This window comes from Cellulomonas carbonis (genome assembly GCF_014636275.1).
GTDB lineage: Bacteria > Actinomycetota > Actinomycetes > Actinomycetales > Cellulomonadaceae > Actinotalea > Actinotalea carbonis.
In genome coordinates this window covers 1-55,992 of sequence record NZ_BMEB01000002.1, presented here as the reverse complement: position 1 = coordinate 55,992, position 55,992 = coordinate 1, and the positions used below count along the sequence as shown (strand labels likewise).

At 74.2% G+C, this 55,992-nt stretch carries 56 protein-coding genes and 1 pseudogene (1 of these 57 only partly in view); 36 read left to right on the top strand and 21 right to left on the bottom strand.

Going from position 1 to position 55,992, the window contains the following annotated elements:
* From IEV86_RS05610 to IEV86_RS05600, 3 genes are all read right to left on the bottom strand, one after another.
* Window positions 1-1,121, bottom strand: the 5' portion of a protein-coding gene (locus tag IEV86_RS05610) for a glycoside hydrolase family 88 protein (RefSeq protein ID WP_152605672.1). Its footprint begins 961 nt before the window's first position; 1,121 of the gene's 2,082 nt are visible here — the first part of the coding sequence; the start codon lies at window positions 1,119-1,121; its stop codon lies off the left edge, out of view.
* 150 nt (window positions 1,122-1,271) lie between these two features.
* Window positions 1,272-1,790, bottom strand: coding sequence for a DinB family protein (locus tag IEV86_RS05605; RefSeq protein ID WP_043607285.1), 519 nt, complete (start codon window positions 1,788-1,790; stop codon window positions 1,272-1,274).
* A gap of 58 nt (window positions 1,791-1,848) precedes the next feature.
* Complete coding sequence (locus tag IEV86_RS05600; protein ID WP_043607286.1) at window positions 1,849-2,307, bottom strand: GAF domain-containing protein; 459 nt, start codon at window positions 2,305-2,307, stop codon at window positions 1,849-1,851.
* A 208-nt stretch (window positions 2,308-2,515) separates the two neighbouring features.
* Between IEV86_RS05600 and IEV86_RS05595 the strand changes: the two genes are divergently transcribed.
* The 5 genes from IEV86_RS05595 to IEV86_RS05575 all read left to right on the top strand — a co-directional run bounded on the left by IEV86_RS05595 (window position 2,516) and on the right by IEV86_RS05575 (window position 7,210).
* Window positions 2,516-2,992 (top strand): ATP-binding protein, encoded by a 477-nt coding sequence (locus IEV86_RS05595; RefSeq protein ID WP_052426266.1) that lies wholly within the window; start codon window positions 2,516-2,518, stop codon window positions 2,990-2,992.
* A gap of 34 nt (window positions 2,993-3,026) precedes the next feature.
* On the top strand, window positions 3,027-4,472 hold the full coding sequence (locus tag IEV86_RS05590) for an outer membrane protein assembly factor BamB family protein (RefSeq protein WP_152605673.1): 1,446 nt from the start codon (window positions 3,027-3,029) through the stop codon (window positions 4,470-4,472).
* Between the two features lie 43 nt (window positions 4,473-4,515).
* Entirely contained in the window at window positions 4,516-5,163 is a 648-nt protein-coding gene (locus IEV86_RS05585) for a TetR/AcrR family transcriptional regulator (RefSeq protein ID WP_052426267.1), read from the top strand.
* Window positions 5,164-5,253: 90 nt separating this feature from the next.
* Entirely contained in the window at window positions 5,254-5,793 is a 540-nt protein-coding gene (locus IEV86_RS05580; RefSeq protein ID WP_081978772.1) for a CinA family protein, read from the top strand.
* Window positions 5,786-7,210: an amino acid permease gene (locus IEV86_RS05575; protein ID WP_229734511.1), complete on the top strand. Its 1,425-nt coding sequence runs from the start codon at window positions 5,786-5,788 to the stop codon at window positions 7,208-7,210. The genes IEV86_RS05580 and IEV86_RS05575 overlap by 8 nt, the downstream gene beginning before the upstream one ends.
* A 139-nt stretch (window positions 7,211-7,349) precedes the next feature.
* Here IEV86_RS05575 and IEV86_RS05570 read toward each other — a convergent pair whose 3' ends face one another.
* From IEV86_RS05570 to IEV86_RS05560, 3 genes are all read right to left on the bottom strand, one after another.
* A complete protein-coding gene (locus IEV86_RS05570) occupies window positions 7,350-9,386 on the bottom strand; it encodes an NHL domain-containing thioredoxin family protein (RefSeq protein WP_043607322.1) in 2,037 nt (678 codons plus the stop codon).
* A 125-nt stretch (window positions 9,387-9,511) separates the two neighbouring features.
* Window positions 9,512-9,727, bottom strand: a complete 216-nt coding sequence (locus tag IEV86_RS05565; protein ID WP_043607290.1) for a hypothetical protein — start codon at window positions 9,725-9,727, stop codon at window positions 9,512-9,514.
* 37 nt (window positions 9,728-9,764) lie between these two features.
* Complete coding sequence (locus tag IEV86_RS05560; protein ID WP_229734510.1) at window positions 9,765-10,844, bottom strand: hypothetical protein; 1,080 nt, start codon at window positions 10,842-10,844, stop codon at window positions 9,765-9,767.
* Between the two features lie 121 nt (window positions 10,845-10,965).
* On the opposite strand from IEV86_RS05560, the gene IEV86_RS05555 reads away from it, so the two are divergent.
* From IEV86_RS05555 to IEV86_RS05515, 9 genes are all read left to right on the top strand, one after another.
* Window positions 10,966-11,787 carry a PP2C family protein-serine/threonine phosphatase gene (locus tag IEV86_RS05555; RefSeq protein ID WP_043607292.1) on the top strand — a complete coding sequence of 274 codons (822 nt, stop codon included), beginning with the start codon at window positions 10,966-10,968 and terminating at the stop codon, window positions 11,785-11,787.
* Window positions 11,788-12,008: 221 nt separating this feature from the next.
* On the top strand, window positions 12,009-12,896 hold the full coding sequence (locus tag IEV86_RS05550; protein WP_043607294.1) for a manganese catalase: 888 nt from the start codon (window positions 12,009-12,011) through the stop codon (window positions 12,894-12,896).
* Between the two features lie 250 nt (window positions 12,897-13,146).
* Entirely contained in the window at window positions 13,147-13,962 is an 816-nt protein-coding gene (locus IEV86_RS05545; protein WP_043607296.1) for a DUF4397 domain-containing protein, read from the top strand.
* A 143-nt stretch (window positions 13,963-14,105) separates the two neighbouring features.
* Complete coding sequence (locus tag IEV86_RS05540) at window positions 14,106-14,849, top strand: class F sortase (protein ID WP_052426268.1); 744 nt, start codon at window positions 14,106-14,108, stop codon at window positions 14,847-14,849.
* Window positions 14,850-14,866: 17 nt separating this feature from the next.
* Window positions 14,867-15,493 carry an RNA polymerase sigma factor gene (locus IEV86_RS05535; RefSeq protein WP_438820991.1) on the top strand — a complete coding sequence of 209 codons (627 nt, stop codon included), beginning with the start codon at window positions 14,867-14,869 and terminating at the stop codon, window positions 15,491-15,493.
* Window positions 15,474-16,229: an anti-sigma factor gene (locus tag IEV86_RS05530; RefSeq protein WP_188484585.1), complete on the top strand. Its 756-nt coding sequence runs from the start codon at window positions 15,474-15,476 to the stop codon at window positions 16,227-16,229. The genes IEV86_RS05535 and IEV86_RS05530 overlap by 20 nt, the downstream gene beginning before the upstream one ends.
* A gap of 434 nt (window positions 16,230-16,663) precedes the next feature.
* Window positions 16,664-17,344 (top strand): TetR/AcrR family transcriptional regulator, encoded by a 681-nt coding sequence (locus IEV86_RS05525; RefSeq protein ID WP_043608165.1) that lies wholly within the window; start codon window positions 16,664-16,666, stop codon window positions 17,342-17,344.
* A 28-nt stretch (window positions 17,345-17,372) separates the two neighbouring features.
* Entirely contained in the window at window positions 17,373-18,332 is a 960-nt protein-coding gene (locus IEV86_RS05520; protein ID WP_043608148.1) for an ABC transporter ATP-binding protein, read from the top strand.
* Window positions 18,329-20,011, top strand: a complete 1,683-nt coding sequence (locus IEV86_RS05515) for an ABC transporter permease (RefSeq protein ID WP_052426383.1) — start codon at window positions 18,329-18,331, stop codon at window positions 20,009-20,011. Before IEV86_RS05520 ends, IEV86_RS05515 begins: the two co-directional genes overlap by 4 nt.
* Before the next feature lie 133 nt (window positions 20,012-20,144).
* Here IEV86_RS05515 and IEV86_RS05510 read toward each other — a convergent pair whose 3' ends face one another.
* The 4 genes from IEV86_RS05510 to IEV86_RS05495 form a co-directional block, all read right to left on the bottom strand.
* Window positions 20,145-20,369: a DUF6458 family protein gene (locus IEV86_RS05510; protein WP_043608151.1), complete on the bottom strand. Its 225-nt coding sequence runs from the start codon at window positions 20,367-20,369 to the stop codon at window positions 20,145-20,147.
* 55 nt (window positions 20,370-20,424) lie between these two features.
* Complete coding sequence (locus tag IEV86_RS05505; protein WP_229734508.1) at window positions 20,425-22,479, bottom strand: bifunctional copper resistance protein CopD/cytochrome c oxidase assembly protein; 2,055 nt, start codon at window positions 22,477-22,479, stop codon at window positions 20,425-20,427.
* A 112-nt stretch (window positions 22,480-22,591) separates the two neighbouring features.
* Window positions 22,592-23,029, bottom strand: a complete 438-nt coding sequence (locus IEV86_RS05500) for a hypothetical protein (RefSeq protein WP_043608152.1) — start codon at window positions 23,027-23,029, stop codon at window positions 22,592-22,594.
* Between the two features lie 37 nt (window positions 23,030-23,066).
* The gene (locus IEV86_RS05495; RefSeq protein ID WP_052426384.1) at window positions 23,067-23,675 is read right to left on the bottom strand and encodes a 4'-phosphopantetheinyl transferase family protein; all 609 of its coding nucleotides are present in this window, start codon (window positions 23,673-23,675) and stop codon (window positions 23,067-23,069) included.
* A gap of 53 nt (window positions 23,676-23,728) precedes the next feature.
* Here IEV86_RS05495 and IEV86_RS05490 point away from each other — a divergent pair, with 53 nt between their 5' ends.
* From IEV86_RS05490 to IEV86_RS05475, 4 genes are all read left to right on the top strand, one after another.
* Window positions 23,729-26,428 carry an AMP-binding protein gene (locus tag IEV86_RS05490; protein WP_052426385.1) on the top strand — a complete coding sequence of 900 codons (2,700 nt, stop codon included), beginning with the start codon at window positions 23,729-23,731 and terminating at the stop codon, window positions 26,426-26,428.
* A 64-nt stretch (window positions 26,429-26,492) separates the two neighbouring features.
* Window positions 26,493-27,533, top strand: a complete 1,041-nt coding sequence (locus tag IEV86_RS05485; RefSeq protein ID WP_043608153.1) for an extracellular solute-binding protein — start codon at window positions 26,493-26,495, stop codon at window positions 27,531-27,533.
* Between the two features lie 64 nt (window positions 27,534-27,597).
* The gene (locus tag IEV86_RS05480; protein WP_043608156.1) at window positions 27,598-29,130 is read left to right on the top strand and encodes an ABC transporter permease; all 1,533 of its coding nucleotides are present in this window, start codon (window positions 27,598-27,600) and stop codon (window positions 29,128-29,130) included.
* Entirely contained in the window at window positions 29,127-30,170 is a 1,044-nt protein-coding gene (locus tag IEV86_RS05475; protein WP_043608158.1) for an ABC transporter ATP-binding protein, read from the top strand. The genes IEV86_RS05480 and IEV86_RS05475 overlap by 4 nt, the downstream gene beginning before the upstream one ends.
* Window positions 30,171-30,204: 34 nt before the next feature.
* Here IEV86_RS05475 and IEV86_RS05470 read toward each other — a convergent pair whose 3' ends face one another.
* Complete coding sequence (locus IEV86_RS05470) at window positions 30,205-30,588, bottom strand: VOC family protein (RefSeq protein WP_043608161.1); 384 nt, start codon at window positions 30,586-30,588, stop codon at window positions 30,205-30,207.
* Window positions 30,589-30,790: 202 nt separating this feature from the next.
* Between IEV86_RS05470 and IEV86_RS05465 the strand changes: the two genes are divergently transcribed.
* The 4 genes and pseudogenes from IEV86_RS05465 (at window position 30,791) to IEV86_RS05455 (ending at window position 33,212) form a co-directional block, all read left to right on the top strand.
* On the top strand, window positions 30,791-31,234 hold the full coding sequence (locus IEV86_RS05465; protein ID WP_043608163.1) for a hypothetical protein: 444 nt from the start codon (window positions 30,791-30,793) through the stop codon (window positions 31,232-31,234).
* A 116-nt stretch (window positions 31,235-31,350) separates the two neighbouring features.
* Window positions 31,351-32,498 (top strand): annotated as a pseudogene (locus IEV86_RS05460) (IS3 family transposase).
* 139 nt (window positions 32,499-32,637) lie between these two features.
* Window positions 32,638-32,766, top strand: coding sequence for a hypothetical protein (locus tag IEV86_RS18090; protein WP_268235194.1), 129 nt, complete (start codon window positions 32,638-32,640; stop codon window positions 32,764-32,766).
* A gap of 5 nt (window positions 32,767-32,771) precedes the next feature.
* On the top strand, window positions 32,772-33,212 hold the full coding sequence (locus IEV86_RS05455; RefSeq protein ID WP_043607191.1) for a hypothetical protein: 441 nt from the start codon (window positions 32,772-32,774) through the stop codon (window positions 33,210-33,212).
* A 16-nt stretch (window positions 33,213-33,228) separates the two neighbouring features.
* Here IEV86_RS05455 and IEV86_RS05450 read toward each other — a convergent pair whose 3' ends face one another.
* Window positions 33,229-33,507, bottom strand: coding sequence for a DUF4190 domain-containing protein (locus tag IEV86_RS05450; RefSeq protein WP_202595168.1), 279 nt, complete (start codon window positions 33,505-33,507; stop codon window positions 33,229-33,231).
* Window positions 33,508-33,678: 171 nt separating this feature from the next.
* Here IEV86_RS05450 and IEV86_RS05445 point away from each other — a divergent pair, with 171 nt between their 5' ends.
* The 5 genes from IEV86_RS05445 to IEV86_RS05425 all read left to right on the top strand — a co-directional run bounded on the left by IEV86_RS05445 (window position 33,679) and on the right by IEV86_RS05425 (window position 37,501).
* On the top strand, window positions 33,679-34,122 hold the full coding sequence (locus tag IEV86_RS05445) for a hypothetical protein (protein WP_152605667.1): 444 nt from the start codon (window positions 33,679-33,681) through the stop codon (window positions 34,120-34,122).
* A 158-nt stretch (window positions 34,123-34,280) separates the two neighbouring features.
* A complete protein-coding gene (locus IEV86_RS05440; RefSeq protein WP_152605666.1) occupies window positions 34,281-34,733 on the top strand; it encodes a hypothetical protein in 453 nt (150 codons plus the stop codon).
* A gap of 47 nt (window positions 34,734-34,780) precedes the next feature.
* Entirely contained in the window at window positions 34,781-35,785 is a 1,005-nt protein-coding gene (locus IEV86_RS05435; protein WP_043607183.1) for a hypothetical protein, read from the top strand.
* 38 nt (window positions 35,786-35,823) lie between these two features.
* A complete protein-coding gene (locus IEV86_RS05430; protein ID WP_229734589.1) occupies window positions 35,824-36,456 on the top strand; it encodes an ABC transporter ATP-binding protein in 633 nt (210 codons plus the stop codon).
* 64 nt (window positions 36,457-36,520) lie between these two features.
* Window positions 36,521-37,501 carry a hypothetical protein gene (locus IEV86_RS05425; protein WP_043607178.1) on the top strand — a complete coding sequence of 327 codons (981 nt, stop codon included), beginning with the start codon at window positions 36,521-36,523 and terminating at the stop codon, window positions 37,499-37,501.
* A gap of 320 nt (window positions 37,502-37,821) precedes the next feature.
* Here IEV86_RS05425 and IEV86_RS05420 read toward each other — a convergent pair whose 3' ends face one another.
* Window positions 37,822-39,393: an outer membrane protein assembly factor BamB family protein gene (locus IEV86_RS05420; protein ID WP_043607176.1), complete on the bottom strand. Its 1,572-nt coding sequence runs from the start codon at window positions 39,391-39,393 to the stop codon at window positions 37,822-37,824.
* Window positions 39,394-39,402: 9 nt separating this feature from the next.
* Window positions 39,403-40,149: an IclR family transcriptional regulator gene (locus IEV86_RS05415; RefSeq protein ID WP_043607174.1), complete on the bottom strand. Its 747-nt coding sequence runs from the start codon at window positions 40,147-40,149 to the stop codon at window positions 39,403-39,405.
* 80 nt (window positions 40,150-40,229) lie between these two features.
* Between IEV86_RS05415 and hutH the strand changes: the two genes are divergently transcribed.
* The 5 genes from hutH to IEV86_RS05390 all read left to right on the top strand — a co-directional run bounded on the left by hutH (window position 40,230) and on the right by IEV86_RS05390 (window position 47,996).
* Entirely contained in the window at window positions 40,230-41,765 is a 1,536-nt protein-coding gene (gene hutH, locus IEV86_RS05410; protein ID WP_043607171.1) for a histidine ammonia-lyase, read from the top strand.
* 20 nt (window positions 41,766-41,785) lie between these two features.
* Window positions 41,786-43,378 carry a urocanate hydratase gene (gene hutU / locus IEV86_RS05405; RefSeq protein ID WP_052426257.1) on the top strand — a complete coding sequence of 531 codons (1,593 nt, stop codon included), beginning with the start codon at window positions 41,786-41,788 and terminating at the stop codon, window positions 43,376-43,378.
* A 10-nt stretch (window positions 43,379-43,388) separates the two neighbouring features.
* Window positions 43,389-44,528 carry an imidazolonepropionase gene (gene hutI, locus IEV86_RS05400; RefSeq protein WP_043607166.1) on the top strand — a complete coding sequence of 380 codons (1,140 nt, stop codon included), beginning with the start codon at window positions 43,389-43,391 and terminating at the stop codon, window positions 44,526-44,528.
* A complete protein-coding gene (locus tag IEV86_RS05395) occupies window positions 44,525-45,544 on the top strand; it encodes an arginase family protein (RefSeq protein WP_052426256.1) in 1,020 nt (339 codons plus the stop codon). The genes hutI and IEV86_RS05395 overlap by 4 nt, the downstream gene beginning before the upstream one ends.
* A gap of 301 nt (window positions 45,545-45,845) precedes the next feature.
* On the top strand, window positions 45,846-47,996 hold the full coding sequence (locus tag IEV86_RS05390; RefSeq protein WP_043607164.1) for a DEAD/DEAH box helicase: 2,151 nt from the start codon (window positions 45,846-45,848) through the stop codon (window positions 47,994-47,996).
* On the opposite strand, the gene IEV86_RS05385 is transcribed toward IEV86_RS05390, so the two are convergent.
* Window positions 47,962-48,690: a hypothetical protein gene (locus IEV86_RS05385; protein WP_229734505.1), complete on the bottom strand. Its 729-nt coding sequence runs from the start codon at window positions 48,688-48,690 to the stop codon at window positions 47,962-47,964. The two genes, IEV86_RS05390 and IEV86_RS05385, sit on opposite strands and share 35 nt — an antisense overlap.
* Before the next feature lie 308 nt (window positions 48,691-48,998).
* Here IEV86_RS05385 and IEV86_RS05380 point away from each other — a divergent pair, with 308 nt between their 5' ends.
* Complete coding sequence (locus IEV86_RS05380; protein ID WP_043607162.1) at window positions 48,999-49,577, top strand: dihydrofolate reductase family protein; 579 nt, start codon at window positions 48,999-49,001, stop codon at window positions 49,575-49,577.
* 3 nt (window positions 49,578-49,580) lie between these two features.
* Here IEV86_RS05380 and IEV86_RS05375 read toward each other — a convergent pair whose 3' ends face one another.
* Complete coding sequence (locus tag IEV86_RS05375; protein WP_043607159.1) at window positions 49,581-50,021, bottom strand: VOC family protein; 441 nt, start codon at window positions 50,019-50,021, stop codon at window positions 49,581-49,583.
* A 64-nt stretch (window positions 50,022-50,085) separates the two neighbouring features.
* Between IEV86_RS05375 and IEV86_RS05370 the strand changes: the two genes are divergently transcribed.
* Entirely contained in the window at window positions 50,086-50,442 is a 357-nt protein-coding gene (locus IEV86_RS05370; RefSeq protein ID WP_043607157.1) for a hypothetical protein, read from the top strand.
* 82 nt (window positions 50,443-50,524) lie between these two features.
* Here IEV86_RS05370 and IEV86_RS05365 read toward each other — a convergent pair whose 3' ends face one another.
* The 4 genes from IEV86_RS05365 to IEV86_RS05350 form a co-directional block, all read right to left on the bottom strand.
* The gene (locus tag IEV86_RS05365; RefSeq protein ID WP_043607155.1) at window positions 50,525-50,872 is read right to left on the bottom strand and encodes a type II toxin-antitoxin system HicB family antitoxin; all 348 of its coding nucleotides are present in this window, start codon (window positions 50,870-50,872) and stop codon (window positions 50,525-50,527) included.
* Window positions 50,869-50,991, bottom strand: a complete 123-nt coding sequence (locus IEV86_RS18085) for a hypothetical protein (RefSeq protein ID WP_268235192.1) — start codon at window positions 50,989-50,991, stop codon at window positions 50,869-50,871. The genes IEV86_RS05365 and IEV86_RS18085 overlap by 4 nt, the downstream gene beginning before the upstream one ends.
* A 187-nt stretch (window positions 50,992-51,178) precedes the next feature.
* A complete protein-coding gene (locus tag IEV86_RS05355; protein WP_052426255.1) occupies window positions 51,179-52,126 on the bottom strand; it encodes an alpha/beta fold hydrolase in 948 nt (315 codons plus the stop codon).
* 66 nt (window positions 52,127-52,192) lie between these two features.
* On the bottom strand, window positions 52,193-52,795 hold the full coding sequence (locus IEV86_RS05350) for a hypothetical protein (RefSeq protein ID WP_043607150.1): 603 nt from the start codon (window positions 52,793-52,795) through the stop codon (window positions 52,193-52,195).
* A 94-nt stretch (window positions 52,796-52,889) separates the two neighbouring features.
* Between IEV86_RS05350 and IEV86_RS05345 the strand changes: the two genes are divergently transcribed.
* Window positions 52,890-53,078 (top strand): helix-hairpin-helix domain-containing protein, encoded by a 189-nt coding sequence (locus tag IEV86_RS05345; RefSeq protein ID WP_043607148.1) that lies wholly within the window; start codon window positions 52,890-52,892, stop codon window positions 53,076-53,078.
* Between the two features lie 67 nt (window positions 53,079-53,145).
* On the opposite strand, the gene IEV86_RS05340 is transcribed toward IEV86_RS05345, so the two are convergent.
* Window positions 53,146-53,883 carry an alpha/beta fold hydrolase gene (locus tag IEV86_RS05340; protein WP_043607146.1) on the bottom strand — a complete coding sequence of 246 codons (738 nt, stop codon included), beginning with the start codon at window positions 53,881-53,883 and terminating at the stop codon, window positions 53,146-53,148.
* Window positions 53,884-53,975: 92 nt separating this feature from the next.
* Here IEV86_RS05340 and IEV86_RS05335 point away from each other — a divergent pair, with 92 nt between their 5' ends.
* Window positions 53,976-54,971, top strand: a complete 996-nt coding sequence (locus IEV86_RS05335) for a helix-turn-helix transcriptional regulator (protein WP_043607143.1) — start codon at window positions 53,976-53,978, stop codon at window positions 54,969-54,971.
* Window positions 54,972-55,992: the final 1,021 nt, after the last annotated feature.

Sequence of the window (55,992 nt, the reverse complement as noted above, 5' to 3'; positions counted from 1 at the left end):
CACCCCGACACGAAACCGCTCGGGCGCAGCGCGACGGTCGTGAGCCCGCGCCACGCCTTGACCAGCACCGGGAGGTAGGTCGCGCGGTCGAGGACGCCCGTCCGGACGCCGTACCCGATCGCGTACGCGATGAGGCCCGTGGCGCTCGTCTCGGGCTGCGGGAACGCCGACGGGTTGGTCAGGCTGGGCCGCCACATGCCGTCGCTGCCCTGGAGCGTGCGGAGCCGGTCGGCCATCCCGACGAGCATGTCGCGGTACGTCGCGGCCCGCGGGTCGCCGGGCGGGAGCGTCTCGAGCACCTGCGCCATGGCGGCGACGACCCAGCCGTTGCCCCGTCCCCAGAAGACCTCGGACCCGGACGCGTCGCGCGTCCCGACGTACCGGCAGTCGCGGTACCAGAGCCGCTCGGCGGCGTCGTACAGGCCGCGCTGGGTCGCGGTGCACGGGAAGACCGTGGTCCACCCGTCGTCGCGGACGTGCGCGAAGAGCGCGTCGAGCTTCGCGAGGTACGCCGGGTCGCCCGTCCTCCGGGCCGCGTGCACCCACGCGGGCAGGCCCATGTACAGAGCGTCGACCCAGTAGTACTGCGACAGCGGCAGGCCCGTGAGGTCGCGGGTCATCTGCGCGTCGAACGCCGTCAGCGACGCACGCGGGTCGAGCGCCGCGAGGTCGACGTACACCTGACCGGCCTTGACGCAGTCCGGGTTGAGCGTGGTCGAGCACGGCAGCGCCCAGGAGCTGCGCGTGCCCCAGGCGACGGCCTGCTCGAGGTACCTCTGGTCGCCCGCCGTCGTGAAGAGCCGCGTCCCGCCGTCGGCGTACGTCGCCCACGACCAGCCGTTGCGGGTCACGGTCGTGAGCGGCCACGTCGGCGCGTAGTAGTCGGCCGCGCGGCGCGTCGCCTCGAGCACCGCGGCGTGCGTCGGGACGTCCAGCGTCCCGACGACCGGGAGCGTCACCGCGGTCGGCGCGGCGCCCGTGGTGGCCGGGGCGTCCGGCGGGCCGGGGTCCGGCGTGGCCACCGCGGGTGCGGTGCCTGCCGCGAGGAGCGCGACGACGGCGAGGCCCACCGCGGCTCGACGGCCTCGGGACCGCGCGCGGATCGGGGTCGGACGGAGCATGACGACTCCTCCCGGCGCGGCCGGGTCCACCCCCCTCGGCGGTCGTCGGCCTGCGCTCGCCTCATCGTGCGCCCGCGCGTGGCCGCGGCGGAAGACCGGGACGAATCGGACATCGCCAGGTCACCCGATCGGCCCAGCGGCGCCCGATCGTCAGCCGCGGACGTCGTGGAGGTGGTGGACGACGTCGTGCAGGAAGTACTGACCCAGCGTGAGGACCGTGAAGCGTGAGCCGTTGCTGCGCAGCCCGGGGCGGTCCCACGCGTCGTCGTGCACGGCGTGGAAGCGGGCCGTGATCGCGTCCGCGGCCGAGCGCACCTCGCGCGCGACGACCGCCGGGTCCTGCTCGGCGTAGCGCTCGGTCTCGGCGGTCGCGTCCTGGTCCCAGTTCTCGAAGGTCGGCGAGTCCTCGCTGAGCATGAGCCGCACGCGTCGGTCCATGACGCGGCACACGTCGCGCACGTGCGCGCCGTACTCGAGCGGTGACCAGACGGTCGGCTCGGGGCGCTCGCGGACCTCGGGGCGCGCGAGGACGACCTCCCACGCCTGGGCGCACTCCTGCGTCAGCCGGGGGATCTCGGGTCCGGTCACCGAGCCCGCGACGAACGCGCACTCGGGGCAGGGGCGCTCGAGCACCCAGGTCCAGTCCTTGGTGTCGGGCTCGATGCTCATGGGCCGACCCTAGGGCCGCACAGGCCGCCGCGGCCCGGCCTGGCCGCGCGTGCCCGGGTCAGTCGTCGACGGACTGCAGCGCAGCCGCGAGCTCCTGCACGTAGAGGTCCATCCGCACGATGTCGTCGGGGTCCCACAGGGCGGGCCCCTCGCCGTAGGCGTTGAGCGCCACGGTCGTCGCCTCGTCGACGTAGCCGGGCAGCGCGACGAAGGTCCGGAAGCCGAACGACCGCGCGGTCCGGTTCCACGCCGGCCAGCGCTCGTCGGTGTCCAGGTCCTCGACGACCACCGAGGACAGCTCCTCGATCGCGGTGATGCACGGCCCCGAGCCGTCACGCTCCTCGACGCGGTCGCACGCAGCGGCCCGGTCGTCGTTGCTGGCCACCTGACGGACCACGCCGTCCCTGCGGACCATGAGGCTGCACGGGACGTCCGCGCCCAGCCGGGCGCCGGCCCCCGCCGCGTACTGGTCGAGCGTCGTCTGCACGTCGCCACCGAGGTCCTTCCGGCGCCGCACGCGCCAGGGTCGGTGACGGGCACCCTCGTGGGTGGTGGTCGACCATCGACCCGTCCAGTCTCACACGCGCAGCCCGGGCGGGACCGGCTGGACGGCGTGGAGTGTGTGATCCTGGGAGGACGCCGTCGCCAGCCTCTCTCGACTCCCGGCGGTCGCACCCTGGGCGCTGGTCGGCGCGCCCGGCGAACCGGGACCCGAGGAGAGACCCATGGGTATCGATGCTCCCGAGGTCCACGTGCTCCTCCAGGACCTCGACGGCGGCGGCGCACGGTGGTGGCTCGAACGCAGCGGCCCCGAGCCGTCGCGCACCGTCATGACGCTCCGGACGCCGCCGCGGCGCGGTGCCGTGTGGGTCGCGCGGCACTGGACCACCGACCGCGCGGGCGAGTCCGGGGTCGCACCCCTGCTCCTGCCCGACATCGCCCTGCTGACCAGCGAGCTCGTGGGCAACGCCGTCGTGCACGGCTCGGGTGGCGAGGTCGAGGTCCGGTTCAGCGTCGACGCCGAGCACGCCACGGTCGAGGTGTCGGACGCCAACCTCGACCCGCCCGAGGTGCGCCGCACCGGCCCCGCGACGCCCGGGGGGCAGGGGATGCGCCTGGTCGAGCTGCTCGCCACGAGCTGGGGTCATCACCGGCTCCCGCAGGGGCGCGGCAAGACCGTGTGGTTCGCCATCGCGCTGTAGCGCCCGCGCCGCGTCGCGCACCTACGCTCCCACCATGAGGCGCAGGAGCGACGCCGAGATGGTCGTCGTGGAGCTGACGGACGCCGACGACGTGCCCACGTCGCCGTCCGCCCCGTCGGCGGCGGACGCGTCCGGGCCCGGGGGCGGCACGCCGTCGGCGGTGCCTGGCACGTCGGACCGCGCGCGACGCCGGGGGCGGCACGGGGGGCGGCGCACCGGGGTGCTCGCGCTCGCGGCCGCGCTCGCCGTCGGCGCGGTCGTGGGGGCCAACGTCGTCGAGCAGCGTGCGGAGGCGGCACGGCGCGCGGCGCTGGTCGACCTCCCGGGCGTCGTCGCGCCGCTGCCGTCGGCCCCGGTGGAGCTGTGGCGCGCGACGGGGTGGTCGGAGGCCGACGTGGTCGGGGACGCGCTGCTCGTCCAGGGCGACGACGGCGGCGCCGAGCTGCGGGACGTCGGCACCGGGGCGGTCCGGGCCGCCGTGGGCGGGGACGGTCGCACGTGCACCGTCGTCGCGGCGTCCGCGATCCCGAGCGTCGAGCCGTCGAGCCTCGTCTCGTGCCGCACGCAGCAGCCCGACGCGTCCGGTGGGTACGCGGTCAACCTCGTCGACGCCGACGGCGCGGCGCTCGCGAGCGTCGTGCTCCCCGGCGAGGTCCTCCTCGAGCAGCAGGTCGACGACGACGTCGTGCACGTCGTGCGGACCGCGGACGGCTCGGTGCAGGTCCGGCGGACCGACCCGGTGACGGGGGACGAGCGCTGGGTGCACCGCTCGTCGATGCGCGCCGGCGACGACGCCTGGGCAGTCGTCGCGGTCGATCGCGTGCTCGTGATGGGTGCCGACAGCGCGCGGTCGGCGGTCGCGCTCGACGACGGTGCCGAGGTTGCGCGCACCGACGGCGACGGCGTCGTCGTGCTCGACGTCCTGCCCGACGGGCGTCGCCTCGAGGCCGTGCTCGCGCTGCGCACGCGCATGCGGGTGTCGTCGCCCGACGGCGAGGTGCTCTTCGAGGAGGAGGGTGGTCCGGCGACGTACTCCCTCGACCCTGCGGCGCGCGAGGTCGTGCTCCGCGACCTCACCGGGCCGGGCCTGCGCGTGCACGACCTGGCGTCGGGCGACGTCGTGTGGACGATCGAGGACGACGACGTCTGGCCGGTGCTGCACCTGGCCGACGCGCTCGTCGTCAGGGCCGACGACGAGCTCCAGGGCTGGGACCCGCGGACCGGTCAGCGGCTGTGGACGCGCGAGCTCCTGCCGTCGCCGTGGTCGGTCCTCGGTCCGGAGTCGGTCCTCACCGACGGCGCGCGCGTCCTGGTGCCCGAGCTCACCGTCGAGGGGGCGCGGCTCGTCGCGGTGGACCTCGCGTCGGGCGAGGACTCGTGGCGCGTCCCGCTCCCGGAGGCCGCCGACCGCGTCGTCGCTGCCCGGGGGCGCGTCCTCGTGCTGGGCGGGGGCGACGTCGTCGTCCTCGGGGCGCCCTGACCCCGCGGGGTCCACGCACGCCGTCGGGTGGGAGAATGGTCGGGTGCCGAAGATCATCGGCGGTTCTCTGAGCGAGCACCGCGAGCAGACCCGCAACAAGCTCTTCGCGGCGTTGTCGGCACTCATGGCCGAGCGCGGGTTCGACTCGATCACGCTCGCGGAGATCGCGGCGGCAGCCGGCGTCGGCCGCACGGCCGTGTACAACCACGTGCCGGACAAGGAGACGCTGCTCCTGGAGTTCATCACCCACGAGACCGACCAGTGGGTGTCCTCGCTCGAGCGCGCGCTCGACGGGCTCGACGACCCGGTGCTCCAGCTGCGCGCCTACATCCGGCAGCAGGCGCGGCTCAAGCGGGTGTTCCACCTGCCCACCGGCCCCGAGCTCCGCACGCTCCTGTCGCCCGAGATGCAGCGCCGCCTGCGCGAGCACGCCGTGCCCGTCGAGGGGATCCTGCGGCGCATCCTCACGGACGGCATGGAGTCCGGCGCGTTCGCACGTCAGCCGCTCGAGACCACCGTCCCGCTCGTGCACGCGTGCCTGTCGAGCCGCAGCCTGCCCGACGACGGCCCGGGGCGCGACGAGGCGGTCGCGGCGACCGAGGCGTTCGTGCTGCGCGCCGTCGGCGCCGCGGAGACGACCGCGGCGAGCCCCGCCCGCGCCGACGAGGTCGAGGCCGCGCTCGGGGAGTGACCCCGGGGCCGGGTGGGCTGCGACCGTCGGGACCGCCGTCGCGACACCGTCGGCGTGCCGCCGGACGCGCGCGCGGGCAGGCTTGCAGTCATGTCCGACGCGACCACCATCGACCCCGCCTCGCCGCTGGACCGTGACCTCACCGACGCGGTGGCCAGGACCGCCGACGCCGCCCAGCGCCTCGCCGACGAGCTGCCGGACCTGCTCGACGCGCGCGGCTGGACGGTCGCGACCGCGGAGTCGCTCACGGGCGGGACCATCGCGTCGGTGCTCGCCGCGGCGCCGTCCGCGCAGGAGTGGTTCCGCGGGAGCGTCGTCGCCTACACACCCGAGGTGAAGTTCGGCCTGCTCGGCGTGCCCGAGGGGCCCGTCGTCACCGAGGAGTGCGCGCGCACGATGGCGACGTCGACCGCGCGGCTGCTCGGCGCGGACCTCGTCGTCGCGGTGACGGGTGTCGGCGGACCGGAGCCCGACGAGGGCGAGCCCGCCGGGACCGTGTGGTTCGCGGTCGTCTCGCCCGACGGCGTGCACACCGAGAAGGTCGTGTTCGACGGCGACCCGGCGGAGGTCCTCACGCGGACGTCCCAGGCGGCCATCGGGCTGCTGCGGGACACTGCGCGGCGTGACTGAGCACGACGGCCCGACCACTCCCGCGCCCGCCGGCGCCCGCACCGCGGAGCTCGCGCCCGAGGAGCAGCACCTCGGCCACGGGCTGCGGGTCCGTCACCTCACGATGATGGGCCTCGGCTCGGCGATCGGTGCCGGGCTCTTCATCGGCACGGGCCAGGGGATCGCGATCGCCGGACCCGCGATCCTCGCGTCGTACGCGATCGCGGGGCTGCTCATCGTGCTGGTCATGCGCATGCTCGCCGAGCTCGCGGCGGCCCTGCCGTCGAGCGGCTCGTTCTCGACGTACGCCGAGGCCGGGATCGGGCGCTGGGCGGGGTTCACGCTGGGCTGGGTCTACTGGTTCACGCTGATCATGGTGCTGGGCGTCGAGATCACGGCGTCGTCGGCGATCATCCACAGCTGGGTCGCGCTGCCGCAGTGGCTCATCGCCGTGGTGCTCGTCGTCGGGTTCGCGGCGGTGAACCTCGCGGGCGTGCGCAGCTTCGGGGAGTTCGAGTACTGGTTCGCGGCCCTCAAGGTCGGCGTGATCGTCGTGTTCCTCGTCGTCGGCGTGCTGCTCGTGCTGGGGGTGCTGCCGGACCGCGACCCGGTCGGGCTGACCAACCTGCTCGGCCACGGCGGGTTCGCCCCGCAGGGCCTCGCGGGGATCGCGGCCGGGCTGCTCGTGGTGGTCTTCGCGTTCGGCGGCATCGAGATCATCACGATCGCCGCCGCCGAGTCCGACGACCCGCAGCGGTCCATCGCCCGCGCCGCCCGCACGATCGTGTGGCGGATCCTGCTGTTCTACGTCGGCTCGGTCGCGATCATGGTGCTGGTCCTGCCGTGGACGTCGCCCGAGCTGGTCGGCGGGCCGTTCGTCGCGGTCCTCGGTGAGGCCGGAATCCCCGGACTCGCGGCGATCATGGAGGTCGTCGTCGTGGTCGCGCTGCTCTCGGCGTTCAACGCGAACGTCTACGGGACGAGCCGGATGGCGTTCTCGCTCGCCGAGCGCGGCGACGGCCCACCCGTGCTCACCGCGGTGTCGCGGCGGGGCGTCCCGTGGGTCGCCGTCGTCGTCTCCGTGGTGTTCGCCCTCGTCAGCGTGCTGCTCAACTGGCTGCTGCCCGAGACGCTGCTCGGGATCCTGCTGAGCGCGGTCGGAGCGTCGCTCCTGGTCATCTGGATCGCGATCGCCGTGTCGCAGCTCCGGCTGCGCCCGCGCCTGGAGGCGACCGGGCGCCCGCTGACCGTGCGCATGTGGGCGTTCCCCTCCCTCACGTGGTTCACGCTCGCGCTGCTCGGCGGCATCGTGCTGCTCATGCTGACCGACGACGCCGCACGCCGGCAGGCCCTCGCGACGACCGTCCTCGTGGCCGGGGTCGCGGGCATCTACGCGGTCCGCGAGCGGCTCCGCCGGCGCCGCCCCGCCGTGGCGTGAGGCGCCCGGCTGAGGTGTAAGTCGCCCGGCCGGGGCGTCGGATGCGTGTGGGGAAGGTCGGTGCCGGATAGCGGCACGAACCTTCCCCGGTGGGCGGGGCCGCCTGGTGGCGTGAGTCGTCCGGCGCCGCCGGGCGCCCTCAGCCGTGCAGCGGGAGCGTGAGGACCTGCGGACCGCCGTCGACGACGCGGACCGGGACGCCCCAGTCCTGCTGGTTGAGGTGGCACGCGGGGAACTCGATCGACGGGTCGGCGTCGCACGACGCGGCCTGCGCCGTCACGTGGAGGACGCCCTCGGCGACGGCGGGGTTGATGCGCAGCGCGCGCTCGAGCGGCACGTCGTCGCCCGCGCCGTCGAGCAGCAGCTCGGGCGGGGTGGAGGACACCTGGAGCCGCGTCGACGGACCGAACCGGTCGTCGTACTTCTGACCCGTCGCGGGCGTGAAGACGACGTCGAGCCGGACCTCGCCCGCGCCGATCTCGCTCACGGGCCGCTGCGTACGGTGCGCGCCCGCGTCGAGGATCTCGCCGGACAGCCGCGCGGGCAGCCGCAGCCGCGTGATCCGGTGCGCCGCGGACTCGACGACGAGCAGGTCGATCGCGCCGTCGTCGTGCACGTCGACGAGCAGGCCCGACGGCTCGGCGAGGTCCCGCGCGAGCGTCGTGACCTCCCCGGACCGGCCGCCGTCGGCCGCACCCCCGCCGCCGGCCTCGCCCGCGACGGCGTCGTCGGCCGGGGCCCAGCGGCGGACCGCGCCGTTGTAGGTGTCGGCGATCGCGACCGACCCGTCTGGCAGGACGGCGACACCCAACGGGTGCTGCAGCAGCGCCTGGGCGGCGGGGCCGTCGCGGTGGCCGAAGTCGAACAGGCCCGCGCCGACGGCGGTGCGCGCGGTGACCGTCCCGCCGGCGGGCTCGAGCCAGCGCAGCGCCGAGACCTCGGAGTCGGCGAGCCAGATCCGTCCGTCGGGCCCGACGGCGAGGCCCGACGTCTGCGCGAACCACGCGTCGTCGCCGGGACCGTCGAGCAGGCCCTCGTTCATCGTCCCCGCGATGCGGCCGATCGACCCCTGCTCGGGGTCGAACGCCCAGATGGTGTGGTTGCCGGCCATCGCGACGACGAACGCGGCGAGGTCCTCGGACCAGACGATGTCCCACGGCGACGAGAGCCTGTGCCGCAGCGCGACGGGCAGGGGCGGCGTCTCGAGCGGTGCGCCGAGCGTGACCGTGAGGGCCGAGCCGAACGCCGTGCCGGCCTCGAGCGCGTGCGCGGGCCCGTCGGTGAGGAGGCCCTCGGCGGGGTCGGGCAGCACGTTGTCCGACGCGCCGACCATGTACTGCTGACCGGTGCCCGCGAGCGTCGTGACGGTGCCGTCGTCGAGGCGCACGCCGCGCAGCGCGTGGTTGACGGTGTCCGCGACGACGACGTCGTAGCCGACCCGCTCCCGCAGCTCGTCCGGGACGAGGCACAGCCCGTTGGGCTCGCTGAACCGCGCGTCGGTGGGGCCGCCGTCGACCAGGCCGCGCTCACCCGAGCCGATGCGGCGCACGAGCGTCTCGCCGTCGTCGGCGAGCTCGGCGAGGCTGTGGTGCCCCGCGTCCGCGACCAGGAGGTTGCCGTTCGGCAGGCGGATCGCCTTGGCGGGGAAGCGGAGCGTGCGCGACTCGACCGCGGGCGGCACGTACGGGCCGTCGCCGCGGTGCAGCGTGCCCTTGGCCTCGTGCTCGGCGACGAGCTCGCGGACCAGGACCTCGACGTTGTGCTTGTGCCCCTCGCCCGCCATGTGGGCGACGATGTAGCCCTCCGGGTCGACGACGACGAGCGTCGGCCACGCGCGTGCCGAGTACGCCGACCACGTCGTCAGGTCGGGGTCGTCGAGGACGGGGTGGTGCACCTCGTAGCGCTCGACCGCGGCCGCGAGCGCGACCGGGTCCGCCTCGTGCACGAACTTGGGCGAGTGCACGCCGACGACCACCAGGACGTCGCGGTACTGCTCCTCGAGCTCGCGCAGCTCGTCGAGGACGTGCAGGCAGTTGATGCAGCAGAACGTCCAGAAGTCGAGCAGGACGACCTTGCCGCGCAGGTCCGCGAGCGTCACGTCCTTGCCGCCGGTGTTGAGCCAGCCGCGGCCGACGAGCTCGGAGGCGCGGACCTTGGGGAGGCGGGAGCTGGTCACGTGGGTAGTGAACACGACCACCCCGCGCGGTATGCCGCGGCGTCCGCACGGCGGTCGGCCGCCAGACCGGCCTGCGTCCCGGGCTGGCCTCCGTTCGCACGGCGGTCGTTCGCCGGGCGCGGGACTCAGCCCTGCGCGGTGATCCGCCCCACGACCCGCACCTCGACGGGCACGCCGTCGATCGTGCGCGGGAGGTCGTCGTCGGCGGGGGAGTCGAGGTTGACGCACACCGCGTAGCCCTGGCGGAGGCGGGTCACCCCGATGCCGCGGACGCCGTGGTGGTACCTGAGGTCCGCACGGAGGCGGGACTTCACGGCACGTGCCTGCTCCAGGTCGGCCATCGCGCACCCCGTCCCGGCACCGGACGGGCCGCGGGCCTCAGCCCTCGAGCGCGGCGTCCAGCGCCTCCAGCACAGCGTCGATCGGGTTGACGTACGTCAGCCCCGCCCCATTCTCGCCGCCCGTCTCGCTCCCGGCAAAGAGGAGCCCGACGGCGGCGCACGTCTCGGGCAGGTACACGAGGGACCCGCTGTCGCCGCCGCGCGAGAACGGGCCGTCCCCGAGGCCCTCGACCTCGACCTGGCCGTCGAACGACACGTCGCCGGTCCCCGGCCCGTAGCCCACGACGACGTCGTCGAGCTCGATCGCGGTGATGCGCCCGCGTGTCGTGCCCGTGGTGCGGCCGATCTTCTCGACCGTCTCCGCGCCGAGCACCGTGCTCGTCGCCGTGACGCGACCGGCCGGGTACTCGAGCACGACGTCGTCGTCGGTCAGCAGCGCGACCGCCGCGTCGACCCGCGCGGGGGTGCCCGCGTCGAGCGGGACGAACGCCGCGAGGGTCCCGACCTGGTCCTCGGGCGCGCTGCCCCCGTCGGCGGGGCCGGGCTGGAGGACGACGTCGCCCTCGCGCGCGCCGGGGGAGCCGGCGAGCACGTGGTAGTTCGACAGCGCGTGCAGCACGCCGTCGATGCGCACGAACGCGCCGAGCGTGCCGGCGGTGACGTCCACGTGCGCGATCGACACCCCGGGCCGCAGCGGGCGCACGCGCCCCGTCTCGCCGACCGCCTGGGCCGTCACCACGGGGGGCCGTGGACGAGGCGCGTCGCCGTCCGCGCGGTGCGTGCCGTGCCCCTCGCGGGCGGGCCCGGCGTGCGGCGTCGTCGGCGGGACGGCCCTGATCCGTCCGGTGCGGCGCACGTCCACGACGTCCCCCGCGTGGGCGGCCGCGCGGCGCGCGAGCATGCGGGCGGTCGGGACGCCGAGCCGGTACCGCACCGCGACGCCGTACCCGCCGTCGGGCCGGGGTGCGAGGCCCAGCGCGAGGAGCGGACCGGCCGCGGCCGCCTGCGCCGACGGCCGTGCCGCGACGGTCTCCCGCAGGAAGCCCGCGAGCTCGGCCTTGGCGCGTCGTGCGCCGTCGATGTCCATGCCGCGGTGCGGCGCGTCGCTCGTGCCCATGCGTCCCCCTGTCGTCCGGCCGGTTCCCGGCGGTGCTGGTCCGAGTCTGCCGCGCACCCCCGACACGGGGCGCGCGGGTACGCTCGACGCCCCGGCACGCCGCCGGACGTGAGGGAGCCGCATGACGACGTCGCTGGTCACCGCGCTGCGGTCGGTCACCGGTCCGTACCGCGCCTCGAACCAGGACTCCGTGGGCTGCTCGACCGAGTACGCCTTCGTCGCGGACGGCGTCGGCGGGCACGTCGGCGGCGACGTCGCCTCGTGGACGGTCGCGCACCGCCTCATGTCCGCGCTCGCCCCGCGGGACGCCCGCCGCATGTCGCGCGACGAGCTCCGCGAGCTGCTCGCGCAGGCCAACGCCGACCTCGCGCTGCGGTCCGCGCGGGACGCCGACCTCGCGGGCATGGGCACGACGTTCACGGGCATCTTCTGCGGTGACGACGACGTGCGCGTCGTCCACATCGGGGACTCGCGCGCCTACCGCCTGCGCGACGGCCGGCTCGAGCGCGTCACGCGCGACGACTCCCTCGTGCAGCTCATGATCGAGGCGGGCCAGCTCGACGAGGCCACCGCTCAGCACCACCCGCAGCGCAACATCATCGTGCGGTCGCTCGCGGGGCGACGCCGCGACCCCGAGGACGTGACGATCCTCGACGAGCCCGCCGCCGCGGGTGACCGCTGGCTGCTCGTGAGCGACGGCGTGACGGACTACCTCACCGACGACGACGTCGCGGCCATGCTCGCGGACGCGACCGACGTCGAGGACGCCGCGGACCGCCTCGTCGCGGCGGCGGAGGCTGCGGACTCGCGCGACAACGTGTCGGTCGTCGTGTGCGACGTGGTGGCGGGCGACGTCGCGGGCGCCGACGGCGGCCGCCCGTACCGGGTCGACGGTGCCGCGGCCCGCGACGAGCTCGGGACGGTCGGCGACCTCTCGCGCTGATCCGGCCTCCCCGCCCCACGTCCCCGGCCGACGTCCCCGCCCGGCGGCGGGCCGCTCGGCGTGCGGCCCCCGTGGGCCCGACCTAGCGTCGAGAGCGGCCGGGCGCATGACCCCCCGGCAGTCTTCGCGTCGCACCGGTCCGCCGCCGGGAGCCCCACCACACCGCAGACACCCTGCCCGGGGCGTCTCCTCGTCGTGCCCGGGCGACCCGAGGGGGACCCATGTTCTTCCACCGCCAGGAGCTCCAGCACAAGGCCGTGCCCGACCAGCCCGACGCCGTCTACGCGCGCAAGCTGCAGGAGGTGCTCGGGGGTCAGTACGGCGAGATCTCCGTCGCGATGCAGTACGCGTTCCAGGGCTGGAACATGCACCTGCCCGGCAAGTACCGCGACCTCGTCTTCGGGATCGCGGCCGAGGAGTTCGGCCACGTCGAGATGCTCGCGACGATGATCGCCCAGCTGCTCGAGAAGGCGCCGCTGGGCATCACCGAGGACGCGGTGCAGTCCGACCCGACCGTCGCCGCCGTCGTCGGGGGCACCGACCTGCAGCACGCCATCGTCGCGGGGGCGGGTGCGCGCCCCGTCGACTCGATGGGCAACCCCTGGTCCGGCTCCTACATCACGGCGAGCGGGAACCTCCTCGCGGACTTCACGTCCAACGCGAACGCCGAGATGCAGGGCCGCCTCCAGGTCGCCCGGCTCTTCCACATGACCGACGACCACGGCGTCCGCGACCTGCTCAAGTTCCTCCTCGCGCGGGACACGATGCACCAGAACCAGTGGATCGCCGCCGCACGCGAGCTCCAGGAGGAGGGCATGGAGAAGCTGCCCGTGCCGAGCAGCTTCCCGCAGCGCAAGGAGCACACGGAGGTCTCGTACCAGTACATCAACTTCTCGGACGGCGACCGGGCGGGCGACGGCTCGTGGGCGAGCGGCCGCACGCCGGACGGCAACGGCGAGTTCACGTACGTCGAGGCGCCCGGCACCGCACCGACGTCGCCGATGCCGCCGCCCACGCGCCCGGACTCGCGCTTCTTCGGCACGACCGACCTGCCGAACGCGGTCGAGAAGGTCGCGGGCGAGGTGCAGGACAAGCTCCACCGCGAGTGAGCCGACGACGACGGGGCGGCGCCGGTCGGGTGCCGCCCCGTCGTCGTGCCCGCCGTCGTGGGCGCCGTGCCCGCCGTCGTGCGCGTCGTCGTCCGCGTGCTCGGCGCTTCCGGTCAGGAGGTCGCGAGCCTGCCCGGCGGAGATCCCGCGAAAGAAAGTTGAATCCGAGTGCATCCGGACGGGGCCCCGCGGCGGTAGAGGGAGTGTCAGCACGTTCCCGGACCCGCGAGGGCCACCCCCAGGAGGAACCATGCGCACTCGTCTCGCCGCCGGCGCCGCAGCCGGTCTCGCACTCGCCGTCGTGGGCGCCACGCCCGCGTTCGCCGACGGCCACACCGCGTCGCTGTCCGTGCTCCACGGCATCCCCGACACGCCCGTCGACGTCTACGTCAACGGCGAGCTCACGCTCGACGACTTCCAGCCCGGCGACCTGGCCGGCCCGCTCGACCTCGAGGCCGGCACCTACTCGGTCGCCCTCACCGCCCCCGACGCGGCCGACGCGAGCGCCCCGGTCCTCGGCCCGATCGACCTCCCCCTCGAGGCCGGCATGAGCTACACCGCGGTCGCGCACCTCGGCGCCGACGGCGCCCCCACGGCGAACCTGTTCACGAACGACACGTCGAACACCGCCGCGGGCGAGGGCCGCCTGACCGTCCGTCACGTCGCCGCGGCACCCGCCGTCGACGTCCTCGCCGGCGGCTCGCCCGTCATCTCGGGCCTCGAGAACCCCGACGAGGAGGTCCTGAACCTCCCCGCCGGCACGGTCTCCGCCGCGGTCGCGGCCGCGGGCACCACCGAGCCGGTGGTCGGCCCGGCCGACGTCCCCGTGACCGAGGGCACCAACACGATCGTCTACGCGTGGGGCAGCCTCGAGGCGGGCAACCTCGCCCTCGCGACGCAGAGCATCGAGGGTCTGCACTCGGCCCCGGCGGGTGTCCCCTCGGGTGAGCTCGGCCTCGCGGACCAGCAGCAGTCGCTCGCCCCGTGGGCGCTGACGGGTGCGCTCGTCGTCCTCGCCGCCACCGCGTTCGCCGTCCGGCGCCAGCCGGTCCGCGCGCGCGACTGAGACCCGGGGGTGCGGGGACGTCCCCCTTCCCGGCCCCGCACCCCTGGTACACCGGCTCCGCCCACCCCTTCCCGCGGAGTCAGCCGGGCCCGTCGAGCAGTCGGCGGGCCCGGCATCCCCCTTCCCCCCTCCTGGAGGCTCCCGTGGGTCAGCGCCGCAACGCTCGACCGGCCGAGCCCCGCCCGGGCCGTCCCCCCGCCGGCGGGCGCCGACCCCCTCGGGCGACGCTCACGCCCGCGGCGGCGCTGGCCCTCGTGGTCGCCCTGTCGATCGGGGCGTGCGCCTCGGCCGACGACGACGCGGCCGGGCCCGTCCCCACGGAGCCGGCCCCCACGACCGTCGCGCCCGAGCCGGCCCCGACCCCCACGCCGGCCCGGTCGCTCCCCGACGTGCCGGTCCGCAGCGCCGACCTGTCGGCGCTCGAGGCGCAGCAGGTCGTCGAGCCGACCGGGCTCACCATCCCGGCCATCGACGTGCGGATCCCGGTCGAGCCGGTCGGGGTCCAGGCGGACGGCCAGATGGAGATCCCGCCGCTCGCCGAGGTCGGCGGCTGGTACCGGTTCGGCGCGTCGCCCGCGGACACCGAGGGCACCGCCGTCGTCGCCGCGCACGTCGACTCGATCGCCTCGGAGGGGCTCGGGCCGTTCGCGCGGCTCCAGGACCTCGCGGCGGGCGACGTCGTCGAGGTCGCGCTCGCGGACGGTGCGACGCGCACCTACACGGTCACCTCGGTCGAGCGGACGCCCAAGCCGCAGGTGGGCTGGGAGGACGTGTTCGTGCGTGACGGGGGGCACCGCCTGGTCCTCGTGACCTGCGGTGGTACGTTCCGTCGAGACGTCCGCAGCTACTCCGACAACGTCATCGTCACGGCCGAGCCGTCGCCATGACCGCCGGGGCAGCGACGGTGGACGTCCGCCCCACGCCCACCAGGAGGGTCGCGCTGACGACGACGCCATCGGTACCGCTCCTCCGCGCCCCCGCCACGTGGGACGACGCGGAGGTCGGTCGTGCGTTCGCCGCGGGCGACGAGCTCGGGCTCGCGGAGGCGTACCGGCGCTGGTCGTCGTTCGTCCACACGCTCGCGCTCAGGTCCCTGCGGGACGAGACCGATGCCCAGGACGTGACGCAGCAGGTGTTCGTGAACGCGTGGCGGGGACGGTCCGGGTACGACCCCGGGCGCGCGGTCCTCGCGGCGTGGCTCACGGGCATCACCCGCAACGCGATCGCGGACGTCCACGCGCGCCGCGCCCGCGAGCGACGCGACGAGCTGGCCGCGGTGGCCACCGTCGCCGAGGTGGCGGAGCCCGAGACGGCCGCGGTGGCCGACCGCCTCACGGTCGCCGACGAGCTCACTCGGCTCGGCGAGCCGCAGCGGACCATCATGGCCCTCGCGTTCTACGAGGACCTCACGCACGACCAGATCTCGCAGCGGCTCTCCCTGCCGCTCGGGACCGTCAAGAGCCACATCAGACGCAGCCTCGTGCGTCTCCGCGACAGGTTGGAGGTGGAAGGTGCAGCACGTCGAGCCTGAGCTCCTCGCCCTCGTCGCCCTCGGTGAACCCGCCGACGACGACGCCCGCGAGCACCTCGCCACCTGCGCCGTCTGCGCGGGCGAGGTCGAGGCGCTGTCCGGCGCCGTCCTGACCGCGCGGGCGGTGACGCCCGCGGACGCGCTCGTCGCGCCGCCGCCCGCGGTCTGGGAGGGCATCCGGTCCGAGCTGGGCCTCTCGCCGGCCCTCGAGCCCGACGGGACCGGGTCGGGTCGCGCCGTCGCCGGGCCGGTGGACGGCGTGGCAGGGGCGTCCGGCGCGTCGTCGAGTGGCCGCTCGCGCCGCGGGATCCGTGCGCCGTGGCTCGCCGCGGCCGCCGCCGCGGGCGTCGTCGTCGGCGGTGCGGGTGGTGCGTGGTGGACCGGGCGCGACGACGTCGTGCAGGTCCCGGTGCTCGCGGAGGCCGCGCTCGACCCGCTGCCCGGGTGGTCGGCGGAGGGCTCGGCGCGCGTCGAGGTCGCCGACGACGGGTCGCGCGAGCTGGTCCTCACGGTCGAGGGCGGCGACGCCGACGGGTTCCGGGAGGTGTGGCTGATCGACCGCGACGTGACGAAGCTCGTGAGCCTCGGCGTGCTCGAGGGCGGGACGGGGCGGTTCGTGCTGCCGGCGGACCTCGACCTGGGCGAGTACCCGGTCGTCGACGTGTCGGACGAGCCCTTCGACGGCGACCCGAACCACTCGAGCGACAGCATCGTGCGGGGCATCCTGGACGTGTAGGAGAACCGGCTCCGTCGTGTAAGATTCAAGCAAGAAGACCCGCTGCTTGCCCCCCTGCGCAGCGGGTCTTCTGCATGTCCGGCCCGGATCGGCACGACGCCCCGTCGTCGCCGTCCCCGTCGTCGTCGTCGACCGGACGCACCGTCGCCGTCCCCGTCGTCGTCGTCGACCGGACGCACCGTCGCCGCTCCACCCCCTGCCCCCCCGCCCCAGCCCGGAGCGCCGAGTTCGCGTTCCTGCGACGAGCTCGCGTGCAGGGAACGCGAAGTCGGCAGCGGATGCGCGAAGTCGCGACGAGCAGGCTGGCGGCCGCCGCCGGGGGGCGCCGTCGGCGACCGGGTGAGGGTGATCGGGGGCGCCCGGGGCAGGTCCCGGTCGAGGCGGGGTCCGACGACCCTTGCCCGGCGGCTGAACACGTGTATAGGTTGCTGTACATGCGTTCAGCCGGGCGGTCCCGCGAGTCCTCCGTCGAGGACCTGACCACGCGTGCGCGCATCCGCGACGTCGCCGTCCTGCGCTTCGGCCGCGACGGGTTCGGCGCCTCCGTGCGGACCGTTGCCGCCGACGCCGGCGTGAGCCCCGCGCTCGTCATCCACCACTTCGGGACCAAGGAGCGGCTCCGCGAGGCGTGCGACGCGCACGTGCTGCAGGAGATCCGTCACGCGAAGCGCGAGAGCCTCGTCGAGGCCTCGGGCAACCGGTTCCTCGAGTACCTCGCGACGGCGGAGCACTACGCCCCCGTCTTCGCCTACGTCATGCGGTCGCTCCAGCACGGCGGCCCGCTCGCCAAGGCGTTCGTCGACCACATGGTCGAGGACGCGGTCGCCTACCTCGCCGACGGCGTCGCGGCGGGCGTCATCGTCCCGAGCCGCGACGAGGAGGCCCGCGCGCGCTACCTCGTCCTCTCGGCGCTGGGCGCGGGCCTGCTGTCGATGGCGCTCGACCCGCCCGACGACCCGGCCGACGTCGCCGCCATGATGCGGCGGCACTTCGACGCGATCACGCTGCCCGCCCTCGAGCTCTACACCGAGGGCATGCTCACGAGCCGCCGGATGCTCGACGAGTACCTGCTCTACGTCTCCGACCCGCCCGGCGCCCGCGAGGACGCGAGCTGACCCACACCTCCACCCGAAGCGGGGAACCATGACCAGCACCACCCCGGGCGCCGCGGCGCCCGCGATCGAGATCCACGACCTGCACAAGTCCTTCGGCGCGGTGAACGCGCTCGACGGCCTCGACCTGACCGTCGGCGTCGGCGAGGTCGCCGGCTTCCTCGGCCCCAACGGCGCCGGGAAGTCCACGACCATCCGCGTGCTCCTCGGCCTCCTGCGCGCCGACGCCGGCGACGTTCGCCTGCTCGGCGGCGACCCGTGGGCCGACGCCGTCCCCCTGCACCGCCGCCTCGCGTACGTGCCGGGCGACGTGAGCCTGTGGCCCAACCTCACCGGCGGCGAGGTGATCGACCTGCTCACGCGCCTGCGCGGACCGGCCGACCCGCGCCGCCGGGCCGAGCTCCTCGAGCGGTTCGAGCTCGACCCGACCAAGAAGACCCGCACCTACTCCAAGGGCAACCGGCAGAAGGTCGCCCTCGTGGCGGCGTTCGCGTCCGACGTCGAGCTGCTCGTCCTGGACGAGCCGACGTCGGGGCTCGACCCGCTCATGGAGGCCGTCTTCACGGACTACCTGCGCGAGGTCAAGGCGCAGGGCCGCTCGGTCCTCCTGAGCAGCCACATCCTCCACGAGGTCGAGAAGGTCTGCGACACCGTGACGATCATCCGGGCAGGACGCGCCGTCGAGTCGGGCACGCTCGAGGAGCTGCGTCACCTCACGCGCTCGAACGTCGACACCGTCGTGACGGGCGACCCCGCCGCGATCTCGCGCCTCCCGGGCGTGCACGACCTCGTGACGCAGCCGAACGGCCAGGGCACGCGGGTGCGCTTCGACGTCGACGCCGACCACGTCGGCGGTGTCCTCGCCGCGCTCGGGCAGCTCGGGGTGCGCAGCTTCACCGCCGCGCCGCCGTCGCTCGAGGAGCTCTTCATGCGGCACTACGGCGACGCGCCGGACGCCTCGGCGGACCGCGCCGCGGCAGGTGCGCGGTGACCGCGCCCGTCGCCGCGAGCGCCCTCCCGACGAGCCCGCACGCCGCCGCCCGCGCGCCCCGCGGCAGCGGCGTCGACCTCACCGGGACGGCGCACCTCCTGCGGTTCGTCCTGCGGCGCGACCGCGTCCGGCTCGCCGTGTGGGTCGGGTCGATCACGCTCATGTACGTGTACTTCGTCGGCGCTCTGTCGGCGCTGTACACGACGCCGGCCGAGCGCCAGTCGCGCGCCGCGATCATGGGCACGCCCGTCAGCACGATGATGGCCGGTCCAGGGTACGGCCTGGACGACTACACGATCGGCGCGATGCTCTCGAACGAGATCATCGGCTGGGTCGCGATCGCGCTCGCGATCCTCAACGTCATGCAGGTGGTCCGGAACACCCGCGCGGAGGAGGAGAGCGGCCGCGCCGAGCTCGTCCGCGCCGGCGTCGTCGGGCGGAACGCGCAGGCGGCCGCGGCGTTCGTCGCCGTCGTCCTCGTCGACGCGCTGATCGGGCTGCTCACGACCGGCGTCATGATCGGCGGGGGACTCGAGGCGCCGGACTCGCTGGCGGTCGGGCTCTCGACGGCGCTCGTCGGCGTCGTGTTCGCCGCGGTCGGCGTCGTCGTCGCGCAGGTCACCGAGCACGCGCGCGGCGCCACGGGGCTCGGTCTCGCGGTGCTCGGCGTCGTCTACATGGCGCGTGCCTTCGGCGACATGCAGGCGACGCACGGCTCGTGGCTGTCGTGGACGTCCCCGATCGGGTGGGCGCAGCAGATGCGCGCGTTCGTCGACCTGCGGTGGTGGCCGCTCGCACTGCACGTGGTGCTCGTCGTGGTGGTCCTCGCCGTCGGCGTCGCGCTCGCGTCGCGCCGCGACCTCGGCGCCGGCCTGGTGGCCCAGCGTCCGGGGCGGGCGCAGGCCGCACCCGCCCTCCGGTCGCCGTTCGCGCTCGCGTGGCGGCAGCAGCGCACCGCGCTCCTGTGGTGGACGGTGGGCCTGGGGCTCATGTGGACGGCGAGCGGCACGTACCTCGAGGGTGTCGAGGAGATGTTCACGGAGGTCGCGGCGACGAGCCCCGAGGTGCTCGAGCTGTTCGGCGGGCGGGAGCAGCTCGTCGGCGGCTTCCTCGCGGTGATGGTGCTGTTCGGGATGCTGCTCGCTGCGGGCTACGGGATCGCAGCGGTGCTGCGGGCGCGGGCCGAGGAGTCCGCGGGACGGCTCGAGCCGATGCTCGCGCTGCCGGTGTCGCGCGGCCGCTGGCTGGGCGCGCAGCTCGGCGTCGCGACGCTCGGGACGGTGGTCCTCGCGGTGACGACGGCGCTCACCCTCTGGCTCGGGGCGGCCCTGGTCGGCATCACCGACCCGGGTCTCGGGACGCACGTCGAGGCCGCGGTCGCCTACCTGCCCGGGCTCGCGGTGTACCTCGGCCTGACGGCGGCCCTGTACGCGTGGGTCCCGCGCGCCGCGGCGCCGCTGCCCTGGGCGCTGCTCGCGTTCGGGTTCGTGGCCGGGGTCTTCGGGCCGTTGCTGGACCTGCCGTCGGCGGTCACCGCCGTCGACCCGTTCGCCGCGGTGCCGCGGGTCCCGGTCGAGGACCTCGGCGCCGGGTCGTTGCCGGTCCTCGCGGTGGTCGCGGCCGGGCTCTGGGCGCTCGCGTTCGTCGGTTTCCGCCGGCGCGACCTGCCGGTCGGCTGAGCCGCACGGGGACCCGTCGACGGCGACGCGCGACGTCGGCCCGAGAGGCGGACCGTGCCGGTCGCGACCTCCGCCCGCACAGCACGAAGGGCCGCCCCACGGGGCGGCCCTTCGGTGCGTGGGGGCGTCGGGATCAGACGGCCGGCGGGGGCGTCCGGTTCTCGTACCGCTCGACGCGGTGGCTCGTGTGCGAGCGCTGCTGGTTGTAGATCAGGCCCATGACCAGGGCGAGGATGCCGGCCGCGATGCAGATGTAGCCGACGATGTTGAGGTTGACGACGTCCCACGTGTCCGGGGCGATCGCGAAAGCGAGGATCGCGCCGACGACGATGAGGAAGATGCCACTTCCGATTCCCATGACCGTGCCTCCTTGTCGCGGACGATGGCGTCCGTCCCCACGATCATGTCCGAGGTCATCCGGGTGCGCGCGGCGAGCGGACCTCGGTCGCCCGCTCGGGTGAACCGTCCTGGGAGGCTCCCGCCATGCGCGCGAGCATGGCGTTGTAGGCGACCAGCTCGGCGTCGCCGTCGCGGTCCGCGGCCCGGTCGAGGCGCTTCGCGGTGCGCTCGTCGTCCTTGGTCCAGGCGAGAGCGATGCCGATCGCGAGCGCGAGCATCGGCAGCTCGCTGATCCCCCAGGCGATGGCGCCGCCGTCGCGCTGGTCCGCGAGCGCCGACGGTCCCCACGGCCGCCCGAGCAGGCCGAACCACTCGGGGACGAGGAGCGACTCCTGCGTGACGAGCGCGACGCCGAAGAACGCGTGGAACACCATCGTGCCGAACAGCAGGACCAGCCGGATCGGGAACGCGGGCCGGTCCGGGCCCGGGTCGATCCCGACGAGCGCGTTGACGAACAGGTACCCGGCGAGCGTGAAGTGGGCGACCATCAGCAGGTGGCCGACCTGCCACCGCAGCGCGTACTCGAACGCGGGCGTGTAGTAGAAGGCGATCATCGACCCGGCGAAGTTCACGGCCGCGACGACGGGGTGGGCCCAGAAGCCCGCCCAGCGCGAGTGGACGAGGCCGAGCAGCCACTCGCGCGGCCCCCGGGACCCGTCGTGCCGCACGGGCAGCGCGCGGGCAGCGAGCGTGACGGGTGCGGAGAGCGCGAGGAAGATCGGGACGACCATCACCATGATCATGTGCTGGATCATGTGCGCGCTGAACAGCACGTGCCCGTAGACCGCGGGCCCGCCCGACGTGACCCACGCGAGCAGCACGAGCCCGGTGACGGCGCTCAGCGTGCGCGCCACGGGCCACCGGTCGCCCCGCGCGCGCAGCCGCAGCGCCCACCGCGTGTAGACGACGACGGCGGCGAGGCAGCCTGCCGCGAGGAGGACGTCCCAGCGGAACGACGTGAGCCACAGGTCGGGGCGCGGTGACGGGGGCAGCGGGTGCCCGGTCACGATCTCCGCGGGCGTGAGGTCGCCGGTCTGCTGCTGCTCGACGGGCGGCTCGGTGCTGCCGAGCGCAGCAGCCACGCCGGACACGGCGCCCATGAGCGCGAGCTCGACGGCCGCGAGCCGCCAGAACAGCGCGGGGGCGCGACCGCTCGCCGTCGGCCCGAGCCGGGGAATCACCGAGCGGCGGTGCGCGAGGCCCAGCAGCGCGAGCCCGGCCGTGAGCACGACCTTGGCGACGAGCAGGCGGCCGTACGGCGTGGACAGGTCGTCGAGGCCGCCCGTGCGCAGCGCCGAGTTGACCAGGCCCGACCCGGCGACGGCGGCGAGGCTCCACGCCGCGACGGGGGACCACCGGCTCACCGTCGCGCGGAGGTCGTCACCGAGGCGGTGGGCGACGAGCGCGATCGTCGCGAGGCCGCCGATCCACAGCGCCGCGCCGACGAGGTGCAGCACCATCGCCCCGACGGCGAGCTCGTGGTTCGTGTCCCCGGACGCGTGACCGGTCTGCGCCCACAGGACGAACCCGGTGAGCGCGGGGACGGCCGCGAGGGCGGCGCTGCGCGGCCCGGTCGCCAGCAGCGCGAGGACCGTCGCCACGGCCGCGCACGCGACGACGCCCGCAAGCGTCCGGCCGAGCGAGATCGACGTCGCGAAGAGGCCGAGCTGCGGGCCGAACCCCTCGGCGTCGAGCCGCGTGCCCGCGACGCGCGCGTAGGTCAGCACGAGGTCGGCGACGGCGAGCAGCGTCCACGCCCCCGCAGCGGTCCCGGCGACGGCGGTCGCACTCGGCCAGGCCCTGCCGTCGGACGCGCGGCGCCCGGACCCGCGCGGGAGGACCGCGGCGGCGAGCAGCAGCGCGCCGAGCGTCACGGCGGCCGACAGCTCGGCGAGCACCGTGACGACGGGCGAGCCCCAGCGCACGACGGCGCCCGGGTCGAGCAGGTCCGTCGCGCCCGCGGCCCCCGAGACGGTGACACCGACGAGCGCCGCGACCACCGCGAGCACGCCGCCGACGACGACGCCCGCGGGCGCGGTCAGGCCGGGGCGGACGCTGGTGGTGGGCACGCCCGCCAGGGTACGGCGGCGTGCTGGGCGTGGGCGGCGGCGGGTCGGGTCGGACGGTGGACGCCGCGGCCCGGCGTGACCGGTGGACGAGGGTGGCGCCCCGCGCCCGACGTCACTCGACGCGGCCGCAGATCTCGAGCGTCGGGTCCGCGTCGTCGGCCTGCAGGCTGGCCACGAGCGCGATCTCCCCTCCGTCGTCGCCCGTGAACGTCACCTCGACGTCGTCGTCGTCCTCCTCGGTGACCTCGTGCGTCCAGCCGTCGGTCGGGATGACCTCGCCCAGGTCGAGCACGCCGTCGACCGCGAGGAGCTCGACCGTCCCCGCGTCGCCGACCGTGTAGACGCCCGCCGGGTCGACCGACAGCGGTGTGCACTGGAACGGCTCCTCCTCCGAGCCCGCGTCCACAGAGGCGGGCGGCTCGGTCTGCTCGAGGTCGTCCGTGTCCTCGACGCCGCGGTCGGTCCCGCCGGCGGGCGAGCCGTCGTCGGACGAGCAGCCCACGAGCAGCAGCAGGGGGACGGCGGTCAGGGCGGCGAGACGGCGGCGCATGGTGGCTCCTCGGTCGGTCGGTGCTCCCGCCAGCGGATCACGCCGTGCCGTCGTCGGCATCCCCAACCGGGCCACCGTCCGGGCCGGGCCAGTGCCGGACGACGACGGCGCCTGGCACGCCGGCCGTCGCGAGGGCCGCGGCGTAGCCCGCGAGGGGCGTCGCGAGCGGTGTCGTGGTCGCGTCCGGCGCGTCGGCGATGAGGCCCCCGCGCGCCGTCACCGCGCCGTGCAGCTTCACCTCGGCCTCGTGCCGCGCCCAGGCCGGCGCGTCCGCCCGGAGGTCGGCCTCGCGCTGGACGTCCACACCCACGGGCGCGTCGCCGAGCGCGACGACGACGAGCAGCCCCGAGTGCGACACGGAGACCCACACGGTGCGCCGCACGTCGTCGTGCTCGGGCCCGACGACGCGCGGCGCGCCGTGCGGGCGTCCGCAGTCCACGCAGGTCCGGTCGACGGCGACGTCGCGCGGGTCGACCCCGAGCCGCGCCGCGACGGCGACGCGCAGCAGCGCCGCGCCGACGAGCGACCGCCCGCGGTCCGCGGGGGAGTCGAGCGCGTCGAGGCGCGCCCGCTCGGTCGCGTCGAGGAGCGTGAGCGCGTCGCCGTCGGCCGCGGTGAGCGACGACCACCACACCTCGACGCCCACGCCCCACCTCGCTGTTTGTGCCGATAGATAAGGCAAGGCTAACCTCGCCGATCGTGACGTCCGCGACCCGCACGGTCCGCCCGCGCCCGAGCAGCACGCTGCTCGGGGCCCCGGGCGTCGTCGCGACCGACCCCGCGCTCGTCACCGCGTCGGGGGACGTCCTCGACCACGGCGCGCTGCGCGAGCGCGTCGAGGAGCTCGCCGCCCGGCTGCCGGACGTCGCCGACGGCCGACGCCTCGTGCACCTCGCGCCGCGGCCCGACGTCGAGGGCGTCACCGCCTACCTCGCCACGATCGAGGCGGGTCACGTCGCGCTCGTCACCGCCGACGACGTCCGCGCCCGCCGGATCCTCGACCGCTACCGGCCGGACGTGACCGCCACGGGCGACGCGGACGAGCCGTTCGAGGTCACGTCGGACGCCCCTCGCCACGCGCTCCACCCCGACCTCGCGCTGCTGCTCAGCACGTCGGGGAGCACGGGGTCGCCCAAGCTGGTCCGGCTCTCGCACCGCAACCTCACGAGCAACGCGCTCGCGATCGCCGAGGCGCTGGACCTCACGGCGGCCGACCGCGGCGTCACGAGCCTCCCCCTGCACTACACGTTCGGTCTGTCGGTGCTGCACTCGCACCTCGCCGTCGGCGGCTCGGTCGTCCTGCACGACGGCTCGGTGCTCGACGACGCGCTGTGGCGTGCGGTCGACGGTCTGGGCGTGACGACGTTCGCGGTGGTGCCGCACATGGTCGAGCTCATGGAGTCCTCCGGCGTCCTCGAGCGCGAGCACGCGTCGCTGCGGCTCGTCGCGCAGGCGGGTGGTCGCATGCACCCCGACCGCGTCCTGCGGACCGCCGCGCTGGGCGACCGGCACGGCTGGGGCCTCGCGGTCATGTACGGCCAGACCGAGGCGACGGCCCGGATCAGCGTGCTCGACCCGGCGCAGGTCGCCGCGAACCCGGACTCGGTCGGGCGCCCTGTCGCCGGCACGACCGTCCGCCTCGACACGTCGGTGCCCGAGGCGACCGAGGGGTCGGGCGAGGTCGTCGTGCGCGGGCCGGGCGTGATGATGGGCTACGCCGAGCATCCGGACGACCTCGCGGTGGGCGCGTTGCTGGACGAGCTCCGCACGGGTGACCTGGGCCGCCTCGACCCCGACGGCCTGCTGCGGATCGTCGGCCGCCGTTCGGGCTTCGTGAAGGTCATGGGCCTGCGCATCGACGTCGCGACGGTCGAGGCGGCGCTCGAGCGCGACGGCCTGACGGCGTGCGTCGGCGCGGACGACGCGGGGCTCACCGTCGCGGTCGAGCCCGAGGCCGGCGTCCCGACCGTCGAGACCGCGGGCCGTGCCCGGCGGCTCGCGGGTGAGGCGTCCGGCGTCGGCCCCGCGGCCGTCGCGGTGGCCGTCGTGCCGCTCGCTCGCCTGGACAGCGGCAAGGTCGACCGGCTCGGGTGCGCGGCGCTCGTGCGCGGCGGGTCGCCCGACGCGTGCGAGGAGACGCGCGTGCGCACGGCGGAGGCCGTCGGCGCGAGCCCGACCCTCGCGGTGCAGGTCGCGCGCTGCGTCGGCGACGTGCTCGCGGTCGACGCGGTCGACCTCGACCGGACCTTCGTGCAGCAGGGCGGCGACTCCCTCTCGCACGTGCAGGCGTCGGTGCGGCTCGAGGGCCTCGTCGGCCCGCTGCCGCGCGGCTGGCACCACCGCCCGCTCGCCGAGCTCGTCGAGCTCGGCCGCGCGCGGCGGTCGGCGCCCGACGGTACCCCCCACGGCACCTCCCACGGAACGATGCCCGACGGCGCAGCGCCCGACGGCGCCACGGAGCGCGCACGGCCCGACGGCGACGCCCCGGCCCGTCGCTGGCGCACGGTCGAGACCTCGGTGCTCCTGCGCGCGATCGCCGTCGTCGTCATCTGCGGCTCGCACGCCGACCTGTTCCGCGTCCTCGGCGGCGCCCACACGCTCCTCGCCGTCGCGGGCTTCAACGCGGCGCGCTTCGGCCTCTCGGCGCCGACGGCGGGCGGTCGCTGGCGCGGCGTGGCCCGGACGCTCGTCGGGATCGCGGTCCCGACTGCGGTCGTCGCGCTCGTCGGGATGCTCACGCACGACCGGTACGGCTGGGCGAACGTCGTGCTGGCCAACTGGGTGCTCGGCGACGTGACGTACGGGTTCCGCAACGAGCTGTGGTTCGTCGACGCGCTCGTCGCGAGCACGGTCGTCCTCGCGGCCGTCGTGTCGGTGCCCGCCGTCGCGCGGACGTGGGCGCGGGACCCGTGGCGGGTCGCGGTCGTCGTGGCCGCCGTCGCGCTGGTCCCGCGGTTCGTCGTCCTGCACCTCGGCGAGGGCGTGCTGCGCGGCATCATGCCGACGACGTTCTGGCTCTTCGCGGTCGGTGCGGCCGTCGCGCACGCGGACACGCGTCGTCGTCGGCTGCTCACGCTCGCGGTCGCCGTCGTGGGCGGCGTGACGTTCTTCCCTGACGACCCGGTCCGCAACCTGACGATCCTCGGCGGGATCGCCGTCCTCACGCTCGTCCCCGAGGTCCGGCTGCCTGCGCGCGTGGTCCCCGTGCTCGGCGTGGTCGCGGCCGCGTCGCTGTACGTCTACCTCGTCCAGTTCCAGGTGCTCGGTCGCGTGCCGACACCGCTCGGCGGCACGCTCGCCGCGGTCGCGCTCGGGTGCCTCGTGTGGCGCCTCGCCGACCGGCCGGTCCGCCGGCTGCAGGACCTCGTCCCGTTGTCCTCGCGCCGCCCGTCCCGCTGAACCCCAGCCGTCCGTCCCCCAGACCCGCACCCGGCCGACCGGCCGGCACCACCGAGAGAAGCGCATGCACCGTCACCACCGCTCCCTGCTCGCCGCCGCCGTCGTCCTGCCCCTCGCGCTGTCCGCGTGCGGTGGCGCCTCCGGCGGCGACGACGCCGAGGAGTTCGAGGCCGAGCCCGGCGCGCTGCAGATCTACTCGTCGCAGCACCGCAACGTGACCCAGGCGTGGGCCGAGGCGTTCACCGAGGCGACCGGCATCGAGACGCAGGTGCGCGAGGGCCAGGACTCCTCGATGGGCCACATGATCGTCGAGGAGGGCGACGCGTCGCCCGCCGACGTGTTCCTCACCGAGAACTCGCCCGCGATGACCGTGGTGGAGCGCGCGGGCCTGCTCGCGCCCGTCGCCGAGGGCACCGCGGCGCAGGTGCGCGACGGGATGGCGCCGTCGTCGGGGCTGTGGACGTCGGTCGCGGCACGCTCGACCGTGCTCGTCTACAACACCGACCTCATCGACGAGGACGAGCTGCCTGCGTCGCTCATGGACCTCGCCGACCCCGAGTGGGACGGCCGGTGGGGTGCCGCGCCCGGGGGTGCCGACTTCCAGGCGATCGTCGCCGGCATGGTCGCGGACCAGGGCGAGGAGGCGACGTCGGCGTGGCTCGACGGCCTCGCGGAGAACGCCGAGGTCTACCAGAACAACATCGCGACGATGAACGCCGTCAACGCGGGCGAGGTGCCCGTCGGGATCATGTACCACTACTACTGGTACCGGGACCAGGCGGCCGACAAGGAGGGCAGCGCGAACACCGCGCTGCACTACTTCGGCGGCGAGGACCCAGGGGCGTTCGTGAGCCTGTCCGCGGGCGGCGTGCTCGCGTCGTCGGACATGGCCGACGAGGCGCAGCAGTTCCTGGCGTACGTGACGAGCCCCGAGGGCCAGCAGGTCCTCGTGGAGAGCGGGTCGATGGAGTACGCCGTCGGGGTCGACGTCGCGTCCGACCCCGCCCTGCCGACGCTCGAGGAGCTCGAGGCGCCGCCCGTCGACCCGTTCACGCTCGACTCCGACCAGGTCGTCGACCTGATGACCGATGCCGGCATCCTCTAGGACCCGCGCGGCGGCGACCGCCGCCAGCGGGGCCCGCGTCGCGACCGGGACCCGCGGGGTCGCGGTGGCCAGGCGCGGGATCGGGGCCGGGACCCGCGGCGTCGTGGCGGCCGCCACGGCGGTCACCGCGCTCACGGTCCTGCCGCTGCTCGTGGTGCTGGCCGACGCGTCGTCGGCCGGGCTCGCGGAGGCGGCCGACTTCCTCCTCCGGCCGCGCGTCGGCGAGCTGCTCGGCAGCACCGGGGCGCTCGTCGCGGTCACCGTGCCGGCGACGCTCGTACTCGGGACGCTCGCCGCGTGGGTCGTCGAGCGCACGGCCCTGCCGTGGCCCGGGCTGTGGCGCACGCTGCTGCTCGCGCCGCTCGCGGTCCCCGCGTTCGTCAGCGCCTACGCGTGGGTCACGGTCGCGCCGTGGCTCGACGGGCTCGCCGGCGCGGCGCTCGTCACGACGCTCGCGTACTACCCGTTCGTCTTCCTGCCGGTCGCGGCGCTGCTGCGCGCGCTCGACCCGTCCGACGAGGAGGTCGCGCGCTCGCTCGGGCTCTCGCCGGCCGCCGCCGTCGTGCGGACGGTGCTGCCGCGCCTCCTGCCCGCGCTGACGGGCGGCGCGCTGCTGGTCACGCTGCACCTGCTCGCCGAGTACGGCGTGCTCGAGATGATGCGGTTCCAGACCTTCACCACGGCGATCATGCAGCGCTACGCCGTCGGGTTCGCCGACAGCACGGGAAGCCTGCTCGCGTCGGTCCTGCTCACGCTGTGCCTGCTCGCGCTCACGCTCGAGGTGGTCGCGCGCGGACGACGGCGCGTCGCGCGGGTCGGCTCGGGCGCGCAGCGTCCCGCACCGCGGGCGGCGCTCGGCGCGTGGACCGTCCCGGTGCTGGCGGGGCTCGTCGCCGTCGTCGCGCTCGCGCTCGTCGTGCCCGTCGGCACGGTGGGGCGGTGGCTCCTCCGTGCGCTCGCCGAGCCGGATGCGTCGAGCGCGGGGCTCGTGCAGGTGACCGTCGCGACCATCGGCCTCGCGCTGCTCGGCGGGCTCGCGGCGATCGTCGCCGCGCTGCCGGGTGCGTGGCTCGTGAACCGTTACCGGACGACGCTCGCGGTGCTGCTCGAGCGGGCGACCTACCTCGCGAGCGCGCTGCCTGGCGTCGTCGTCGGCCTGGCGCTCGTGACGATCGCCGTCGACTGGGCGCGGCCGGTCTACCAGACGACCTGGCTCACGGTGCTGGCCTACGCGATCCTTTTCCTCCCGCGCGCGATGGTCTCGTTGCGGGCCGGTCTCGCGGCCGCGCCGCCCGAGCTGTCGGAGTCCGCGCGGTCGCTCGGCCTGCGCGGGCCCGCCACGCTCGTGCGCGTCGTGCTGCCGCTCATGGCACCCTCGGTGCTGACGGGGTTCGTGCTCGTCACCCTCGCCGTGAGCACCGAGCTCACGGCCACGCTGCTGCTGGCCCCCACCGGCACCGACACGCTTGCGCTCGCGTTCTGGCGCGAGACGAGCGAGCTCGACTACGCGGCCGCCGCGCCCTACGCGGCCGTGATGATCGCGCTGTCGGTGCCGCTGACCCTGCTGCTGCGCCGTCACGTCCTGGAGGAGCGATGACCGAGGTCCGGCTGCGCGGCGTGACCGCGGGCTACGGCCGCGAGGCCGTGCTGGACGACGTCGACCTCGTCGTGCGCGAGGGGACGACGACGGCCGTGCTCGGTGGCTCGGGCAGCGGCAAGACGACGCTGCTGCGGGTCGTGGCCGGGTTCCTGCGCCCGCGGTCGGGCGAGGTCGTCGTCGGCGACCGCACCGTCGCCGGCGACGGCGCGTGGGTGCCGCCCGAGCGGCGCGGCGTGGGGTACGTGCGGCAGGAGGGCGGGCTGTTCCCGCACCTGTCGGTCGCGGGGAACATCGCGTTCGGGCTGCCGTGGCCGCGTCGTCGTCACCGTGACCGCGTGCTCGAGCTGCTCGACCTCGTGGGCCTGCCGTCCGACCTGGCCGACCGGCGGCCCGACCAGCTCTCGGGCGGTCAGCAGCAGCGCGTGGCGCTCGCCCGCGCGCTCGCGCCCCGGCCTGGTCTCGTGCTGCTTGACGAGCCGTTCTCGTCGCTCGACACCGCGCTGCGGGCGGCGACCCGCGACGCGACGGCCCGGGCTCTGCGGGCGACGGGCGCGACGGCGGTCCTCGTGACGCACGACCAGAGCGAGGCGCTGTCCTTCGCCGACCAGGTCGCGATCGTCGGCGGCGGGGGCATCCGGCAGGCCGGCCCGCCGCGCGTCCTGTACGGCGAGCCGGTCGACGCGGAGGTCGCGGAGTTCCTCGGCGACGCGGTGCTGGTACCCGGGGTGTCGTCCGACGGGCGCGTCCTGTGCGAGTTCGGCGCGCTCCCGGCGCGCGGGTACGTGCCCCGCGGCGACGTCGAGGTGATGCTGCGCCCCGAGCAGATCACCCTGACCGCCGCGGGCGCCGGGCAGCTCGACGCCGTCGTGCTGCGCGTCGCGTACTTCGGCCACGACGCGGTGGTCGAGCTCGACCTGCCCGACGCCGCGTCCAAGCACGGCATCCGTGCGCGCGTCGTGGGGCACCAGCCGCCCGAGCCGGGGGACAAGGTCGGGCTCGTCGTGGTGGGGCCGGTCCGGGCGTTCCCGCAGCGCTGACGTCCCCTGGTGGGCCGGCCCGGCCGGACGCCCGTCAGGCGTTCTGCCACAGGCCGACGACGTTGCCCTCGCAGTCGCGGAAGTAGGCCGTGAAGCCCATCCCGCCGACATCGGTGCGACCCATGACCGTCGACCCGCCGAGCCCCTCGATGCGGGACAGCGTCGCGTCGATGTCCTCGACGTCGATGGTGACGACCGAGCCCCCGCCCGGGACGTCGCCGCGCTTGGCCATCCCGCCGTTGATGTAGCCGGGCTCCGCCGTCGTGCTGCCGTCCTCGGACATCGGCCCGGTGGTGACGCCCGTGTAGTCGAACTCGGCCATGTGGTCGACCTTCCAGCCGAACACCTCGCGGTAGAACGCGCTCGCGCGCTCGCGGTCGTCGTACGGGATCTCGAAGTGCACCACGCGTCCGCTCATCGCGGTCCCCTCCCTCTCGGTGGCGCGTCGTCGCGCCGTTCCCGGTCTACTCCCGGGGTCCGACACGGACAAGCGCTCGCCATCCGTGATGACGACCGGTCGGATGGCCTAGGGTCCGTCCGCAGTGATGCCGCACACCGAGGGCACCTGACTGTCACGACCACGGCAGACGGCCCGAAGCACGCCCCGCTACGGTTCGAGCATGAGCCCGGACTTCCGGTCGGACACGCTCGCGCAGCGCGTGGCGGAGGCCGCCGCCGCCTGGCTGCGCGACCCAGGGGACGCCACCGCGTACCTCAGACTTGTCGACGCGACGGTGACCTGGGAGGCCCACGCGCGGCCACCGCTCGAAGGGCTCGAGCGCGCCGGTGGGGTGCCCGATGTCGAGACGATCCGGGCCACCGTCCTCGCGGTCATGGAGCAACTCCGCCAGCGCAGACAGGCGGACGAGGCCAGTGCCGGCCTTGCCGCGCTGGCCGACGCGCACCGCGACGGGCCGCCACCGGAGTACCCGAGTGACTGGCCGTGGGAACCGCAGCCACCACAGGAGCCACGAGAGGACGACGACGGTGTCGCCGCCACGCCCGATGACGCACTTTCCGACCTGGTCATCATGGAGGACGACGGCACGAGCCCTCGCCCCTGAGGCTGGTCCCGAGCGGCTGTCTCGTGATCGGTTCAGTGGAGGCTCTGGTGTGTCTCGCGTTCCGTGGAGTTGGGTTCCTGGACTCTGGTGCCACTTGACCCTTGGAGGAGGGCCTTGTGGGACGTCGTGGGTATCCGCCGGAGTTCCGGCGCAGAGTGCTGGACCTGGTCGCCAGCGGACGCTCGGTCGCGGACGTCGCTCGCGACCTCGGGATCAGCGAGGAGTCGATCTACACCTGGCGCCGCCAGGACCGCATCGACGCCGGCCTGGCGCCGGGGCTGACGTCAGCGGAGAAGGTCGAGCTGACGGCCGCCAAGCGCAGGATCGCCGAGCTCGAGGCCGAGCTCGCTGTGCACCGCCGCGCCAGTGAGCTGCTGGGGAAGGTGGTGCTCCCAAAAGGCGGTTCGAGGCCATCGCGGTGATGGCCGAAGAGGGCCTGCCGGTCCAGGTCGCCACCCGCGTGCTCGGGACCTCGGAATCAGGGTTCTACGCCTGGCGGACCCGCGCCCCGTCCGCCCGCGCGATCCGGCACGTGATCCTCTCCGACGCGATCCGCGAGATCCACGGCGTCTCGCGCGGGATCTACGGTGTCCGGCGTGTCCACGCCGAGCTCAGACTCGGCCGCGAGGTCTCAGTGGCCCTCGGCACGGTGGCGATGCTGATGCAGCGAGCGGGCCTCAAGGGGATTGGCGGGCGGCCCAAGTGGCGTCGCCCGCACCCGGACCTGATCTCCTCCGACCTGGTCGACCGGCGGTTCCGTCGCGAGGGCCTGGACCAGCTGTGGGTCACCGACATCACCGAGCACCACACCCGCGAGGGCAAGGTCTACTGCGCCGTCGTTTTGGACGTGTGCTCGCGCCGGGTCGTGGGCTGGTCGATCGACTCCTCGCCGACCGCGGCGCTGGTGACGAACGCGCTCGGGATGGCGATCGACTCCAGGCGCCCGCCGCCCGGCACGATCATCCATTCCGATCATGGAGTCCAGTTCGGTTCGTGGGCGTTCACCCGCCGCGCGAAGGACTCCGGGCTCGTGCCATCGATGGGCTCCATCGGCGACTGCTACGACAACGCGGTCATCGAGTCTTTCTGGTCGCGCATGCAGGTCGAGCTCTTGGACCGCCAGCGCTGGCGCACCCGGTTGGAGCTGGCGAACGCGATCTTCGAGTACCTCGAGATCTTCCACAACCGCCAGCGCCGGCACTCCGCGCTGGGCTGGCTCACGCCCCTAGAGTTCGAGGCGAGACAACCGATCACCGTGGCCTAGATTCCAGCAACCCGGCTCCACGGAACCCAGGACACACCAGAGCCTCCATCAGACCCGGGGCGAGACAGCAGCGTGCACCGGAGCGCGGACAACAGATGTGACCGCTGCGCGGCGCAGCGATGTGGTGGGGCAGGCGCTCGTGACCAGCCCGTCCCTGCGCGACCCGAAACTCGCCGAGCTGTACCGACGCACCCCTGGCGCGGTCGCGTTCGTCGACGAGTCCTACCGCGCCCAGCCGCGGGGGTCCGTGCGCCGTTCTACTCGATGACGGCGGTGACCTTCGCGAAGGGTCAGCTGGACCACGTCCGCGAGGTCCTGACCGACATCGCCGGCGGCCTGTACTGGCATGCCACCGAAGCCCATGAGGACGGGCGGACCGCGGACATCGCACGGATGACCCGGTTCATCGCCCGCGAGACGCAGTGGAACGTCCTGACCGTCGAGATGCCGCTCGCCGTCGCCGACGGTGCCGTCGGCCGGGCCCGCGCCACGTGCCTGGCCGCGCTGACCCGTGAGGTCAGCCGCGGCACCGGGCCCAACGCTGCCCGGCTGATCATCCCCGACCGCAACCGCGACGACGGACTCAACCGCGCCGACCAGCGGGTCCTCGGGCAGCGCAGGTGTTTCCAAGCGCGCACCAGAGTGTCCCGAGGCGGATCACTGCCTCGTCGCACTTCCACCACGCGGCGGCCCCGACGGGGTTGGACCGCCTAGGAGTCGTGGGTGGGCATCAGGATGCGACCGACCAGAGGACCGGTGCCACCACCAAGGCCAGGATGACGACCAGTGCGATGTACCCAATCACGAGGCCAGCCAGCGCCAAACGACGACCCCGCGCGCCGGTTGCAGCGACCTGCCTGAGCGCAATGTGTCCGAAGGGGATCGCCAACGGGCCACCCACCACCGAGAGGACCAGGGCGAGCACCGCCATGCCATTCAGCGGCTGCGGTTCGCCGTGCAACGGGCCGAGGGGGACGCCGCGCGAGTCGGTTCGGGTCGCATTGGTCACTCGCGGAGTGTGAGGGATGGGCTGACACTTGTCAACACCCGAGGTCAGCAATAGTACCTATTACTCCGTTCGGGTAAACCATTGACCAACTGGTCACGCGAGCCCTCCCCGATTCGCTACGTTTCGGCCACTCATCCTCATTGCGCTGGCAGACAACCGTAGGGGGCACACATGAATATCCGACGCATCAGTCGCAACGCGGTGGTCGCCACATTGGCGACCCTCATGCTTTTCACAGGCGCCACTGGCGCAGGTGCCTCCGCAACGGGGCAGGTGTTGTTCTCCTCAGCATCATTCAGTGTCGGCACGAAGTCTTTCTACGTCCCTGCTGGGACGTTGACGCACTCGATCAGCGGCTCCGGGCGCACGGCCAACGGCGAGTCTGCGGTCGCGGCCAACTTGGCCACGATCTGTTATGGCCGGCTGGACTGGGTCACGCTTGGCGACGGAGACAAGTTCCTGTCGCGCACGGCAAGTGGATCGCTTGCGAGTTGCGTCGTGTATCTGACGCGTCAGCGGAGCAACTACACCTTCGCCTCGAACGTCAAGAAGGGTTGCGTCGACCTGTACATCAACTCTGTGTATAAGGCTCGTCAGTGCCACAACATCATGTGACCCATTGTTCGCGCACGACCAGGGTCCGGCTCGCGGCGGTCACAGTCATCGTGGCCGCTGCGGCTGTCGGGTGCGGGCAGCAGGGTGCGGGACCGGCGTTCTCCGCGCAGGACCTTGAGTCGGCGCCGGAGTTCCAGCGGCGTATGTTCTCAGACGGTGTGATCTCTGCCGACGAGTATCGCCAAGCAGTGATGGCGCAGCGCGACTGCGTCGAGGAAGCCGGGTACGAGACGACGCCCATTGTGGCGGCGGGCAGCCTGCTTACCTTCGATGCAACCGCTGACTACAGCGACGCAGCTGATCCCGAGGAGGAAGACCGTCAATTTCTCGCCACCATGCAGGAATGCTCCGACGAGTACGTGAAGTTTGTCGGCTACGCGTGGTCGTCGAGCCAGGTCGTGGCCGATGGCCCTGAACGTGACCAGATGAGGCGCGAGATGGCGCAGTGCGTGACGGACGCTGGGGTCGACATGGAGCTGGACGTCACCGAGCAGGATCTGCTGCCGGCACTGGAAGCCGCGCTCGGGGGAGCGTCGCAGGAGGAGAGACAACTCATCCAGGACTGCGTCTCCGAGTTCGGCGACCTGTTCCTCGCTGAGCCGGATCGGTGAGCGCCTCAGGCCGGTCGCGACGCGTCGCGTGGTCGGCAGTCGCCGCGATGGCGGTGGCGGTGATCGGCCCGGTGGCTCTGCTCACCGTTTGGGTCGTGACCGCCTCGGCTCCTCCGGTCGCCCTCGACCACGATCCGACGCCCGTGTGGGTCTCTGCGGAGCAGGTCGCGCTCGACCGCGCCGAGAAGGGCCTCCTGGAGCTCGCCTGGACGCAGGAGCAGCCGCTCACGTACCGCGGGCCCGGGGGCGTCGTCACCGCGGTCGCGCTCAGCCCCGGACTCGAGTTGACGAACGGGCTCCCGGCGCTCGAGGTCGACGGCAGGAGCATCCGGGTGCTCCAGGCGGACAAGCCGCTGGTGGCGCCCGTCGGACCGCGGTCGAGTGCCGAGGAGCTGCATGTCGTCGTGGAGTTCCTGACCGCGGCGGGATACCCGGTCGAGGGGACCGGCTGGTCCCGGGACCTCGCCGTGGCGATCGAGGGGTACGGTCGCGAGGTTCTCGGTGTGCGGGGTGCGTCGGCGTTCGACCCGTCGTGGACGGTGTGGTCGCCACGGACCGCGGGCGTTGTCGCCGAGGTCACCGTGACACCGGGCGCGGATGCGCCAACCCCGGGCACCGTCATCGGCGCCCTGAAGCCCTTTCTGGCCGCGGCGCGGCTCTCGACGACGGCCCTGGACGCCCTCAAGCCTGGCCGATATGTCGTGGCCTTGTACGACGAGGAGTTCGTCCTGCTCGAGGACGGGACTGTGGATCCATCACGGCTCGCTGACCTCGCCAGGACCGTCGACGAGACGCCGACGACACTCGAGGTCTCCTTACGGCCAGAAACAGCCGGGACGGCGATCTCGGTACCGGCCGGTGCGGTGATCGTGGACGGCGGCGGCCTGGCCTGCGTCGCTACCGGGGCGGATCCAACGGCGCCGGACTTCGCCGAGGTCGTCGTCGTGGGGGGAATCCCGGGCGCTGCCTACCTCGAGAACGACGAGATGCTGGTGCATGCCGATGTCCTAGCCAACCCGATTGAAGTCGGGGTCCACGGGCCATGCAGGTAGCGGCCAGCCCCCTGGTCTCGTGCCGCGGAGTGACCTACATGTACTCGCGCGGCGCGGCGCCAGCGGTGGTCGACGTAACGATGGATGTCTTGCGGGGCGACTCGATCTGCCTCACAGGCCCGTCCGGGAGCGGCAAGTCCACACTGCTCGCGATCCTGGGTGGCGTCGTCCAACCGTCCGAGGGGTCCGTTCGGTGGTGGGCGACCGGCGAGCGTCCCTCGCGCGACACGGCTACGGACGTCCATGGGTGCGACGCGTCCTGGGTGATGCAGACAGCAAATCTCCTGCCTCGCGCCCACGCGCTCGAGAACGCCGCACTTGAGGCGATCATCCGGGGCATCCCGCCGAGCCGCGCGCTCGCGCGAAGCGCGGCCGTCCTCGATGAGCTGGGCCTCGGAGCGTTCTACCGCACGCCAGCGCGCAAACTCTCGGGCGGCCAGGCGCAGCGTGTGGCCGTCGCTAGGTCGATCGTCGCTTCCGCACCGCTCATCCTCGCCGACGAACCGACGGGACAGCTTGACTCAGTGAGCACCGCTCGGGTCGTGAGCGCACTGCTGGCCACCGTCCCGGCCGGCGCCACGGTTGTCATGGCTTCGCACGACCCGGCTGTGGCGGAGCGGTGCTCGCGGGTCTTGACCATGGTGGACGGGACGATCCGTGACGATCGGTAGACCGGCGTTTGTGTTCAACGTTTGGGCGGTGAGCCGTCGGCGTGCGGGCCCTGCGACATGGGTCGTGGAAGGCGCGGTCGTCCTGATCGCGGTCGCCGTCGTCCTTGGACAGGGTTGGATGGCCGGTCAGATCCGCGCCCAATACGACGAGGCGGTGCGCGTCGGCGGCAACGTGGTCGTCGTGTCGTCCGACGGCGGCATGGTCGACCGGACCGAATGTGACAGGCTCGCGATCGAGCGCGGCGACGTGGCGATGTCGGGTTCGGTACGGGCGATCGACACCGTGTACTCGGCGGACACCCCCGCGAACGCCGTTCAGGCGGGCGTGACGAGCGGGGACTTTCTTGCGGTCGCGAGTGGCGCGCGGACCACGACCCCGCGCGGCACGGGCGTGATTCTCGGGGAGCTGGCCGCCTGGTCCGTGGGCGCTGCGCCGGGGTCGAAGGTCGAGTGGACGGATGCCGGACCGCTCGACGTCCTGGCGGTGGTCTCGTTCGCCGACCGTGCCGAGGTCTTCGGGATCTGGCGTCTCGCCGCGACGGCGGAGCGCAGCGGCGCGGACGAGTGCTGGGTGGAGGCGGAACCCGGCATGCGGGCGAGCGTGGCGGGCACTGTCCTGTCCAGTCTGCCCTCGAGCCCGGAGGCCTCAGTCGGCGTGCTGCGTGACGAGACACCGGAGGATGCGGTCGACGAGTCGCTGCGGACTGGCTATCGCGTGCTGCCTTGGGTCGGTGCCGCCGCAGCGGCCATCCTCCTCGCGCTACTCGGATTCGTCGAGCGGCAAGCAGTGTCGCTGCTACGCCTGCTCGGTATGCGGCAGGTGGACCTCGTCCTCCTCGGCTGGCTGCGGGCCCTGAGCATTGTGTCGGCATCGTGCCTCATGGCCGCCGCTGCCTGGGTGGCGGCCACCCTTTCCGGCTTGTCCATCGTCGACCGGGCCGGGTTGCTGAGCATGGTCCCCCTGCTCGTCGTGACCCTCGTTGGCACCCCGCTCGTCATGGCCGCCCCTCGCCGCAACGTCCTGGTTGACCTCCGAGACCGTTGACCGCCGCAGCAATTGCGGCTGGACAGAGCCGAGCAAGCGGCGGCGACGCGCCAGTCATCACATGACGGACTGTCTGCCTCGGCATCCTTGCGGAAGGTGCTCGTGGAACTCGGCGCGGAGATCATCTTCGACACCTACAGCGAATAGCCACCGCTGACCGGACAGGCGCCGATAATTGACCTTATGTTGATCCGAATCCCTGAGCGGTCCGATCGCTAGTTCGAGCCCGCGCCGTTCTGAGACAGCTGATGCGGACAGAAGCGCGACATCGCGCCATGAATCGCTTCCCGCGCATAGCGCGGGACAGGGCGCATCGGAGATCAAGGCGCTTCGCGTGCAGTCGTCTCCAGCCCGACCACCGCGTCCCCCGTCCACGCGACGAGCCGCTTGCCGACGACGGCGAGTCCCGCGGCCCCGTCGGGCGCCGCTGCGCGCCAGACCTCGGCCCCGTCGTCGACCCGCCGCGCCACCACGCCGAGCGTCCCGGACGCGTCGCGCGCGGGGAGGAGGACGACCTCGCCGTCGGTCAGCGCGGGTCCGGTGACCGGACCGGCCTCGAGTCGCACGGCCCAGCGCCGCTCACCGGTCCGGATGTCGAGCGCCGTCATCCCCGTGCCGTCGTCGAGCAGCAGCACGCCCTCGACCTGAGCCGTGGCGCGGAGCATCCACGCCCGGTCCCACGGGACCGACCAGAGGGCCCGGCCGGTCCGCACGTCGAGAGCGCGCAGCCGATCGCCCCGCACCGTGCGGATCACGACGGTGCGCGGCTCGGACCCGTCGTGGAGCGCGGGGACGAGCGGGGGCCCCGGGAGGACGTGCGTCGGGGTGAGCTCGGTCCACATGCGGCCCCGGCCCGCGGGCGAGCCCGGGTACCAGGACCACGTGAGCGTCGCGCCCGGGAGCGTGTGCGTCTCGGTGCGCAGCGGCGCCCGGAGCGCCTCGTCGAGCGGCACCTGCTCGCCCGTCGCGAGGTCGATCGAGACGGTCCCGACCGTCACCGACCCGGCGCGGTGCTCGACCACGGGCGGGTCGCTCGGCCCCACCGCGGGCCGCGCGCTCACGCGCTCCCACCGGGCCGTCCCTGAGGTGACGTCCCACAGGTCCGCGCGCAGCCGACCGTCCGGCAGGACCGCGAGGGTCAGCAGGTCCCGGCCGACGGGTTCGGCCGACAGCAGCGCACCCTCGGGCGCGAGCGTGAGCGTGGCCCGCCCGGTCCCGACGTCGACGACGACGACGCGCGCGACCGCACCGTCGCGCGCCGCCACGGGCATCACCTCGCCGTCGACGCACGCCACGAAGCGGTCGGCCGCACCGCGGTCACCCGCCGCACCACGGACGACGTCGTCGACGGCGAAGCACCGCCCGCCCGCTGCGACGGCCCCGACGTCGTCCGACGCCGCCCAGACCTCCGCGCCGGTCTCGGGGTCGACCCGGACCAGGCGTGCGCCGTCGACCACGAGGAGCGCGTCGTCGAGCGGGACCGCGACCCGACCCGGGACCCGCCACGACTCGACCGGCGGCCCCGCCGCGGCCTGGAGCACGGCCGGCGTCGCGGCGAGCGTCGCGGCGCGCTGCGCCGCGGCCCGCCCCTCCACCACGTGCTGACCCACCCCGAGGGCCACGAGCAGCACGACGACGACGCCCACGGCCCGGCCCGCGGGTCGCCGCGCCCACCGACGTGCGGTCGCGAACCCGCCCGACGGCTCGGGCGGCACGGCAGGCGGCTCGTCGGGCTCGAGATGAGGGTCGCCCGGCGAGCCGGCACGCAGGCGCTGCGCCTCGAGGGCGATCTGGTGCAGCAGGTCGCGCACCTCGTCCGTGGCCTCGCCCTCGTCGATGAGGACGTCGACCTCGTCGAGGTCCATGAGGGACCGCGACCGCGCCCGGCGCATACGTCCAGGCTAGTCGCGCGGCGTCCTCCCGCCGAGGCGTCTGGTGAGCTCACCGGCCGCCGCGAGCACGCCGTCGACCAGGGCGGCCCGCGGCGTCCGGTCGTCGTCGTCCGTCGTGACGCTGATCGCCGCCGCGGCACGTCCCGTCGCGTCGAACGCGGCCGCCGCGACGGACCGCCGACCCGGTGTCACGAGCCCGTCCTCGGCCGACCACCCCTGCGCCCGCTCGGACGCGAGCTCGCCGAGCAGCGCGTCGACGTCGGCCGGGCCGCGTCCGCCCCTGCGCACGAGCTCCTCGCCGACGAGCGCCCGGACGTGCGCCTCGGGGAGCTGGGCGAGCAGCGCGCGTCCGCTCGCGGTGACCGGCGCCGGGAGGCGGACACCCACGGCGGTGACGAGCGGCGCCGTCGTCGGCGGGCGCTCGACCAGGAGGTAGAGCGTCTCGGCGCCGTGCAGCACACCCAGGTGGGCCGTGCGGCGCAGCGAGCGCACGAGGCGGAGCAGGACCGGTCGCGCGAGCCGCTCGAGCGGCTGCCGCCGCAGGTACGCCTGACCGACCTCGAACGTCGCGATGCCGAGGCCCCAGCGCCGTTCCTCCGGGAAGTGCACGACGAACCCCTCGTCCGCCATGACGCGCAGCAGCCGGTACGTCGAGGCGCGCGGCGCACCGACCTGCGCGGCGACCGCCTCGGCCGGGAGCGGCCCGGGCGCAGCCGCGAGGACCCGCAGCACCGCCAACGCCCGACCGGCCGACACCCTGCCACCGTCTCACATCTGAGACGACGACCCGGTCCGCACCCCTATCCGCGCGGGCCGCCGTGGACCAGAGTCAGCCCATGGACGTCGTCGTTCACCCCGGTCGCCCGCTGACCGAGCAGGAGGTCGTCGCGGTCGCGCGCGACCGGGCACCCGTCGTGCTCGACCCCGAGTGCCTCGAGCGGCTCACCGCCGCGCGCCGTCACGTCGACGACCTCGCCGCGTCGGACACACCCGTCTACGGCGTCTCGACGGGCTTCGGCGCACTCGCGACCCGGCACATCCCGCGCGCGTCGCGCACGCAGCTGCAGCGGAGCCTCGTGCGCTCGCACGCCGCGAGCTCGGGGCCCGAGGTCGAGGACGAGGTGGTCCGCGGCCTCATGCTGCTGCGCCTGCGCACGCTCGTCACCGGGCACACGGGCGTCCGGCCGGAGACCGCGCAGGCCTACGCCGCGCTGCTCGACGCCGGCATCACGCCCGTCGTCCGCGAGTTCGGGTCGCTGGGCTGCTCGGGTGACCTCGCGCCGCTCGCACACGTCGCGCTCGCGGTCATGGGCGAGGGCCAGGTCCGCGTCGACGGCGACGTCGTCCCGGCGGCCGAGGCGCTCGAGCGCGCCGGCATCGCGCCCGTCGTCCTCGCGGAGAAGGAGGGCCTCGCGCTCATCAACGGCACCGACGGGATGCTCGCGATGCTCATGCTCGCGTGCGCCGACCTCGACCGGCTGCTGCGCGTCGCGGACGTCGCCGCCGCGATGAGCGTCGAGGCGCTGCTCGGCACGGACCGCGTGCTCGCCGAGGAGCTCATGGCGCTGCGTCCGCACCCCGGCCAGGCGCTCGCGGCCGCGAACATGCGTCGCCTGCTCGAGGGCAGCGAGGTCGTCGCGTCGCACCGCGGGCCCGAGTGCACGCGTGTCCAGGACGCGTACTCGCTGCGCTGCGCGCCCCAGGTCGCGGGCGCCGCACGCGACACGCTCGCGCACGCGCGGCTCGTCGCGTCGCGCGAGGCGGCCAGCGCGATCGACAACCCGGTGCTGCTCGACGACGGGCGCCTGGAGTCCAACGGCAACTTCCACGGCGCGCCCGTCGCGTACGTGCTCGACTTCCTCGCGATCGCGGCGGCCGACGTCGCGTCGATCAGCGAGCGCCGCACGGACCGGATGCTCGACGCGAACCGGTCGCACGGCCTCCCGCCGTTCCTCGCGGACGACCCCGGCGTGGACAGCGGGCTCATGATCGCGCAGTACACGCAGGCGGGACTCGTCAGCGAGCTCAAGCGGCTCGCGGTGCCCGCGAGCGTCGACAGCATCCCGAGCTCCGCGATGCAGGAGGACCACGTCTCGATGGGCTGGGGTGCGGCCCGCAAGCTGCGACGTGCGGTCGACGCCCTCACCCGGGTGCTTGCGATCGAGGTCCTCACCGCGGCGCGCGCTCTCGACCTGCGCGCGCCGCTGCGGCCCGCACCGGCGACGGCCGCCGCGGTCGCGGCGCTGCGCGCGCACGTCGCCGGGCCGGGCACCGACCGGTACCTCGCGCCCGAGATCGAGGCCGCCGTCGCACTCGTGCGCGGCGGCGAGCTGCTGGCGGCCGTCGAGGCCGTCACCGGACCCCTGGAGTGACCGTGGAGTGCAAGGGCTGGATGCAGGAGGCGGCGCTGCGGTGCCTGCGCAACAACCTCCACCCCGATGTCGCCGAGCGGCCGGAGGACCTCGTCGTCTACGGCGGCAGCGGCAAGGCGGCGCGCGACCACCGCTCGCTGCAGGTCATCGAGGACACGCTGCGCCGGCTCGACGACGACGAGACGCTGCTCGTGCAGAGCGGCAAGCCGGTCGCCGTCTTCCGCACGTTCGAGCACGCGCCGCGCGTGCTGCTCGCCAACAGCCTCCTCGTGCCGGGCTGGGCGACGTGGGACCGCTTCTGGGAGCTCGAGGCGCTCGGCCTGACGATGTACGGGCAGATGACCGCGGGCTCGTGGATCTACATCGGCACGCAGGGGATCGTGCAGGGCACGTTCCAGACGTTCGCGGCGCTCGCGGAGCAGCGCTTCGACGGGACGCTGCGCGGCAAGGTCGTCCTGACGGCGGGGCTCGGTGGGATGGGCGGCGCTCAGCCGCTCGCCGTGACGATGAACGGGGGGACGGCGCTGTGCCTCGACGTGGACCCTGCGCGCGTCCGGCGGCGCGCCGAGACGCGGTACCTCGACGAGATCGCCGACTCGGTCGAGGACGGTCTGCGCCGCGTGCGCGAGGCGGCGGCTGCGGGGCGTGCGCTGTCGGTCGGCGTCGTCGCCAACGCGGCCGAGGCCCTGCCCGCGCTGCTCGCGCGCGGTGAGCACGTCGACGTCGTCACCGACCAGACCAGCGCGCACGACCCGCTCAACGGGTACGTGCCGAAGGGCCTCTCGCTCGAGGAGGCCGCGGCGCTGCGCACGTCCGACCCGGCGGCGTACGTCGCGCTCGCGCGGGCGTCGATGGTCGAGCACTGCACCGCGATGGTCGGGTTCTCGCGGGCCGGGGCCGCGGTGTTCGACTACGGCAACAACCTGCGCGGCGAGGCGCGCGAGGCCGGGTACGACGACGCGTTCGCCTACCCGGGGTTCGTGCCCGCGTTCATCCGGCCGCTGTTCTGCGAGGGGATCGGGCCGTTCCGGCTCGTCGCGCTCTCGGGCGACCCGGCGGACGTCGCCGTCGCGGACGAGGCGCTGCTCAAGGCCTTCCCGTCGAACCCGTACGTGCAGCGGTGGATCCCCCTGGCGAGGGAGCGCGTCGCGTTCCAGGGGCTGCCCGCGCGCATCTGCTGGCTCGGCTACGGCGAGCGGGCCGAGGCGGGCGCGGTCCTCAACGAGCTCGTCGCGAGCGGGCGGATCGGCGCACCCGTCGTCATCGGTCGCGACCACCTCGACAGCGGGTCGGTCGCCTCGCCGTACCGCGAGACCGAGGCGATGCGCGACGGGTCGGACGCGATCGCGGACTGGCCGGTCCTCAACGCACTGCTCAACGTCGCGAGCGGCGCGGCGTGGGTCGCGGTGCACCACGGCGGTGGCGTCGGCATGGGCAAGTCGATCCACAGCGGCGCGCAGGTGCTCGCGGACGGGACGGTCGACGGCGCGCGGCGGCTCGAGCGCGTCCTCACCAACGACCCGGGGACAGGCGTCGTGCGGCACGCCGACGCCGGGTACGAGATCGCGCGCGGCGTCGCGCGGGACCGCGGCATCGACATGCCGATGCTGTGAGGAGGCCCTGATGGCGCTCGTCGTCGACCGGATCGGGACCCTCGTCACGTGGGACGAGGAACCCGTGCTGCACGACGCGGCGGTCGTCGTCGACGGCGGTCGGGTGGTGTGGACGGGTCCGGCCGGGCGTGCGCCGTCGGCGGGCGAGCGGCTCGACGCCGACGGGCGGTGCGTCGTGCCCGGCTTCGTCGACGCGCACACCCACCTGGTCTTCGCGGGCGACCGCTCGGAGGAGTTCGCGGCGCGCCTCGCGGGAGCGCCCTACGCCGCGGGCGGTATCCGCACGACGGTCGCCGCGACGCGCGCCGCGTCCGACGACGAGCTGCTCTCCCGGGCGCGCGCGCTCGCGGCCGAGGCTCTGCGGTCCGGGACGACGACGATCGAGGTCAAGTCCGGGTACGGGCTGACGGTCGACGACGAGCGGCGCTCGCTCGAGGTCGCCGCGCGGGTCACGGAGCACCGGACCTTCCTGGGGGCGCACGTCGTGCCCGACGGCGACGCGGACGCCTACGTCGACCTGGTCTGCGGACCGATGCTCGACGAGGTGGCGCCGCTCGCGACGGCCATCGACGCGTTCTGCGAGGAGGGGGCGTTCGACGAGGACCAGTGCCGCCGCGTGCTGCGCGCGGGTCAGGACCGCGGGCTCGACGTCCACGTGCACGCCAACCAGCTGGGCCCGGGCCCGGGTGCGCGGCTCGCGGCCGAGCTCGGCGCCGCGAGCGCGGACCACTGCACGCACCTGACCGACGACGACGTGTCCGCGCTGCGTGACGCGCGGGTCGTCGCGGTCCTCGTCCCGGTCGCGGAGTTCAGCACCCGGTCCCCGTACGCCCCGGCCCGGCGGCTCGTCGACGCCGGGGTCACGGTCGCGCTCGCGACGGACTGCAACCCGGGGACCAGCTTCACGACGTCGATGCCGTTCGTCGTCGCGCTCGCGTGCCGTGAGCTGGGTCTGACGCCGCTCGAGGCGCTGCGCGCCGCGACGCTCGGCGGTGCCGCGGCGCTGCGCGACGACGACGTCGGGCACCTGCGGGTCGGGGCCCGCGCGGACCTCGTCGTGCTCGACGCGCCGTCGCCCGTGCACCTCGCCTACCGACCCGGCGTGGACCTGGTGCACCGCGTGATCCGTCGTGGGGAGGTGGCCCGGTGAGCGAGGACCCGCGGTGGCCGCGGGCGTCCGACTGGCTCGCGCGCGGTGGCGGGAGCGCTGCGGGCGCATCGGGCGGCTCGGGCGGTCGCGAGCACGGCGGGCCGCGGCTCGTCGTCGTCGGGGTGCCGCTGTCGCGGACGTCGATCTCGCCGTCGGGCGCGCACGAGACACCGGGCGCGGTCCGCCGCGCGCTGCGGCGGTTCGCGACGTTCCACGCGGGGCTCGACGTCGACCTCGAGGCGGTCGCGGTGCACGATGTCGGCGACCTCCCCGTCGCGGCGCTCGCGGGGGACGAGGCGCTGACCGCCGTCGACGACGGCCTGCGCGGACTCCCCGTGCACGACGTCGCGGTCCTGCTGGGTGGGGACAACGCGGTGACGCGCCCCGCGCTGCGGACGCTCCTGCCGGACCTCGCGCGCGTCGGGCTGCTCACGCTCGACGCGCACCACGACGTGCGCGGGTTCCACGTCGGGCCGACCAACGGGACGCCCGTGCGCGGTCTGGTCGAGGACGGGCTGCCTGGCGAGCACGTCGTGCAGGTCGGGATCGGCGACCTCACCAACAGCCGCGCCTACCGGTCGTGGTGCGAGGAGCACGGCGTGCGCGTCGTCGGGGTGGGTGAGGCGCGTGCCGCGGGTGTGGGTGCCGTCGTCCGGCGCGAGCTCGACCGGCTCGCCGAGACGTGCGACGCGGTCTACGTCGACCTCGACGTGGACGTCGTGGACCGGACGTTCGTGCCGGGCTGCGCGGGGGCGCGGCCGGGCGGTGTCCTGCCCGGCGAGCTCCTCGACGCCGCGGTCGAGGCCGGGCGGCACCCGTGGGTGCGCGCGGTCGACGTCGTCGAGGTCGACGCGACCGCGGACCCGACCGGCGTCACCGTGGACCTCGCCGCGATGTGCCTGCTGTCGGTCGCGGCCGGCCTCGCGGCGCGGCGGCGGCCGGAGGACCAGGCCACCGTCACCTCGATCGTGACCGACGCCTCCGCTGCCCGACGTGACGCGCGCCCCCGCGACTGACAGACTCAGGTGAGGCGTCCGGCGGGACGCCCCAGGTCCTCCGTCGGTCGGGCACCGCCCGACCCGCGTGGCCGGTCCACCCGGACGTCGGTCCCCGTGCGACCAGCACCGCGAGCACGGCAGCCGCGTGGCGCGTCGAGCGCTCCCCGCGGTGGCCTGACGGCCCGGGCGGAGCGCCCGGCACCGGCCGGCCCGGAGCGTGTGCGCTCCGGACGCCCGACCGGCTCGGCTCCCCTGCCGGCCGTCGCGCGATGGGCCCGCCGTGCCGCGACCGCGGTGCGGACGCTGCGAAGGAGACGATGTGGCACGTCCAGGCCGACGCCGGTCCGGTGGCACGCGCGCCGAGGGCGGCGCGCAGCGCCGTCGGGCACCGCGCACCGGGGAGCAGGGACTCATCCCGGTGCTCGTGGACGTCGCTCGTGAGGTCGACGGCGCCGTCCAGCGGCAGCCGGCCCGCCCCGCGGTGCGCGTGAAGTTCCAGGTCGTCGCGCTGCTCGTGCGCGAGGAGCGTGCTCGCGTGATGGCGGACGAGAGCCTCGGCACCGCCAAGCGGACCCAGGAGCTCAAGCGGCTCGACGGCGTCGCGACGCTGCTCGCGAAGATCGCCGCACGCGACACGTCGCTGCTCTCGCTGCTCGCCGAGGACGCGCGCGTGTCCGACACCGCGCGGGCCCTCAAGGCGTCGCTCATGCGCGACGCCGGGCTCGAGCCGCCCGAGGAGGTCGAGGCGCCCGCGCCCCCGCCGACGACGGCGTCCACCACGACGTCGGAGCAGGTCGTGCCCGTCTCGGTCCTGCAGCGTCAGCGCGCCAACCCGTTCCTCGCACCCGACTTCGAGGCCGCGGCCGAGCGGCTCGCGCGGCCGCGCCGGCTCGCCGGGTGGGAGCTCCTCGAGCCGCTGTTCCGGTCCTTCGAGTACGGCGACGCCGGTGCGCCCGCGTGCATGGCGATGCCCGAGGCCGGCTCGGTCGCCACGGCCCACGGCCGGGCCCTCATGCCGCACCAGGCCCAGGTCGTGGCGGCGACGGCGCGCGGTCACCGCACGTTCCTGCTCGCCGACGAGCCCGGGCTCGGCAAGACCGCCCAGGCGCTGCTGGCCGCCCAGGCCGCCGACGCGTACCCGCTGCTCGTCGTCGCCCCGAACGTCGTCAAGACCAACTGGGCGCACGAGGTCGGGATGTGGACGCCGCACCGTCGCGCGACCGTCGTCCACGGCGACGGCGAGCAGGTCGACGCGTTCGCCGACGTCGTGATCGTCAACTACGAGATCCTCGACCGGCACGTCGGGTGGCTGGGCGACCTGGGCTTCCGCGGGATGGTCGTCGACGAGGCGCACTTCATCAAGAACAAGCGCTCGCAGCGCTCGCAGCACGTCCTGTCCATCGCCGACCGCATCCGGGACCGGACGCCGCGGCCGCTCATGATGGCGCTCACCGGGACGCCGCTGATCAACGACATCGAGGACTTCCGCGCGATCTGGCAGTACCTCGGCTGGATCGACGACGAGAAGCCGCTCGGCCGGCTCATGACCGCGCTCGAGGAGACGGGCCTCACGCCCGCCGACCCGGGCTTCTACGCCGCGGCCCGCTCGACCGTCATCGACATGGGGATCGTGCGGCGCCGCAAGGCCGACGTGGCCGCCGACATCCCCGCGCGGCGCGTCGCCGACCTGCCGGTCGAGCTCGATGGCGCGGTCGGCCGCTCGATCCGCGCGGCGGAGGCGGCGCTCGCGAGCCGCCTGGTCAGCCGGTACCGCGCGGCGCTCGAGGCGCGCACGGACGCCGTCGTCGTCGACGGGCTGGACCTCGGGCTCGCGCGCCGGGTCGCGGCGGCCGAGCTCAAGGACTCGAGCTCGAAGGCCAAGGGCGAGAACGTCTTCACGATGGTCCGCCGGATCGGCCAGGCCAAGGCCGGGCTCGCGGCCGACTACACCGCGCAGCTCGCACGGAACGTCGGCAAGGTCGTGTTCTTCGCCAAGCACGTCGACGTCATGGACCAGGCCGAGGAGACCTTCGCCGACCGGGGCATCAAGTACGCGTCGATCCGCGGCGACCAGACGCCCAAGGCGCGCGAGAAGAACGTCGCGGCGTTCACGAACGACCCCGAGGTGCAGGTCGCGGTGTGCTCGCTCATGGCCGCCGGCGTGGGGATCAACCTGCAGGTCGCGTCGAACCTCGTGCTCGCCGAGCTGTCGTGGACGGACGCCGAGCAGACCCAGGCGATCGACCGGATCCACCGGATCGGCCAGGACGAGCCCGTCACCGCGTGGCGGATCATCGCCGCGCAGACGATCGACTCGAAGATCGCCGAGCTCATCGACGCCAAGTCCGGGCTCGCCGCCCGCGCGCTCGACGGCGCGGCGGAGGAGGACGCGTCGTCGTCGACGGACGTCCAGCTCGAGGCGCTCGTCTCGCTGCTCACCGACGCGCTCGCGGCGGAGGGTGTGAGCTGAGGCCGATGGTCGGGGCGAGGACGACGAGGGCGGTCGCAGCCAGCACGTGCCAGACGGCGTGGCCCTGGAGCGGTGACGACGGGTCGCACAGGGGCCAGCCCGCGCGCGAGAGCGTGCCCACCGTGCCGCCGACGGCGAGCAGCGCGAGCGCGGTGGCGATGCGTCGCCGCTGACGCGGGCGGATGACGGCGCGCCGCACGGTGAGCGCGACGGCGACGACGGCGACACCCACCTGGGCGAGGTCACCCGCGCGCGGCGCCAGGAGGATCAGCGGCACGAGCGCGAGCGTCGGGCCCGCCCACCACCACCAGGCAGGTCGTCGGCCCGTGAGGTCGGCGGCCGCGTCGGCGCCGACGTACGCGAGGACGACGAGCAGCGGGAGGTCGTGCGCGAGGTCCGACCACACCGGGTCCGGGCCGTGCTGGACGAACGAGCCGATGCCGACGGCGGCGACGAGGGCGGCGTAGCCGGCGAGCGGGTGTGGTCGGGCCGAGGGGCGGTGGTCGGAGGTGTCGGCGTCATGCGCACGGTGGCCCTCGCGCCGCGCGCGGACGAGGACCACCACGCCGGCGACGACGAACGCGAGGCTCGTCCACGCGGACACGGGCTCGGCGAGGAACCCGTCCTGGACGAGCTCGCAGCCCGGTCCGTCCTGCGCGCGCACGCGTGCCGTCAGGAGAGCCGTCGGGTTCACCACCCGACGATAGGACGGGCAGGTCGGGGCGGTGCACGCCGGGGTGGGTGGGTGGATCCAGCCGCGCCTCGCGCGGGCAACTGCACCCGCCGGTGGGCCCTGTGCGTCGGTGTGGATCCAACTGCGCCACGTGCGGGCACGGCCACCCAGCCTCGGGGCGCGGGCGGGCACGGCGACCTACCCTCGGGGCGTGGGCGACGACGCCGCCACCCACCAGCGAGGTATCTGCGCCGGGCGCGTCGACCGGTCTTGTCGCGCCGCCGACCGCGCGGGACGCTGGGGCACTCGTCGAGGCGGAGGCGGAACCCATGGGCAAGCTCATCTACGCGGCCAACGCGTCGCTCGACGGGTACCTCGAGGACGAGGCCGGGTCGTTCGACTGGTCCGTGCCCACCGAGGAGGTCCACGCGTTCTGGAACGAGCACGAGCGCGGCATCGGCACGTCGCTCTACGGCCGGCGCATGTACGAGGCCATGCGGGTCTGGGAGGACGACGACTGGCTCGTGGGCGAGCCGGCCGTCGTGCGCGAGTACGCGCAGATCTGGCGCGACGCGGACAAGGTCGTCTACTCGACGACGCTCGCGGAGGTCTCGACGGCGCGCACGAGTCTCGAGCGGCGGTTCGACCCCGAGGCGGTGCGCCGGCTCAAGGAGTCGTCGGAGGGCGACCTGAGCGTCGGCGGCGCGACCCTGGGGTCGGAGGCCTTCCGGCACGGGCTGGTCGACGAGTGCGTGCTGGTGCTGTGCCCGGTCGTCGTCGGCGGGGGTAAGCCCGCGCTCCCGCGCGGGATGCGCGTCGACCTCGAGCTGCTGGACCAGCGGCAGCTGGGGGCCGGTGCGGTCACGGTGCGGTACGCGGTGCGCGGCCGGGCGGACGGCGGTGCGTGACGCTCAGCCGATGCGTTCGGCGAGCGAGACGACGATCCCCTCGGGCCCACGGACGTAGGCCATCCGCCAGATGCCCTCGTACTCGCCGATGCCGCCGACCAGGCCGTAGCCCTCGCTCGCGACCTGGTCGACGGCCGCCTGCAGGTCGTCGACCTCGAACGCGACGTTGCGCAGCCCGAGCTCGTTGGCCATCGCCGCGGGCCGGCCGGGGACCGCGTCGGGCCGCACGAATCGGGCCAGCTCGAGGCGCGTCCCGCCGTCGGGCGTCGTCAGCATGACGATCTCGGTGCGCGAGTCCGGGATGCCGCAGACCGTGTCGAGGAACTCACCCTCGACGAACGTCCTGCCCTCGACCTCGAGGCCGAGCGCGACGAAGAAGTCGGTGACGAGGTCGAGGTCCTCGACGGTGATGCCGACGTGGTCGAAGCGGATGACGTGGGGCATGAGGTCATCGTGCTCCTCGCCGACGGTCTGCGGCGCGGAGGGTTGCGCCGACTACCGTGGGCGCATGACCGCGCCGACGACGGCGGAAACCGCGCCCGCCCTCCGGATGGCCCGCTCGGTCGTGCTCGCCACCGCTGTCGCGGTAGCGGCGGTCGCCGCGATCTGGGTCGTCGCCGTCCCGATGGAGGCGGCCTGCGTGGCGATCTACCCGCCGCCCCAGGGATGCGCGGCGGCCGATCGCGAAGCCGCCGGCGTGGCCTGGACGGCCGTCGTCGCCGTCGCGTACGCGCTGGTCCTCGCCGTGACGGTAGGTCTCGGACGTCGGTGGGCCTGGGTGACGAAGGCGGCCCTCGGTGTCCTCGTCGTCGTGGCTGTGCTCGCCTTCGGTGCCGTCCAGGGCTCGACGGGGTTCATCGCGTAGGCGGACGACGGCGGGATGGCAGCGGGCGACAGAACAGGTGGGTCGCCGGTCACGTGGTCGGATCAAGGCCCGGGCGCGCGCCTCAGGACGCGTTGGTCAGCCGTCGGACGACGTACTGGTTCAGGCTCACGTGCTCCTCGGCGGCTTCGATCGCGAGCTTGCGGTGCAGGTGCTCTCCGACGCGTAGGTTGAACTTGCCCGAGTAGGCCCGCGAGGACAACGGTTCAGGCACGCGCTCGCCGTTGGCGCGCAGGTCGTCAATGGTTTCGGCGACCAGGTCGCGCATCCCGTGCAGGGCGTCCTCCTGGCTGTCGGCGAGCCAGGACAGCGAGGGAAGCTCGAGGCAAGTGGCTACGTACTCGTCGTCCTCAACCGACCAGGTGACCCGGTAGGTGTATCGGGTGATGTCGATGTGCGGGGTGGTGCTCATGCCCGCGCCTCCTTCTTGTCGATCGCGGCGAGTACCTGCCTGACCTGGTAGGCCTTGGCCTGCCCGTGGTCGTTCTGGATGTTGACCCGTGGGTCGCCGGGCCACGGGGTCCTGAACACTGCGTGCGTCCCGCTACCCGTTCGCGGTGGACCGAAGTGGTGCTCACACACCTTCGCCAGGTCGTCGTAGCGGACGTTCCGGGGGTTTGCGCGCATCGCTGCGACGACCTTCGCTACCGACGGCACGGAGCCATGGTACTACGGGTAGTACCGGACCGGTGGCGGTGGTGAGCAGCATGAACGCCGCTCAACCGTCGTGGAAGAACTCGAGCACGTGCCGCACCACCGCCTCGGGCTGCTCCTCGGCGAGGTAGTACCCCGTCCCGGGAACGTGCACCATCCGCATGTCGTCGGCGTACGGCTCGTACCCGAGCAGGAGGCGAGGGTGACCCGACGCGTCGCGGTCGTCCTCGACGAGCACGGCCCCGTAGAGCCCGAGCGTCGGCGTGACGAGCCGCGTCCCGCGGTACGCCCCCCGCGCAGCACGGTTCGACGCCGTCACCGCGAGCGCCCGGTACAGCGCCACGGCGGCACGGGCGCGCGCAGGGTCGCGGAGGCGGCCCAGGTAGGTCTCGATGTCCGCGGCCGACCACACGGCCCCGTCGGGCGCGTCACCGAGCAGCATGTGCCGCGCGAGCCGTTGCCGTCCCCGGCTGACCAGCCGTGGCCCGAGCACCGGCAGCGTGACGGCGAACCGCGGCCAGAGGCGCCACACGTTGAGCAGCACCCGCACGAGCAGCCACCCGGAGAGCGCCGGATAGGGGTGTGGTGCACCCATCACGACGAACCGCCGCACCCGGTCGGGGTGCGCGAGGCACAGCCGGAAGCCCAGGATGCCGCCGATGTCGAGCCCGACGACGTCGACCCGGTCCAGCCCGAGCGCATCCAGCAGCGACACGGCGTCGGCGACGAGCTGCTCCTCGGTGTACCCGTCGGGCGGTGCGTCGGTCCAGCCCGCGCCGCGCAGGTCGGGCGCGATGACGCGGTGGTGCTCGGCCAGCGCCGGGAGCACCTTCCGCCAGCCCCACCAGTGCTCGGGGAAGCCGTGCAGCAGGAGCACCGGCGGCCCGGACCCGGCCTCGGCCACGTGCACGCGCAGTCCGGGCAGGTCCACGAACCGGTGTCCGACGCCGTCGAGCGTCGGGAGCGCCGTGCTCCCGATGGGAGTGCCGCTGTCGCCGTCGGACGACTGCATGAGGCGGACGCTACTCCGGGCCCGAGCACCTCTCCAGACCCTGGCGACGGCGACGAGCGGGCGCGTCTACGCGGCCGGGATCCGCGTGCTCATCACGCAGTTGCCCTTGCCCTTCGGCCGCAGGTACTCGAACCCGAGCTGCTCGTACATGGTCCGGGTCGCGTTGTAGAGAAACGACGACGACGTCCTCTTCCCGGGCGGCAGCTCGTGCGGGTAGGCCTCGACCAGGCCGCCACCGGCCGACGCGATCAGCGCGAGCGCGCCGCGCACCGCGATGCTCGCCATGCCCGAGCGCCGGAACCGCCGGTCCACGAACAGGCAGGTGATGCGGAAGTCCGGGCGCTGCACGGTCTCCGCCTCCCACTGCTTGCGGTGGTGGATGTTCGGCACCTCCTCGACCGTCCCGTACTGCGCCCAGGCGACCGCCTCGTCGTCGTCGATCACGAGCGCCGCGTGGGCCAGGCCTGCGAGGACGAACTGCCGCTTGAACTCTCGGTGGCCGAGCGCGCGACGCTCCTCCGCCGGGTCCGGGTAGAGGTGGAAGTAGGTGCACCAGCAGCCGCCCCACACCCCGTTGTGCCGCTCCGCCAGGTCCGCGAAGGCGTCCCAGGTCTCGGGCGTGAGGGGCTCGATGCGGTGGCCGTCCACGGTGATGGCTGCCTCGCCCATGCGATCGACTGTAGGGCGGGACCTGCCGACCGAACAGGAGGCGGGAGCGCCCGCCCGTTGCCGAGACGACCGTGAGGTCGGGATGCTGAGTGGCATGCCCGAAGACGTGAGCTCCTTGCCGGAGGTGGTCGGTCGTCCGGCCGCGCGTGCTCTCGAGGCGGCCGGCTACCACGCGCCCGCCGACCTCGACGGAGCGAGTGAGAAGACGCTGCTCGCACTCCACGGCGTCGGCCCGCGGGCGATCAGGGCGCTGCGCGAGCAGGGTGTGGAGCTCGTGCCGTGACGACACCCAGGCGGGTGTCGGCCCGGGCAGCGGCGCGCTCGGCCGAGCCGGGCCCGACGGCGATCGTCTAGCGCCCGACGGAGTCCAGGACCTCCGCGAGCTCCGCCGGTCGGCTCACCATGGGCCAGTGCCACGTCGGCAGCTCGACGTACGTCCAGTCGCCGTCGACCATGTGCGCGAACACCGGCGCGTAGGGCGCCATCTGCCGGAGCTGCTCGAGGCCGAAGGAGCACAGCACGCCCGTGCGCGGCAGGTGCTGCCAGGCGCCCGTGACCGCGACGGGCTGCGTGGCGGTGCGCCAGGGCTGCGGCCGCGAGCCCTCGACCAGCGCGGCCACGGCGTCGTCGTCGACCTCGGGCACGTCGGCGGCGAGCGCGGCCCACGGCGGGGGCGGGAGCTTCCAGCCCTTCCCGTGCGTCCTGACCAGGTCCTCGTTGGCGGCCCGTGCGTCCGGCCCCTCGAAGTCGGCCTGCGCCATGCCGTCCGGCAGGGGGTCGGAGTCGACGTAGACCAGTCGGGCCACACGCTCGGGGACGCGGTCGGCCGCACCGGTCGTGACGAGCGCGCCGTAGCTGTGGCCGACGAGGACGACGTCGTGCAGGTCGTGCTCCTCGAGCAGGCGGACGACTTCGTCGACGTGGGTCGTCAGGTCGGTCTCCGGTGAGGCGAGGTGCGCGCGCTCGCCCATGCCGGAGAGGTCGACGGCGTGCACGACGTGGTCGCGCTCGCGCAGCGCGTCGGCGACGGCGCGCCACACCGAGGCGCCGAGCCAGAAGCCGGGGACGAGGACGTAGGTGGTGGTCATGGGAGCCACGCTAGATTTGTTTGCGGGCAGGATCCGCCCGGTATTAATGGCAGATTCTCGGGTCCGGTCCCGTCCGAGCCGGAGGAGGAGCCGTGGCCCGTCCCACCGCGCGCGTGCTCGCGATGCTGGAGCTGCTCCAGGCGGGCGGGCAGCGCACCGTCGGCGACCTGGCGGCGCGCCTCGGGGTCGACGAGCGGACCGTCCGGCGCTACGCCGAACACCTCGCCGACCTCGGGATCCCCGTGCACGCGCAGCGGGGCAGGTACGGCGGGTACCGGCTGTCACCGGGCTACAAGCTGCCGCCGCTGATGCTCACCGACGACGAGGCCGTCGCCGTCGTCCTGGGCCTGCGGGCCGCGGAGCGCGCCGGGCTCGCCACAACCGACGGCGCTGCGACGGCGAGCGCGCTGGCCAAGGTGTCGCGCGTCCTGCCCAAGGCTCTTGGCCGGCGGCTCGACAGCCTGCTGTCGACGGCGCAGTTCACGACGCCTGAGCGGCCGGGCGCCCCCGCCGGCGTGGAGACGTTGCTCGCTCTGGCCGCAGCCGCGCACGCGCGGCGCACCGTCGTGATCGCCTACACCGCCTGGGACGGACGGGAGTCCGAGCGCGAGCTCGACGTGTACGGGCTCGTCTTCCACTCCGGCCGGTGGTACGCGACCGGGTACGACCAAGTCCGGGACGACGTGCGGACGTTCCGCCTCGACCGCATCGCGTCCGTCCGGCCGGGCGACGGCTCGTACGTCGTGCCCGACGACTTCGACGCGAGGGCGCAGGTCGCGTCCGGCATCGCGGCGGTCGGGTGGGCGCACGAGGTCACCGTCGTGCTGCGCACCACGGTCGCGGAGGCGAGCGAGCGGCTGCCCCCGAGCGTCGGGCGGCTCAGCGAGCACCCCGACGGCGTGCTGCTCGAGACGCGCGCCGAGCGCCTCGACGGCATGGCGCGGATGCTGGCCGGGGTCGGCTGGGACTTCGAGGTGATCACACCGGACGCCCTGCGCGACGAGGTGCTCGCGCTGTCGGAGCGGCTGCGGGTCAGTGCTGAGCGGGGCGTCGTCGGGGGCGCCGACGCTGGTGCTCGGAGTACGTGAGCGAGATTCGCCGCACTCTCCTGGCGGACTGCGACGAGCCGTTCGGAGATGAGGCAGACGGCTTCCACATCCACCGATCGGCAGGCGCGCGGTCCGCGGCAGATCCGGGCGAGCGCAGCCGCCCTCAGCGCGGCAGATCCGGGCGTTTGGTAGCGCGCCGACTCCACCGGCGGGCGAAGTCGTCAAGTGAGCGTGACGAAGGTGACGGTGAGGGCGAGCAGGCACGCGTCGCTGACAAAACTGCGGGCCCATGGCCATCGATGGTTATCGTGGCCGCCTCCGACGGCGATGGCGGCTGCCGCGTGATACGACGCGAAGACGAGGGCGGCCGCGTACGGATAGGTGAGCGCAGAACCGGCTGTCGCGGCGGGATGCCGGACAGTTCCAGGGCGACCTGGACCAGGAACGTCACGAAGAACGCGGCGCCGGTGACAAACGCGAAGAGAAGGTGCTGCACTCTCGCGTTGTACCTGAGTTCCCCGCCGCGCCAGTCCGCCGCGACCCATGACGGCTCAAGGATCCGGGCACCGGGTCTCCAGAACACCAACACCAAGCCGTACTCGAGCCACGGCACCCGAAGCGCGCGCAGGAGCGTGGAGCGCTCGGTCACGTCCGGGTGGCCGGGTTCTGAGCGGTTAACACGCTCGGGTCATCGGCACCGCGCGAGCGCGACTGAAGGCCAGCCTGCCGTCCAGCACTCGTGGGGTCGAGCACCGGGCGTGGGACGCTTCGCTGATGATGGCTGACGCCGGAGACTGCGGGTCCTGCGGTCATGCGTGGGCACTGCATCCCCTCGCCACCAGGATCCGCGTCTGTGCCGGGTGCGTCGCGGAGGAAGACCACAACGAGCGCTCCGCCGAAGACGTGTGCGCCCGAGTCCCGCCGGAGCTCGGGTTGCGCCAAGCAGCTGACGTGTTGGCCGCTCGTGACGAGGACCCCGTCGGGTCGTTGACACTTCCGGAGCTCGTCGGGCTTGGGGAGGATGGTCGCTCTTGATGCCCACAGGAGGGCTGATGAGCGA

Coding starts and splice junctions, on each gene's coding strand:
- IEV86_RS05605 (WP_043607285.1), bottom strand. CDS start 1,790: ATGAGCATCGAGCCCGACACCAAGGACTGGACCTGGGTGCTCGAGCGC.
- IEV86_RS05595 (WP_052426266.1), top strand. CDS start 2,516: ATGGGTATCGATGCTCCCGAGGTCCACGTGCTCCTCCAGGACCTCGAC.
- IEV86_RS05590 (WP_152605673.1), top strand. CDS start 3,027: ATGAGGCGCAGGAGCGACGCCGAGATGGTCGTCGTGGAGCTGACGGAC.
- IEV86_RS05580 (WP_081978772.1), top strand. CDS start 5,254: ATGTCCGACGCGACCACCATCGACCCCGCCTCGCCGCTGGACCGTGAC.
- IEV86_RS05565 (WP_043607290.1), bottom strand. CDS start 9,727: ATGGCCGACCTGGAGCAGGCACGTGCCGTGAAGTCCCGCCTCCGTGCG.
- IEV86_RS05560 (WP_229734510.1), bottom strand. CDS start 10,844: ATGGGCACGAGCGACGCGCCGCACCGCGGCATGGACATCGACGGCGCA.
- IEV86_RS05555 (WP_043607292.1), top strand. CDS start 10,966: ATGACGACGTCGCTGGTCACCGCGCTGCGGTCGGTCACCGGTCCGTAC.
- IEV86_RS05550 (WP_043607294.1), top strand. CDS start 12,009: ATGTTCTTCCACCGCCAGGAGCTCCAGCACAAGGCCGTGCCCGACCAG.
- IEV86_RS05545 (WP_043607296.1), top strand. CDS start 13,147: ATGCGCACTCGTCTCGCCGCCGGCGCCGCAGCCGGTCTCGCACTCGCC.
- IEV86_RS05525 (WP_043608165.1), top strand. CDS start 16,664: ATGCGTTCAGCCGGGCGGTCCCGCGAGTCCTCCGTCGAGGACCTGACC.
- IEV86_RS05520 (WP_043608148.1), top strand. CDS start 17,373: ATGACCAGCACCACCCCGGGCGCCGCGGCGCCCGCGATCGAGATCCAC.
- IEV86_RS05510 (WP_043608151.1), bottom strand. CDS start 20,369: ATGGGAATCGGAAGTGGCATCTTCCTCATCGTCGTCGGCGCGATCCTC.
- IEV86_RS05500 (WP_043608152.1), bottom strand. CDS start 23,029: ATGCGCCGCCGTCTCGCCGCCCTGACCGCCGTCCCCCTGCTGCTGCTC.
- IEV86_RS05485 (WP_043608153.1), top strand. CDS start 26,493: ATGCACCGTCACCACCGCTCCCTGCTCGCCGCCGCCGTCGTCCTGCCC.
- IEV86_RS05475 (WP_043608158.1), top strand. CDS start 29,127: ATGACCGAGGTCCGGCTGCGCGGCGTGACCGCGGGCTACGGCCGCGAG.
- IEV86_RS05470 (WP_043608161.1), bottom strand. CDS start 30,588: ATGAGCGGACGCGTGGTGCACTTCGAGATCCCGTACGACGACCGCGAG.
- IEV86_RS05465 (WP_043608163.1), top strand. CDS start 30,791: ATGAGCCCGGACTTCCGGTCGGACACGCTCGCGCAGCGCGTGGCGGAG.
- IEV86_RS05445 (WP_152605667.1), top strand. CDS start 33,679: ATGAATATCCGACGCATCAGTCGCAACGCGGTGGTCGCCACATTGGCG.
- IEV86_RS05435 (WP_043607183.1), top strand. CDS start 34,781: ATGGCGGTGGCGGTGATCGGCCCGGTGGCTCTGCTCACCGTTTGGGTC.
- IEV86_RS05430 (WP_229734589.1), top strand. CDS start 35,824: ATGTACTCGCGCGGCGCGGCGCCAGCGGTGGTCGACGTAACGATGGAT.
- IEV86_RS05420 (WP_043607176.1), bottom strand. CDS start 39,393: ATGCGCCGGGCGCGGTCGCGGTCCCTCATGGACCTCGACGAGGTCGAC.
- hutH (WP_043607171.1), top strand. CDS start 40,230: ATGGACGTCGTCGTTCACCCCGGTCGCCCGCTGACCGAGCAGGAGGTC.
- hutU (WP_052426257.1), top strand. CDS start 41,786: ATGCAGGAGGCGGCGCTGCGGTGCCTGCGCAACAACCTCCACCCCGAT.
- hutI (WP_043607166.1), top strand. CDS start 43,389: ATGGCGCTCGTCGTCGACCGGATCGGGACCCTCGTCACGTGGGACGAG.
- IEV86_RS05380 (WP_043607162.1), top strand. CDS start 48,999: ATGGGCAAGCTCATCTACGCGGCCAACGCGTCGCTCGACGGGTACCTC.
- IEV86_RS05375 (WP_043607159.1), bottom strand. CDS start 50,021: ATGCCCCACGTCATCCGCTTCGACCACGTCGGCATCACCGTCGAGGAC.
- IEV86_RS05370 (WP_043607157.1), top strand. CDS start 50,086: ATGACCGCGCCGACGACGGCGGAAACCGCGCCCGCCCTCCGGATGGCC.
- IEV86_RS05365 (WP_043607155.1), bottom strand. CDS start 50,872: ATGAGCACCACCCCGCACATCGACATCACCCGATACACCTACCGGGTC.
- IEV86_RS05355 (WP_052426255.1), bottom strand. CDS start 52,126: ATGCAGTCGTCCGACGGCGACAGCGGCACTCCCATCGGGAGCACGGCG.
- IEV86_RS05350 (WP_043607150.1), bottom strand. CDS start 52,795: ATGGGCGAGGCAGCCATCACCGTGGACGGCCACCGCATCGAGCCCCTC.
- IEV86_RS05345 (WP_043607148.1), top strand. CDS start 52,890: ATGCCCGAAGACGTGAGCTCCTTGCCGGAGGTGGTCGGTCGTCCGGCC.
- IEV86_RS05340 (WP_043607146.1), bottom strand. CDS start 53,883: ATGACCACCACCTACGTCCTCGTCCCCGGCTTCTGGCTCGGCGCCTCG.